General features: G+C 59.1%; 51 protein-coding genes (2 of these 51 cut by a window edge). 32 read left to right on the forward strand and 19 right to left on the reverse strand.

Going from position 1 to position 57,390, the window contains the following annotated elements; all coding sequences use genetic code 11:
- Positions 1-251, forward strand: partial view of a Gfo/Idh/MocA family protein gene (locus FHT86_RS13205; protein WP_133707266.1) — the 3' portion only. 796 nt of this gene lie to the left of the window's left edge; only the last 251 of its 1,047 coding nucleotides appear in the window; the start codon falls outside the window, past its left edge; its stop codon occupies positions 249-251.
- A 40-nt stretch (positions 252-291) separates the two neighbouring features.
- Here the strand turns inward: FHT86_RS13205 and FHT86_RS13210 are convergent, their stop codons facing one another.
- From FHT86_RS13210 to FHT86_RS13220, 3 genes are all read right to left on the reverse strand, one after another.
- Positions 292-1,434, reverse strand: a complete 1,143-nt coding sequence (locus FHT86_RS13210; protein ID WP_133707267.1) for an ROK family transcriptional regulator — start codon at positions 1,432-1,434, stop codon at positions 292-294.
- A gap of 227 nt (positions 1,435-1,661) precedes the next feature.
- A complete protein-coding gene (yghU, locus tag FHT86_RS13215) occupies positions 1,662-2,537 on the reverse strand; it encodes a glutathione-dependent disulfide-bond oxidoreductase (RefSeq protein WP_133707268.1) in 876 nt (291 codons plus the stop codon).
- 258 nt (positions 2,538-2,795) lie between these two features.
- Entirely contained in the window at positions 2,796-4,505 is a 1,710-nt protein-coding gene (locus FHT86_RS13220; protein WP_133707269.1) for a cellulase family glycosylhydrolase, read from the reverse strand.
- Positions 4,506-4,683: 178 nt separating this feature from the next.
- Here FHT86_RS13220 and FHT86_RS13225 point away from each other — a divergent pair, with 178 nt between their 5' ends.
- Together FHT86_RS13225 and FHT86_RS13230 are read left to right on the forward strand one after the other, a co-directional pair.
- A complete protein-coding gene (locus FHT86_RS13225) occupies positions 4,684-5,277 on the forward strand; it encodes a TetR/AcrR family transcriptional regulator (RefSeq protein WP_133707270.1) in 594 nt (197 codons plus the stop codon).
- Positions 5,274-6,200: a haloalkane dehalogenase gene (locus tag FHT86_RS13230; RefSeq protein ID WP_133707271.1), complete on the forward strand. Its 927-nt coding sequence runs from the start codon at positions 5,274-5,276 to the stop codon at positions 6,198-6,200. Before FHT86_RS13225 ends, FHT86_RS13230 begins: the two co-directional genes overlap by 4 nt.
- Positions 6,201-6,242: 42 nt before the next feature.
- On the opposite strand, the gene FHT86_RS38460 is transcribed toward FHT86_RS13230, so the two are convergent.
- The 4 genes from FHT86_RS38460 to FHT86_RS38030 form a co-directional block, all read right to left on the reverse strand.
- A complete protein-coding gene (locus tag FHT86_RS38460; protein WP_312862314.1) occupies positions 6,243-6,500 on the reverse strand; it encodes a cysteine rich repeat-containing protein in 258 nt (85 codons plus the stop codon).
- Positions 6,501-6,536: 36 nt separating this feature from the next.
- Positions 6,537-7,091, reverse strand: a complete 555-nt coding sequence (locus FHT86_RS13240; RefSeq protein WP_246779502.1) for an SH3 domain-containing protein — start codon at positions 7,089-7,091, stop codon at positions 6,537-6,539.
- A 61-nt stretch (positions 7,092-7,152) separates the two neighbouring features.
- On the reverse strand, positions 7,153-8,088 hold the full coding sequence (locus tag FHT86_RS13245) for a sterol desaturase family protein (RefSeq protein ID WP_133707273.1): 936 nt from the start codon (positions 8,086-8,088) through the stop codon (positions 7,153-7,155).
- A 78-nt stretch (positions 8,089-8,166) separates the two neighbouring features.
- The gene (locus tag FHT86_RS38030; protein ID WP_246779503.1) at positions 8,167-8,712 is read right to left on the reverse strand and encodes a hypothetical protein; all 546 of its coding nucleotides are present in this window, start codon (positions 8,710-8,712) and stop codon (positions 8,167-8,169) included.
- On the opposite strand from FHT86_RS38030, the gene FHT86_RS13255 reads away from it, so the two are divergent.
- From FHT86_RS13255 to FHT86_RS13270, 4 genes are all read left to right on the forward strand, one after another.
- On the forward strand, positions 8,711-9,427 hold the full coding sequence (locus tag FHT86_RS13255; protein ID WP_133707274.1) for a response regulator: 717 nt from the start codon (positions 8,711-8,713) through the stop codon (positions 9,425-9,427). The two genes, FHT86_RS38030 and FHT86_RS13255, sit on opposite strands and share 2 nt — an antisense overlap.
- Positions 9,427-10,782 carry an ATP-binding protein gene (locus FHT86_RS13260; protein WP_133707275.1) on the forward strand — a complete coding sequence of 452 codons (1,356 nt, stop codon included), beginning with the start codon at positions 9,427-9,429 and terminating at the stop codon, positions 10,780-10,782. The genes FHT86_RS13255 and FHT86_RS13260 overlap by 1 nt, the downstream gene beginning before the upstream one ends.
- Positions 10,783-10,998: 216 nt before the next feature.
- Positions 10,999-12,165, forward strand: coding sequence for a hypothetical protein (locus FHT86_RS13265; RefSeq protein WP_133707276.1), 1,167 nt, complete (start codon positions 10,999-11,001; stop codon positions 12,163-12,165).
- Positions 12,158-12,916, forward strand: a complete 759-nt coding sequence (locus FHT86_RS13270; RefSeq protein WP_312862315.1) for an ABC transporter ATP-binding protein — start codon at positions 12,158-12,160, stop codon at positions 12,914-12,916. The genes FHT86_RS13265 and FHT86_RS13270 overlap by 8 nt, the downstream gene beginning before the upstream one ends.
- Positions 12,917-12,981: 65 nt before the next feature.
- On the opposite strand, the gene FHT86_RS13275 is transcribed toward FHT86_RS13270, so the two are convergent.
- Positions 12,982-14,541: a DUF4070 domain-containing protein gene (locus tag FHT86_RS13275; protein WP_133707278.1), complete on the reverse strand. Its 1,560-nt coding sequence runs from the start codon at positions 14,539-14,541 to the stop codon at positions 12,982-12,984.
- Between the two features lie 312 nt (positions 14,542-14,853).
- Between FHT86_RS13275 and FHT86_RS13280 the strand changes: the two genes are divergently transcribed.
- Positions 14,854-15,360 (forward strand): hypothetical protein, encoded by a 507-nt coding sequence (locus FHT86_RS13280; RefSeq protein ID WP_133707279.1) that lies wholly within the window; start codon positions 14,854-14,856, stop codon positions 15,358-15,360.
- A gap of 54 nt (positions 15,361-15,414) precedes the next feature.
- Here the strand turns inward: FHT86_RS13280 and FHT86_RS13285 are convergent, their stop codons facing one another.
- From FHT86_RS13285 to repA, 3 genes are all read right to left on the reverse strand, one after another.
- Positions 15,415-15,765 (reverse strand): hypothetical protein, encoded by a 351-nt coding sequence (locus tag FHT86_RS13285; protein ID WP_133707280.1) that lies wholly within the window; start codon positions 15,763-15,765, stop codon positions 15,415-15,417.
- Positions 15,766-15,899: 134 nt separating this feature from the next.
- Positions 15,900-16,919, reverse strand: coding sequence for a plasmid partitioning protein RepB (gene repB, locus FHT86_RS13290; RefSeq protein WP_133707281.1), 1,020 nt, complete (start codon positions 16,917-16,919; stop codon positions 15,900-15,902).
- Positions 16,916-18,091 (reverse strand): plasmid partitioning protein RepA, encoded by a 1,176-nt coding sequence (gene repA / locus FHT86_RS13295; protein WP_133707282.1) that lies wholly within the window; start codon positions 18,089-18,091, stop codon positions 16,916-16,918. Before repA ends, repB begins: the two co-directional genes overlap by 4 nt.
- Before the next feature lie 663 nt (positions 18,092-18,754).
- On the opposite strand from repA, the gene FHT86_RS13300 reads away from it, so the two are divergent.
- The 6 genes from FHT86_RS13300 to FHT86_RS13325 all read left to right on the forward strand — a co-directional run bounded on the left by FHT86_RS13300 (position 18,755) and on the right by FHT86_RS13325 (position 25,569).
- On the forward strand, positions 18,755-19,807 hold the full coding sequence (locus FHT86_RS13300; RefSeq protein ID WP_133707283.1) for an alpha/beta fold hydrolase: 1,053 nt from the start codon (positions 18,755-18,757) through the stop codon (positions 19,805-19,807).
- Positions 19,808-20,040: 233 nt separating this feature from the next.
- The gene (locus FHT86_RS13305; protein ID WP_133707284.1) at positions 20,041-20,781 is read left to right on the forward strand and encodes a response regulator; all 741 of its coding nucleotides are present in this window, start codon (positions 20,041-20,043) and stop codon (positions 20,779-20,781) included.
- Positions 20,778-22,100 carry an ATP-binding protein gene (locus FHT86_RS13310; RefSeq protein ID WP_133707285.1) on the forward strand — a complete coding sequence of 441 codons (1,323 nt, stop codon included), beginning with the start codon at positions 20,778-20,780 and terminating at the stop codon, positions 22,098-22,100. The genes FHT86_RS13305 and FHT86_RS13310 overlap by 4 nt, the downstream gene beginning before the upstream one ends.
- A gap of 181 nt (positions 22,101-22,281) precedes the next feature.
- Positions 22,282-24,057, forward strand: coding sequence for a cytochrome c biogenesis protein DipZ (locus FHT86_RS13315; protein ID WP_133707286.1), 1,776 nt, complete (start codon positions 22,282-22,284; stop codon positions 24,055-24,057).
- An 11-nt stretch (positions 24,058-24,068) separates the two neighbouring features.
- Positions 24,069-24,806 (forward strand): peptide-methionine (S)-S-oxide reductase MsrA, encoded by a 738-nt coding sequence (gene msrA / locus FHT86_RS13320; protein WP_183868819.1) that lies wholly within the window; start codon positions 24,069-24,071, stop codon positions 24,804-24,806.
- Positions 24,807-25,152: 346 nt separating this feature from the next.
- On the forward strand, positions 25,153-25,569 hold the full coding sequence (locus tag FHT86_RS13325) for an organic hydroperoxide resistance protein (protein WP_133707287.1): 417 nt from the start codon (positions 25,153-25,155) through the stop codon (positions 25,567-25,569).
- A gap of 104 nt (positions 25,570-25,673) precedes the next feature.
- Here FHT86_RS13325 and FHT86_RS13330 read toward each other — a convergent pair whose 3' ends face one another.
- Positions 25,674-26,141: a MarR family winged helix-turn-helix transcriptional regulator gene (locus FHT86_RS13330; protein WP_133707288.1), complete on the reverse strand. Its 468-nt coding sequence runs from the start codon at positions 26,139-26,141 to the stop codon at positions 25,674-25,676.
- A 278-nt stretch (positions 26,142-26,419) separates the two neighbouring features.
- On the opposite strand from FHT86_RS13330, the gene FHT86_RS13335 reads away from it, so the two are divergent.
- The 4 genes from FHT86_RS13335 to FHT86_RS13350 all read left to right on the forward strand — a co-directional run bounded on the left by FHT86_RS13335 (position 26,420) and on the right by FHT86_RS13350 (position 30,656).
- Entirely contained in the window at positions 26,420-27,376 is a 957-nt protein-coding gene (locus tag FHT86_RS13335) for a S1C family serine protease (RefSeq protein WP_133707289.1), read from the forward strand.
- A gap of 24 nt (positions 27,377-27,400) precedes the next feature.
- The gene (locus FHT86_RS13340; RefSeq protein ID WP_133707290.1) at positions 27,401-28,345 is read left to right on the forward strand and encodes a TIGR03571 family LLM class oxidoreductase; all 945 of its coding nucleotides are present in this window, start codon (positions 27,401-27,403) and stop codon (positions 28,343-28,345) included.
- Between the two features lie 79 nt (positions 28,346-28,424).
- A complete protein-coding gene (locus tag FHT86_RS13345) occupies positions 28,425-29,549 on the forward strand; it encodes an NADH:flavin oxidoreductase/NADH oxidase (RefSeq protein ID WP_133707291.1) in 1,125 nt (374 codons plus the stop codon).
- A 489-nt stretch (positions 29,550-30,038) separates the two neighbouring features.
- Entirely contained in the window at positions 30,039-30,656 is a 618-nt protein-coding gene (locus FHT86_RS13350) for an isoprenylcysteine carboxylmethyltransferase family protein (protein WP_133707292.1), read from the forward strand.
- Between the two features lie 33 nt (positions 30,657-30,689).
- Here the strand turns inward: FHT86_RS13350 and FHT86_RS13355 are convergent, their stop codons facing one another.
- A complete protein-coding gene (locus FHT86_RS13355; RefSeq protein ID WP_133707293.1) occupies positions 30,690-31,709 on the reverse strand; it encodes a LacI family DNA-binding transcriptional regulator in 1,020 nt (339 codons plus the stop codon).
- 233 nt (positions 31,710-31,942) lie between these two features.
- On the opposite strand from FHT86_RS13355, the gene FHT86_RS13360 reads away from it, so the two are divergent.
- The 9 genes from FHT86_RS13360 to FHT86_RS13400 all read left to right on the forward strand — a co-directional run bounded on the left by FHT86_RS13360 (position 31,943) and on the right by FHT86_RS13400 (position 44,973).
- Positions 31,943-33,226, forward strand: coding sequence for an ABC transporter substrate-binding protein (locus FHT86_RS13360; RefSeq protein WP_133707294.1), 1,284 nt, complete (start codon positions 31,943-31,945; stop codon positions 33,224-33,226).
- Between the two features lie 127 nt (positions 33,227-33,353).
- Complete coding sequence (locus FHT86_RS13365) at positions 33,354-34,262, forward strand: carbohydrate ABC transporter permease (RefSeq protein WP_133707295.1); 909 nt, start codon at positions 33,354-33,356, stop codon at positions 34,260-34,262.
- Positions 34,259-35,110 (forward strand): carbohydrate ABC transporter permease, encoded by an 852-nt coding sequence (locus tag FHT86_RS13370; RefSeq protein ID WP_133707296.1) that lies wholly within the window; start codon positions 34,259-34,261, stop codon positions 35,108-35,110. Before FHT86_RS13365 ends, FHT86_RS13370 begins: the two co-directional genes overlap by 4 nt.
- Positions 35,111-35,132: 22 nt before the next feature.
- Positions 35,133-37,724 carry a GH116 family glycosyl-hydrolase gene (locus tag FHT86_RS13375; RefSeq protein ID WP_133707297.1) on the forward strand — a complete coding sequence of 864 codons (2,592 nt, stop codon included), beginning with the start codon at positions 35,133-35,135 and terminating at the stop codon, positions 37,722-37,724.
- Positions 37,724-38,827 (forward strand): ABC transporter ATP-binding protein, encoded by a 1,104-nt coding sequence (locus FHT86_RS13380; protein WP_133707298.1) that lies wholly within the window; start codon positions 37,724-37,726, stop codon positions 38,825-38,827. The genes FHT86_RS13375 and FHT86_RS13380 overlap by 1 nt, the downstream gene beginning before the upstream one ends.
- A 158-nt stretch (positions 38,828-38,985) precedes the next feature.
- Positions 38,986-40,185, forward strand: coding sequence for an MFS transporter (locus FHT86_RS13385; RefSeq protein WP_133707299.1), 1,200 nt, complete (start codon positions 38,986-38,988; stop codon positions 40,183-40,185).
- Positions 40,186-40,743: 558 nt separating this feature from the next.
- Positions 40,744-42,627, forward strand: a complete 1,884-nt coding sequence (locus FHT86_RS13390) for an MFS transporter (protein ID WP_133707300.1) — start codon at positions 40,744-40,746, stop codon at positions 42,625-42,627.
- A gap of 157 nt (positions 42,628-42,784) precedes the next feature.
- Positions 42,785-44,176 (forward strand): FAD-binding oxidoreductase, encoded by a 1,392-nt coding sequence (locus FHT86_RS13395; RefSeq protein WP_133707301.1) that lies wholly within the window; start codon positions 42,785-42,787, stop codon positions 44,174-44,176.
- 14 nt (positions 44,177-44,190) lie between these two features.
- Positions 44,191-44,973 carry a FadR/GntR family transcriptional regulator gene (locus tag FHT86_RS13400; protein WP_133707302.1) on the forward strand — a complete coding sequence of 261 codons (783 nt, stop codon included), beginning with the start codon at positions 44,191-44,193 and terminating at the stop codon, positions 44,971-44,973.
- A 206-nt stretch (positions 44,974-45,179) separates the two neighbouring features.
- Here FHT86_RS13400 and FHT86_RS13405 read toward each other — a convergent pair whose 3' ends face one another.
- Complete coding sequence (locus FHT86_RS13405) at positions 45,180-45,794, reverse strand: DUF1801 domain-containing protein (RefSeq protein WP_208116650.1); 615 nt, start codon at positions 45,792-45,794, stop codon at positions 45,180-45,182.
- A gap of 353 nt (positions 45,795-46,147) precedes the next feature.
- Between FHT86_RS13405 and FHT86_RS13410 the strand changes: the two genes are divergently transcribed.
- Positions 46,148-46,972 (forward strand): hypothetical protein, encoded by an 825-nt coding sequence (locus tag FHT86_RS13410; protein WP_133707303.1) that lies wholly within the window; start codon positions 46,148-46,150, stop codon positions 46,970-46,972.
- Positions 46,973-47,182: 210 nt separating this feature from the next.
- On the forward strand, positions 47,183-47,896 hold the full coding sequence (locus FHT86_RS13415; RefSeq protein WP_133707304.1) for a hypothetical protein: 714 nt from the start codon (positions 47,183-47,185) through the stop codon (positions 47,894-47,896).
- 60 nt (positions 47,897-47,956) lie between these two features.
- On the opposite strand, the gene FHT86_RS13420 is transcribed toward FHT86_RS13415, so the two are convergent.
- The 5 genes from FHT86_RS13420 to FHT86_RS13440 form a co-directional block, all read right to left on the reverse strand.
- A complete protein-coding gene (locus FHT86_RS13420) occupies positions 47,957-49,132 on the reverse strand; it encodes an alpha-hydroxy acid oxidase (RefSeq protein WP_312862321.1) in 1,176 nt (391 codons plus the stop codon).
- 10 nt (positions 49,133-49,142) lie between these two features.
- Entirely contained in the window at positions 49,143-50,999 is a 1,857-nt protein-coding gene (locus FHT86_RS13425) for a dipeptide ABC transporter ATP-binding protein (protein ID WP_133707305.1), read from the reverse strand.
- 1 nt (position 51,000) lies between these two features.
- Entirely contained in the window at positions 51,001-51,858 is an 858-nt protein-coding gene (locus FHT86_RS13430; RefSeq protein ID WP_133707306.1) for an ABC transporter permease, read from the reverse strand.
- A 2-nt stretch (positions 51,859-51,860) separates the two neighbouring features.
- Positions 51,861-52,877 carry an ABC transporter permease gene (locus FHT86_RS13435; RefSeq protein WP_133707307.1) on the reverse strand — a complete coding sequence of 339 codons (1,017 nt, stop codon included), beginning with the start codon at positions 52,875-52,877 and terminating at the stop codon, positions 51,861-51,863.
- Positions 52,878-52,960: 83 nt separating this feature from the next.
- A complete protein-coding gene (locus tag FHT86_RS13440; RefSeq protein ID WP_133707308.1) occupies positions 52,961-54,496 on the reverse strand; it encodes an ABC transporter substrate-binding protein in 1,536 nt (511 codons plus the stop codon).
- Between the two features lie 416 nt (positions 54,497-54,912).
- On the opposite strand from FHT86_RS13440, the gene FHT86_RS13445 reads away from it, so the two are divergent.
- The 3 genes from FHT86_RS13445 to FHT86_RS13455 form a co-directional block, all read left to right on the forward strand.
- Positions 54,913-55,341: a hypothetical protein gene (locus tag FHT86_RS13445; RefSeq protein ID WP_133707309.1), complete on the forward strand. Its 429-nt coding sequence runs from the start codon at positions 54,913-54,915 to the stop codon at positions 55,339-55,341.
- Between the two features lie 8 nt (positions 55,342-55,349).
- Positions 55,350-56,966 carry an AMP-binding protein gene (locus tag FHT86_RS13450; protein ID WP_133707310.1) on the forward strand — a complete coding sequence of 539 codons (1,617 nt, stop codon included), beginning with the start codon at positions 55,350-55,352 and terminating at the stop codon, positions 56,964-56,966.
- A 72-nt stretch (positions 56,967-57,038) separates the two neighbouring features.
- A protein-coding gene (locus tag FHT86_RS13455) for an organic hydroperoxide resistance protein (RefSeq protein WP_133707311.1) crosses the window boundary here: on the forward strand, positions 57,039-57,390 show its 5' portion. Its footprint extends 77 nt past the window's final position; the window shows 352 of its 429 coding nt (coding positions 1-352); the start codon lies at positions 57,039-57,041; its stop codon lies off the right edge, out of view.

The following is a 57,390-nucleotide window of genomic DNA, read 5'->3' on the forward strand; positions in this document are numbered from 1 at the left end:
CCGGTTCGATCGAAATGATCTACGACACCGGCAAATCGACCCTGCGCGCCTGCCTCGGCGACGATGTCCATACCGCCACATGGCGCGATATTCCGTTCGACCCGGTCGAAACCAACTACCAGCGCTTCGTCCAAGCCGTCAGGGCCGGCAAGACCCAGGAACCGTCCTTCCGCCGCGCCGCCAATATCCAGAAGGTGCTCGACAAAGCGCTCGCCTCCGATCTCAGCCACAGGGACGAAGAGGTCGCGTAGCTCAGCAATGTGCCCGGTCGAAATAGGCCGGGCACATCGCTCATCCCGCCGATGGCGATGGCAACAGCGCGTCGAAGAACGGCAGCAATGCGGCCCCGATCGCAATTCCGCCACCGTCGAAGCTCGCCGGCCTGATGGGCGATATCCACGGGGTGATGAACGGACGAATAGTTGTATTGCGGCGCTCGATCGACATTTGATGGATGAGCGCCTCGATCATGCCGCGCGGCAGATCACCGCCGATGAGAATAGCCCCCGGAGCGAGGAACCCTGCTGTCGCGACAATGGCGTCGAGCAGATGGCCGGCGGCGTTTTTCACCCAATCCGAAACCGCCGCCGACATCGGCAATTCCTCTCCCGCCAGAAGCGTGGCGAACTCCTCTGCCGACAGGCAGGTCTGCAGCGCTCGTAAACCGACGATGCTGTCGAGCCGAACATGGTCGGGACCCGTCCGCATGGCGCCGATGCTGCCTGCCCGGCCATGCATGCCGGCAAAAGGCACGCCGCGCACGAGAAGCGCCGCCTCCACGGTGTCGTCGATGATGATCATCACGAGGCCGCCTTCTGGCATCGGTGCGCCGATGGTACGTTCGGCAAGCACCGCCGCCACGCAATCGCGTTCGGCAAGGACACGGAGCGGCCGGGAATCAAGTGCTATTTGTCCAATGTTGATTTCATCCGCTGAGCCGGTGGCAATCCCGATGCCAAGCAGACGATGCGCCGCCGTATCGCCGGCCAGAAGATCGCGCGCCGCCTTTTCAAGGCCGACGGGCAGATCGTTCGTCAGGTCAAGCTTTACCCGCTCTCGAATCTGCCCGCTGAGATCGACCAGCACAGCTTCCGGGCGAGCCCCGCCCAACCGGACGCCGATGGAAAAGGCACCATCCGGATTGAGCGCAAATTCGGTGGACGAAGCACCCTTGGCCGCATCCCTGCGTCGTCGGGAGGTCACGAGCCCATCTTCGCTCAGCCGCCGCAATATGTTGGTGATGCCCGGTCCGCTGAGACCGGTCCGCTGTCCCAGTTCGAGCCTCGTCAATGGACCGTAGCGACGAATGGCTTCAAGGATGACACGGAAATTCCGGTCGGCGATCTCGGTCGATCGAAGACCGACTTTTTTCGACGCCGTCACGCCAAGATCGACGCGCGCGCGCCCTCGCACATCTGACCGGGGATGCCGCATGAACTCTCTTCTCTGCCACACTTCGGCACATGATATCACCGATGCCTTTTAACATTGGAACATCTCTTGTCGAGACGGCACCAAAATGCCTTGTCGACGGCAAATCGAGACCTTAGCGGCCGTTTCATAGAGATTGCATGCGGAAGTCAATCGACCGGCCATACCTCGTTGCGTGCTCACAAGCTGGGCGTAACAACGCCCAGCTTTGGCTCGAACGAGAAGATTGTTCAGCTCGCAGCCGCGAGCTTGTCCTGCGTCTTGGTTTCGAAATCGCTGGCGTCATGGCGCTCATGCAACTGGCTGGACGGCTCGCCGGACATCCGGTTGACCATCCGTCCGCGTTTCACCGCCGGGCGCTCGAAAATCGCATCCGCCCAGCGCTGGACGTTCTTGTAATCCTGCACCTGAAGGAACTCGGCCGCACCATATTGCCAGCCCTTGACCAGACCGCCGTACCAGGGCCAAACGGCGATATCGGCGATCGTGTAGTCCTCACCGGCCAGATATTCGCTCTCGGCAAGGCGGCGATCGAGCACGTCGAGCTGGCGCTTGACCTCCATGGCAAAGCGGTCGATCGCATATTCGATCTTCGTCGGCGCGTAAGCGTAGAAATGACCGAACCCGCCGCCGAGATAAGGCGCGCTTCCCATCTGCCAGAACAGCCAAGAAAAGCATTCGGCACGCGCGGCGGCGTCGGTCGGCAGGAAGGCGCCGAACTTTTCGGCGAGATAGGTCAGGATCGAACCGGACTCGAAGACCCGGATCGGCGTCGGGCCGCTACGGTCCATGAGAGCCGGTATTTTAGAGTTTGGATTGACCTCGACGAAGCCGCTTCCGAACTGCTCACCTTCGCCGATCTTGATCAGCCACGCGTCATATTCCGCGCCGCTATGGCCGAGGGCCAGCAGCTCTTCGAGCATGATCGTGACTTTCACGCCATTCGGCGTTGCAAGCGAATAAAGTTGGAGGGGATGGCGGCCGACCGGCAGATCCTTGTCATGGGTCGGTCCTGCGATCGGGCGGTTGATATTCGCGAACTGGCCTCCACTCGCCTTGTTCCAAGTCCAGATTTTCGGCGGCGTATAGTCGGAAGAACCGGTCATGCTCAAACTCCTGCTATTTGACAAGGGACGTACAATCGATGTCGCTTCGATGTTCTGCTATGCACCTAGCAGAGGCGGCGACGTTTTGTCAGCGCTATGAACGCCGCTTCACGTAACATTGTTTGGGTGTCGATAGGCTCAGTCACCTCTCTATGGCGCCCGTTTGGCAATGTGATTCTGAGGGATGATTGAGGCTTGCAGATCGGGTGCAGCATGTGTGCGGCACGGCATGACCGTTGGGGACCCGCGCTTCCTATTTTATTCACCGAACGTCAGGCCGGAAAAATCGGGGGCACCGGCGGTCGATTTGACGATCAGGACATTACGGCCCTTACGGACCTGCTGGACAGTGGCCGCCATGTGGGACCATCCGCGGGCATTGACCGAAACGGTCTTTTTCGGGCCATCATTGAGCGACAGGCTCAGCGTGCCAGACCCTCTGGCGCGGATCACAAGATGCAGGGTATAGGCACCGTCGGAATCGAAGGTGTAGCTCAGCCATTCGCCCGGCTGCATACGGCTAACCGAATAGCCGTCGATCGATAGGGCGATATCGACGCTATCATTGCGGTAGGCCGCGCCTTTTTTTGCTTTTCGGCGAGAACCGCCGGGCGCGATGTCATGGTAAGCGACGCCGTTCCTGCCCATGTCGTAATCAACCGCTTCGATCGTCCCTCCCTCCCGGGTGATCTTATGGCTCCTGAACGGAGCCGGCCGGTCGCTATGCGAGGCCCGGAATAGGGCATCAATTACGTCCGGGTGCTGGACGTTCTTATCAAACCGGCTGTCGGCCGCCAGCCGCATCAACCCGGCGAAGGCCGCGTCAGCCTTGGGCTTCTTGCCTTCACCGCGCAAATAGCTGGCGAGACTGCGGTAATTGCTATTGGCAGGAATTTCGAGCGGATTGTTGATACCGATCTTCTTCAGCGGCCACATAGCCCAGCCGATATCGTTCTTCTCTGCCAGTTCGATAGCGCGGGCATACCAATCATTGGAGTTCTCGCCTGTCTCGCCGTTCCACAGCGGCATGTCGTATTGCGCACGCAGCTTGAGAAAGGGCTCGATCGTCTCCTGCGTCGTGGCGGTCCAGTATTTGTGGAAGCTTAGCGCCGTGTTGCGGTCGTCAATGGGTAGCAGACCGGCATAGTTGTTACCCCAGCAATTGCCTTCGATGATCAGCATATGGTTGGTATCGACGGCACGTATCGCACGGATGGTGCGCTCATAAAGGTCCCGCAGCGGCTTATTGCCGGTTTCGCGGCAGCCGTGAGTATCGGTTTTATCCTGAAAACCCCAATTCGGTTCATTGAGCAGATCGTAACCGGCAATCGTCGGCTCGTCCTTGTAGCGCCGGGCGATTTCGGTCCACAGCGCGATCATCTTTGCTTGATTGTCACCACTCCCCCACAGGGATGGCTTTTGGGGATTGCGATCGGAAATCGCCGGGTCATTGCCCTGACCGCCGGGCGCGGCATGCAGATCGAGGATCAGGAGCATGTGATTGGCCTTCAGCCAGGCGATCAGGGCGTCGACGCGCCGAAATCCCTCTTCGTTCCAGACGATTTTGCTGGGGCCACTCTTGCGTGGCATGTCTTTGATGAACAGATTCCAATGCATCGGCAGGCGCACGCTGTTGAAGCCCCAACCTGCCATCGCGTCGATATCGGCTTTCGTAACGGCATTGTCGCGCCACGACTGATAGAACTGCTCGGCCCTCCGCGCACCGACGATCTTGGAAATGCGGCTGCGGATGACGTGCTCGGCGCCCAGATTAGGTAGTCCCAGCATATAGCCTTCCTGGACCATCCATCCGCCCAGCCCCATGCCGCGCAAGATCAGCGGCTTGCCGTTACCGTCGACGATCCGCTGGCGATCGGCATGAACGAACCCTTCTGCGTGAGCTTCGGGCGAAAGGACGGCCAAAGACACGGCCGACAGGGCGATAAAGGCAAGCAGACAGCGTTTCATCGGCGCATCCAGTGTTTTCACAACTTTGGCGCCGGATTGGGCCAAAGCAAGGCCATATGCCAGAGCCGATCCCGATATCTGCTCCCAGCGGCTCGCTTTGCCGACGCGATTCATCACAAATTCGATCCCCATCAACGAGACCGTTGACAAAAAATACGGTCGTACGTATTAGATAGTCATGGCTAAACATTCTCACCGCGAGTCAATTCTTGAGGCTGGCCGCAAGGTCATGTTTCGCAAGGGCTACATAGGCGCCGGCGTCCGCGATATCGTTGCGGAGGCGTCGGTCCCCCAAGGATCCTTCACGAATCATTTTCGCTCCAAGGAGGAATTCGTGAGGGAGGTGCTGGACAGGTACTTCAGCGACCTCCAACGCGCGGTGGAGGAAACGCTTGGGCGCAAGGATCTACCACCTCGGCGACGGATTGAGCGGTATTTGGAACTTATCACCGGCCGATTGGCTGACGACGGCTTCCGCCGAGGGTGCTTGATCGGCGATCTCAGCCTTGAAGCCGCCCCGCAAAGCGAGATGCTTCGCACGCGACTGATGGAGATTTTCTCAGAATGGTCAGCAGCTTTCGCTGTATGCATTGAAGAGGGTCAGGCATCGGGAGAAATTGCGGACACGTTTTCCCCTATCGACTTGGCCGAATTTCTCCTCTCGGCATGGGAGGGTGCGATCCTTCGTATGAAGGTCTCGCGTAACGCCCAGCCGCTCGAGCGTTTCAAAATGATCGTTTTGGCCACTGTATTGAAGGACCAGTCGCTATGAGACCTGATGTCAGCTTGCCGCTTCGTCCCGTCCTGGATTCCGAAATGGCCTATCGAGAAGCCGGTAGAACGGATGCTCCCGTGGCTCTCTTCCTACATGGCAATCCCACCTCCTCTTATATCTGGCGCAACATCATTCCGTTGGTCGCGGACGTCGCACATTGCATCGCGCCTGACCTGATCGGTTTTGGACAATCAGGCAAACCGGACATTGCGTATCGTTTCGAGGATCACGTGCGTTACCTCGACGCCTTCATTTCGGAAATGGCGATAGGCTCCGCCTACCTCGTCGCACAGGATTGGGGAACAGCACTGGCGTTCCATCTTGCCGCGCGTCGCCCCGACTTCGTGCGGGGTCTGGCATTTATGGAATTCACCCGACCGGTTCCAACTTGGGAGGAATTTTTGCGAGATAAAGCCGAGCGCGAGATCTTTCGCAGGTTTCGGACTCCGGGAGAGGGTGAGAAACTGATTCTCGAGGATAACGCCTTCATCGAAGGCGTGCTTCCGGGCGCAACGGTTCGCAAATTTAGCGAAGAGGAAATGGCTGTCTATCGCGCGCCGTTCATGACGCCGCAATCGCGGCGGCCGACATGGCGTTTTCCGAATGAACTGCCGATCGCCGGCGAACCGGCCGATGTCTATGCTACTCTGGAACGCGCGCATGAGGCGTTATCGGCGTCCCTATATCCGAAACTTCTGTTTGCCGCCGAACCAGGCGCTCTTGTGTCCCCTGCCGTGGCCGAGGAATTTGCACTTCGGCTTCACAATTGCAGGCTGGTGAAACTCGGATCAGGACTTCATTATCTCCAGGAAGACCATCCGGAAATCATCGGCGAAACGGTTGCAGAGTTCATCGCCGAAATCGAGGCCGAAGGCTTTGCTCGGCCGGAAGCCGCCGATCTGGGTAGAGTACGGACTTGAAGAATTGGCATCATCGACGGCCACCTGGTTGAGCCAGCGCCGCTATTGCTTCCGACTTGCCACGAGCTTTGCGATCGTTGTTGCGCAGGGCGTGGAAAGCTGATCCTTCTGAGTCTTGATGCATTGGATAAGCCGGCCGCCGCCCGGAGCGATACCTGGGCACAAGCGACTGATATCGGCTTTGCAATCCGCACGGAGCTGAAGTTTCTGGGAAAGAGAAAGCTCCTGTGCCGATACGCTGGTGGCAACAAGAGCAAGGAGGAGCGGAAGATATTTCTGCATGGGACGACCCTTTTCCATAAGGAGTAGAGAGATTGAAAGCGGCGGTCTGCCAGATCAGTACCGGCTGATCGCGCCGTGACGGACGTAGATGCCGCCGTAAGGTCCGCGCGTCACAACCGTTCCGGAGCAGAAATTGGGACCGCAGCCACCGACGACCGCACGGCCGGCAGGAGCGAAATATGGACCGGCACGATAATAGGTGTTCCACTGGCCGTACCAGGGGCGCCCAACAAAATAGCTATGCCAATAAGCCTGGTTGAAGGTTACGACACCGATACCGACAACCGGAGCGATGGCAGGTGTGACGACGACAGGCGCGCCGTGATAGATGATCTGGACATAATTGGCTGCGATCCAGCCGCGTTCCCTGCCCCAACTGATGTCACACCAGGCCGAATTGGCCGTGCAGCCATGGACGGTGATCGCAGCCCGCGTCGGCAGCGCCGTGACGATGGGATAACCAGTGCTGGGGCCGGCCCGCAGATTGACCGTGGTGACGACGACGGCCGGTGTCGCTGCCTCTGCCATAACCGGCATCAGGGCCAAAAAGGACGCCACCAGCGTCGTCAGCACAAGCGGCAAGGCCATTCTCAATTGTTTCAGAGTCATTGTCTTTCCTCGTGATGGATAGATCCAGGCGAAAGTTCTGCCGGTGATCACGCTTCTTGGCTCACTCGCCGGGAGCGATGGCGGTTTGAGCATTATCGTTCTCCGGGGAACGCCGGCGTTTCACCGAACCAGGTGGCGCAAACAGGACGCGAAGTTTTTCGGTCAGCGACGTACTTGCTTTGAGGTCGCGCGCGATCGCCGCCCATTCGCCAAACGCGACGCGCAGGGGATTGTAGGACCGCATAACGCCGACCAGGCCATAGCGCAGCTTCTCGTCGCCCGGCGCCTCGGCGAAGGTGCCGAACAACCGGTCGAAGACAATCAGGACGCCACCATAATTCTTGTCGAGGCAGCTAGCGTTGGACGCATGATGAACCCGGTGGTGCGTCGGTGTGTTCAGCACCCATTCGAGCGGACCCAACCGCGGCGAGAGCTCCGTGTGAATGAAGAACTGATAGAGCAGGTTGATGCCAAGCATTGCGACGATCGCGAAGGGATGGAACCCGATCCATGCCAGCGGCACGAAAAACAGGAAATTTCCGGAGATATTGCCAGTCCAGCCGAGCCGGACGGCGGCCGTGAAATTCAGCCTGGTTGGCGAATGATGAACGGAATGCGTCGCCCACATCCAGCGAATGCGATGCGATGCCCGGTGGTGCCAGTAGTAGACGAACTCGGCAGCCACAAAGAGCGCCGCGATCGAGAGCGGGGATGCCGCACTGAAGTCGAATAGCCGATGTTCATAGGCGAGAGCGAAGGGCAATGCGACCAGCAGCGCTTCGAACGGCCGCAGGATATTGTGGCCGATCGCGATCACCAGCGAGGTCGCGCTTTCGGAAAGGTCGTGGGTTTCGTCATCATGGTGAATGAGCCGGCTGAGTAGATATTCCAGCACCATGAAGGCGATAGCGACCGCCAAAATCGTCAATCGAAGGGTCGGATGAGTCAAACCGTCAAGCAGGGTCGGATGGGCGAGGCTATTAAAATGAGACAACATGGCAGGCCTCAAGATCACGAGAATAGGGGAAGGCACCGAGCGAAGCTTATTGGGGGCCAATCGCCCGGTGCCTCTGCCTCAGCGCGATACGGTCGCTTGGCGAGTAACCGTGCCGCCCCGAGGCCCCGTGGTCGTACGGCTGCCCGTGCAAACGCCGCCCGCACACGAAACAGAACCCTGGCGGCTGACAGTTCGCCCATAAGGTCCGGTCGCTGTGGCCTGACGCGAGCATGTTCCGTTGGCACAGCTGCCCGTCGCATGAAAGTGCGACACTCCGCGCCAGCCGTAAGCCCAGCCATCACGCGTCCAGGCATTGGCATCAGCAGCAACGCCCACCGAGAAAAGGGCTGCGACGGCAGTCAGGGTGAGAAACTTCTTCATCGCGTTATCCTCCTTGGATACATAGGGGTCGCGACCGCGTGCTCGGACCCGTTCCGACCACTTGGTCGAACTGAGATCACCGCCGAATGGCAGGACCGATGCCAAGCAGAATGCGCGCTCCACGTAAGCGACGTTTGTTTCCAATGTACTGTTTTTATGCATTTCGTCAGCGGCTTGTAACAGTTTGTAAAATATGGCCGAAAGCCTTGCTTCTTTTGCCTCAATCGCTGACAAATCGGCCATGGAGACAAATATAGCCACCATTCTTATTGTCGAAGACGATCCGGACATTCGCCGGCTGGTCGGGGCTTTACTTGGTGCTGAGGGTTTTAACATCGAAGAGGCCGAAAATGCCGTCGCGATGGATGAAGTCCTTTCGCGGACGAGACCCGATCTCATTGTCCTCGACCTGATGCTGCCGGGAGAAGACGGGCTATCGATCTGTCGCCGCCTGCGGACAGCGGACATTTTGCCGATCCTGATGCTCACCGCAAAGGGTGATGAAATCGATCGCGTCGTCGGGCTGGAAATGGGTGCCGATGATTATCTGGTGAAACCGTTCGGCCCGCGGGAACTGCTCGCCCGTGTCCGGGCCTTGCTCCGGCGAGCGAATGCCAAGGCGCCTGCGCTGCCATCGCGTCGCCTGGCCTTCGACCGCTTCATCGTCGATCTTGATGCCCGGCAGCTGACGGACACCACCGGCGTCGGATTGACGCTCACCAGCGCCGAATTCGATTTGCTGGCATGCTTCGTGCAGAGACCGCGTCGTGTTCTGACACGCGACCAGATCCTGGACTGGACGCGCGGACGTGCGGCCGATCCCTTTGACCGCACCATCGACATGCTGGTCTCGCGCGTCCGCAAGAAGCTTGACGCCGCGAGCCCGGATTCGAAGCTGATCAGCACAGTCCGCAACGGCGGCTATCTTTTCACCGCAGTCGTCAAAACGGTGTCGTGATGCGCCATCTCAGCGTCGCCGGCCGCATTACGATGATCATCGTTATCGCTCTCGTGGCTGTCTGGTTGTTCGCGATCGCCAACTACTATCGCTCGCACAATCTGGAGGGTCAAAATGTTCGTCCGGCGCCACGGCAGATCGCTGCGATTGCCGAGCTCATCGAGCAGACGCCGGATGAACGGCGGCTTCTCGTCGTCGACGCTCTCCGATCGAACATTCTCGATGTCAGATTGGAAAATGACGCGGACCGCACCTATAGTACCGGCGAACCGGCCGAGATCGATGAAAGGCTTATGAGGTCTTACGCGCCCGACCTGGATGGCCGTGCCTTCACGGTCGCGTCCGTGCCGATCCCGGGCAACAGGCCGCGAATTGCCCTTCTTTCGGCCAGAGTGCGAACCTTCCTCGAATTTCGCATCGCCTTGAAAACCGGCGGCACCCTCATCGTCGACAATAAGAGTCCCGTGGCCATCTCGCCGCTTGGGCTGCCGGTCGGGCTTGGTGCCGGCATATTCGGGACACTGGTTGCTCTTGTTGCGCTTATCACCATGTATCGCGAAACGCGGCCGTTGACCCAGCTCGCGCGCGCCGTTGACCGCATCGATCTTGCCGGAGTGCCGATCAGCTTGCCCCGCGTGCGCTCCGGCGCGGGGGAAATCCACGCGTTGATTGCGGCCTTCGATCGCCTGCAGACCCGCCTGTCGCAGCTATTGCGGTCCCGCATGGCCATGCTCGGCGGGATTTCCCATGATGTCCGCACCTTCGCCACGCGTCTGCGCCTGCGCGTCGATCTCATCCCGGAAGGTGCGGAACGGGATCGGGCCATCAGTGATATCTCCGACATGATCCGGCTGCTGGACGATGCGCTTCTCGCCAGTCGCGCCGGTGCCGGCGAGCTTGCGGAAGAACTTCTGGAATTCGATGAACTCGTCCGCGCCGAAGTTGAGGACCGCCGTGCCGCAGGAGCGATGATAGATGTCCATATCGACGAAAATGCCGTCGCCGCGACTGTACTTGGCGACCGCCTCGCCCTGCGTCGCGTGGTCTCCAACCTTGCGGACAACGCCTTGAAATACGGTGGGAGCGCCCATTTAAGCTTGCGCGCCAAACAGGAGAAACTGGTCCTGACGGTGGATGACGAGGGGGCCGGCATTCCCCCGGAGCTTCGGGACGTCCTTCTGGAGCCATTCGTGCGCATCGAAACCTCCCGCAGCCGGAATACAGGTGGCGCCGGGCTCGGCCTTGCGATTGTCCGCAATCTCATCGAGGCGCATGAAGGCACGGTAACCATCGGCGATGCACCGAAGGGCGGAGCCCGCATCACCGTCGAGCTTCCGCTTTTCGTGGCCGCATAACGGATGAAACGTTTGGCGACCTGGCACGGCCATAAATCGTTGCAGCTCATTGACGAAACACTTGCAAACGGTGCACCCCTGCTGCTGCGGGTGGTTGAGAGCCTCAAATTGCGCCGTTATGGTCATGCGCAACTGTCATCACAAATCAGGCGTCTTTGCCCCACTTGCGGCAAGGTGGCGCCCCATAAATCGCGCAGAACTGCGGAGGCTTAGAGAATGAGGCATGACCGGCTCGTCCTGATCCTGCTTTGGCATGAAGTGCGAAACAGTCTCCTGTCTCTGCGGGTCCGTGATCTCTGTTGGATATTTCTGGGCGGCGGTGGGCTCATCGCCTATGGCATCATCGATGTTGTCGTCGCTCTGCGCAAATGGGCGGAGCTGCTGCGCCGGGAGCAACAGGTCTTCGGCATCGGCATTCCGATTGCCGCGGCTGCTCTGGGGATCGGAGCGGGTTTTGCAATCTGCACGATGACCTGGTCACGCGCCATTTCACCGTTCCTGAGTGCCTTGCCGCTTTCGTCAGGGTCGCGCCGCCGTATGGCCAGTGTGGCGGCACTGATCATCGGCACCCCAGTTGCTATGATCGTCGGAGGAGCAGTCGCCGCATCCTGCCTCTTGATTGGCATCCAAAATGCGATCGGTATTGGCACAACAACCAGCCTCCTATTCGCGGTCGGCTTTTGCCTCGGCCTGTTGTGCCAACAATGGTCTGCCAGGCAGTTTTTTGCCGATGAGGCGTTTTCGAAAGGGCGGACCGATGTCGAACGACTTCGTCCGCCTTTAGTGCGACATCTCGACAGCTCGAGGCCAAGATGGCTGGGCAGCTGGGCATTGGGTCTACAGACAGGCCGCATAAGATTGAGCGTACGCACTGCCGTGGTGGCCATTGTGCTTTGTTCGGCCACGATCCTTTCGATAGGCGCGAGCTTTTCCAGGCATCAGGAGGGGCCCGCCGCCGTTGCTGCCATGCTCGGCGGTCTTCTGGTCTTTATGCTTAGCCTGCGCTGCCATCCGCTCGCCTCCCCGGTACTCAGAACGCAGCCGGCCGGCTACACCCGTGTCTGGCTGAGGCTATTGCGGTTGCCGTCGCTACTGTCGGCGCTATTCTTTGCCTTGCCGGCGGGCGCGGCCCTGGCAGCCGAACCTTCGTCCTGGATCACGGCCAGCTCAAGCGGCTGCTGGCTTTTGCTGCTAAACGCTTCCTATGCCGCCTTCGCGGCCTATTTCGTGACGTCACCGCTTGCCGCGGCGCTGAGCTTCCTCGCCGCAATAGCCTATGCCAGTTACGAAACGTCCGAATTCGGCCGTTCCGTCCTCTTGGGTTTCGCCGCACTTACATTCTGGCTTTGGCATAGAGCCCGGCAGAGGTATTACCGTGGATAATCCGTCGAACAGCATTCTGGGTGTACGCAATCTCAGTGCCGGCTATGGCGGCAGACCAATAGTCACCGACATCAACCTGCGGATGCGCCTGGGTGATGTGCTCGGCCTTCTTGGCGCCAATGGGGCTGGTAAATCCACGCTCCTTAAGGCGGTCACCGGACAGATAAGGCTTCTCGGTGGCACGGTGACAATCAACGGCGTCGATCTAGCCGCCGAACCGGTGCGGGCGAAGTCACAGTTCGGCTTGGCAATCGATGCCGCGGATTTGCCGTCGGCACTTTCGGGCCAACAATATCTCGAATTGGTGGCGTCCATACGAGGTTGCTCTTCAACGGCGTTTCCCGTCGCTGAACCACTTGATGGACTGGGGCTTAGACCTTGGCTGCATAGTTCCATCGCGGACTATTCGCTTGGAACGCGCGCCAAGCTTTCCATTCTTGCGGCGCTCCTGGGCGCTCCACCACTTCTGATTTTCGATGAGTCCCTGAACGGGCTTGATCCGGTTTCGGCCTGGGAATGCAAACAGATGATCCGTGATCTCGCGGCCACTGGCCGTCATGCCATCATTCTTTCAACTCACATCGTCGAAGCTGTGCCCGGCCTTTGCAACCGGGCACTGTTCCTGGCCGAAGGCCGTATTGTCAGAAGCTGGGACCATGCGGAGCTCGATAACGCCGGTTCCTCGCCCGGGGCCTTCGAAGCAAATGTGATGGAGGCTTTCACGGCTTATCGGACCCGCGCAACCGCTTGACCGGCTCTTAAGGGGTCGACAGCGATCGAATCGGAGTCCTTTGCGCTAACCCTAAGATTTTTCGGCTAGAACGAATTGACGATGTTGCCGCCGGATTGCATTTGCTGGACCATCTTGTGCGCGTGATAATGCATGGCGCATTTGATGGCATAGGTTTGCACAATCACCGGAGAGCGGCGACGCAACAGGAGTTTCCAGAGGCGTTGGCGATAGATATTGCGCAGGTCCGATTCCTGTACCAGGCGCATCAATCTTACCAAAATGCCCGCGGCTTCCAAAGCCCACTTTAGATTTAAGGTAATCAAGCGGATGGGATGGCGGCGCAGATGGCGCAGGCGCGACCGCTCAGGCTGGATACGGGCATCGAGATAGAGCGCGTCCAGCCTGTCGAAATAGGCCGCAGGTTGGTGAAGGTCGCTCAACACGGCAAGATAGCCGTCGCGCAGGGTTTCCCGGCTGAGATTGAGAGGAATGACGTTGGTCCCGAAAGCTGGGGGGTCGTCGTGATCAAGCCGCCCCTCCTTCTCGAGACGAGTATAAAGCGGCGTCTTGGGAATGGCAGCCAGCATGCCGATCATGGCGCTGACGATCCGTGCGTCCTTGATGAAGACACGTTGGGCTTCGAAGATCGTCGTGTCGTCGCTATCGAAACCCAAGATCATGCCGCACCAAACCTCCATGCCGGTCTGCTGGATGGTGTGGATCTTCTCCAGCATCGTCCCGCCTTTTCTGAGATTCTGGAGCTTCTTGGTTTCGCGCAGCGCTGCTTCGTTCGGCGTCTCGACGCCGATAAAGACAATACGGATATTGGCATCGACCATGAGCTGCATCAGCTCGTCATCGTCGGCAAGATCGATCGAGGCTTCGGTAAGGAATGTCATTGGATAGTGGTTGCGTTCCTGCCAGGCCACGACGTCGCGCAGGACCTCCTTGATCGCCTTCTTGTTGCCGATGAGATTGTCATCGACGATAAACGCCGTGTCGATTCCGGCGGACAGTAATGCCTCCATCTCGGCGATGATCTGTGCGCTGGACTTGATCCGCGGCTTTCGCCCGAACACGACAATGATGTCGCAGAACTCGCAGGTGAACGGGCAGCCTCGCGAGAACTGGAGACTGCCAAGCGCGTATTCATCCATTTTCAACAGATCGAAACGCGGGATCGGCACCTTGCTCATATCCGTCTTGTCGGCTTGTTCGTAGCGCCTGACATGACGGCCTTCCGACCATTCGAGCAGGAATTGCGGCCAGGTCTCTTCGGCCTCGCCGATGAATGTGACATCGACAAGCCCGTCGAAATAGTCTTCCTTGACGGTGACCCACGGTCCTCCGACGACGGTGAAACAATTGCACCGCTTTAGCTTCGTTAAAATCTCCTTCATCCGGAACCGTTGGACGATCATGCCCGTGAGCGCGACGATATCCGCTTGCGCGCACAGATCGTAGTCGATCGGCTCGACATTCTCATCCACGAGCGTAACGGTATGTTCGGCAGGCGTTAGCGCCGCCAGCAGAGGAAGGCAGGCGACCGGCAGGTTCGCTTTTACGTCAAACAACGGAAGCGCGTGTTCCATGCCCCAATAGGAGATTTCGAAACGCGGATTGATGATGATGATATGAGCCATTGATTAACCGCTCCATGACTTGGAAGACCTAGTTCGGCATTCTGCTAAGGCTATATTTCGTCTGGGCTTGGTGCTTGGCTGCGCTACCCCAAACGGAATGGGAACTATATCTCGCGGCACCGCCGGATGCAGTATTAACAGCCGTAGATGAGCCCAAAATTAAATTTTGAAGAGCTAACAAAGGCGGCGGCTTGTCGATCTCCAACAAGAAAATATAGTCTAACGGCAGAATCCGTGAACTCCACACGAAACTTCCTGGAACTTGCAAGCAAGGTAGGCGTTGAGGCTAGTTCGACATCGAGGTGTTTTCCCATGTCTTTCTTCGCGCGAGCCTTCCTCACCTTATCCATTGGCCTTTTACCCAGCTTGTCCGCGGCCGACGAGAGCGGTTTCCTGCAATCTCTGCAGGGAAATTGGACTGGCACGGGAACCGTCATCAGGCGGATCGGAATGTCGCCGATCAACGTCACCTGTACGTTCGCATCAATGGCGACCACATCTTCGCTCTCCATGCGCGGCAATTGTCGGGGCTTGCTCGTGATGAGCCGTGCGATCTCCGCGGATCTTAAGGTGAGTGGGGCGCGCTATAGCGGCGTGTATGTCGGCCCTTCCGGTGGGCGCTCCGGACTGTCCGGAAGGCGCCAGGGCAATACCATCGATCTTGCCGTTCATTGGTCAAAAGACGTCAACGGCGACCGGACGGCGGACATGGCGATACAAAAACTTGGCGGCAACAGCCTCAATCTGCGAACGATCGACCGCGATCCAACAACTGGAAAATCGGTGATAACAAGCGATATCGCTCTTCGTCGCCTATAGCACGGCTGACCAATCAGGCCTGAAGAGACGTCTTTCCAGCCATCGAGAAGCAGTCTAGCCAAGCATTTTCTGACTGCTGATGCCAAGGATGTCGTTTGCGAGAGCGATTGCGATCCCTGCCGCCACGATGAGCACTCCAATCAGAAAAAGACGGCGCGCGCGGTCGTATTTGACCGCCCGCAGCGAATCCCTCGCGAGCAGATCGGCGAAGACTTTCACCTGCAGGGCTATGCCAACAACCATGAACGTCATCGGCAGAATATCGATGCGACCCCAGTCGTTCGGATTGGAAACCCAGCTATTGATGAAGCTTAGCGAGAAACCGGTAATGATCCCAACGGCGGTCAACGAACCGTTGCGAAAGGTCGCATCAATTTTTTCCTCATCGTCCGTTTCCGGCGCCATGTCGTTTCCTGATCCTGTCAAATGACGACCAGGTCGTCGAAATATGGTCGTCGGCCAAGCACTCTCTCTGCCTTATGTCCAGATCCACTTACGCTCAGCAAGGAATGTGACCTTTCCGCTACCGGGGCTTTTTCCTATTTGGTCTGGTTCCGCCTCGCCTTTTGGGATTCGCCAAGATAGTCCTCGTGCAATCCCTCGATTCGGCGCAGCAGATAGTTTACGAAATCGTCGGGGACGGCTTTCGTGAATGTAAGCTTGGTTCCCGTCTTGGCGTAATTTACCACGGCAAGGGTCATTCCCTTGGAAACGACTTCTTGAACGCGGTCCGGAGAGGCTACGGACGGCACCTTGGCCATCGAAACCGCACTCAGCACGGCAGCAAATCTGTCGTCGCTGGAAAGCGACTGAACAGCCGGTTCCGCCAAAACGCGTTCCGCGACCTTTGCGGCATCAGGATTTGCGCCCCAACGCTCAGCCAGTTGCGCCCAGCGCCGCCTGCCGGTCTGCGGTGCAAAGCCAATGACCGCCAGAACGGTCTGCGGAAACGTCTTTGCGATCTGAAGCATCTCGGAGATGTGCGACTTTCCGGTCGCCAGCGACGCACAGATCACTTCGCGTTTAAACCCTGCTTCTTCCTGACCAAAAGCGAAAACGCATTTTTCAATGAAGGAAAGGTCATCGCGATTGGCATTCTCTTCGCCCTGGATGACGATCGCCTGTTCGTCCGACAGATCACGCACGATTGCTCTGAACTTGACGCCGAGAAGCTTTGCGGCAGCAAGACGGCGTCGACCGAAGACGATCTGAAACTTGCCCCCCTCCCCGCCGAACGGCCGAACCATGCCGGGTGTGGTCTGTCCGTGCTCACGCATGGACTGTAGGAGATCCTGGAGCCTGTCGGCATCGTAGGCGCCGTCGAACCGATCGCGTATGTGCGACGGCAAAACCGCATCCACATCAAGTTCGATGATATGATCGGCACCTTGGAGCAGCTTGTCGGCAAGTTCGCCGCGCTCTTGGAGTTGCCGAACGCCGGCCGCGACCTTGAGGAGATGTGGAGACGCCGATGTCGCGAGCGGCGCAGCAGACGCTGCCTCCTGGCCGAGCCCGACCAGGACGTTTGCGAACATGCCTTTGGAATCTTTTCTGCTCATTCGCGCCCCCATGCTTTCCAAAAAAGCTCTTCAATTTCGGCATTCGCGGCATTGATCGATTCGATTGCCCGGTCATAGGTCTTCGGCGCGGAGAATCTCGCCCGCTGCACCTCGTAAAGGCTTTGTTTCCAGGTCAGGGCATCTGCAACAGCAGTCGACTTGATTACAGAATTCAAAAGAAGATCTTCGCCAAAGACCTGCCGCATCAGCGCCGTCATATTCGCTTGCGGATGATCGTTCGGTTCGAATTTGGTGATCAGAAACTTGGCAAAGTCCCATTGCGCCGTGGTTCCGACCTGCTCGAGGATCTGCATGTAGGATCCGGCAAGCTCCAGAAACTTTGCCGTCGAGTCGACATCGAGCATATGGGCGGGAACGGGTATCAAAACACCCGTCGCCGCCGTGAGAGACGACAGAGTGAGAAAGTTCAGCGACGGCGCCGAATCCATCAAAATGATGTCATAGCGATCCGTGACCTGCTCCAGTGCTTGCGACACGCGCAGCAGGAAGCTCGTGCCGCCGGATTTGCGCATTTCCAAGGCAACTGCGGTCTCGAATTCCGTCAGTTCAAGACCCGCGCAGATAACGTCGAACCCCGCGATGTGGGTCTGATGGATGACCTGTTCGGCTGGAACAGGATCTTCGAAACGAATGGCTGAATAGAGCGTGTCGCCGTCGCGATAATCGAAATCGGGCAGACTTCCATGAAGAGTGGTCAATGATGCCTGGGGATCGAGATCTACCGCAAGCACGCGATATCCTTTCAGCGCGAGATAATGGCCGAGATGGATCGTGGTGGACGTCTTGCTGGAACCGCCCTTAAAATTTGTTATGGCCAGAATCTGGCATTGTTCGCCTTCCACCCGCCGTGGATTCATCCGCTTCTTGCGGCCATTTTGCGCGAGATGCATCCTGAGTTCGAGGATCTGCTCCATCGAGTAGAAACGCCGGCCATTTGCGATTTCGGGAGACGGGCCCTGATCTTTCAGCGAAATCTGCCGGATATAGGCCTCGGTGACGTTGAGGAGTGCGGCAACTTCGGAGGAGGTGAACTTGCGCATAGTGCGGCGCGCATCCGGGGGATATTGGGCGAGATTGAGATTGCCCAACGCGACGTCCAGCTTCGCGGAAAATGTCTGCATGAAGGCGAGGCTGCTTAAATGTCGTGTCACGGCTCTCTCCGTTTTGGCCAGGAGTACTAAGACTAAGCGCCTCGATGGTTACCGTTTCATGAAGGGCCGCGTAGTTACGCAGAATGCCGAAATTACCGATATTTGGCGTAGATAAAGAGGTAGCGCGATTCTATTGTCGCTGGCAACTGCCGTTCGGCGGTGTTCCCCGCGGGGAACTTTTGGTCGGGCACGAAATAAGTGGAGTTCCCCGCGGGGAACATCGGGCCGCAACAAGGGAGCGCGGCACCCCATGCACGGGAGAAGATTTCCGAACTTTTCCGGAATGCCGCAATCTCTGACAACCACCTGGAAACGCAGCCTCAATTCAAGCAGCGTGATTCCAGATGTACCTGTCGACGCGATTTCCGGCGCACCGCTCGCTGGATATCTCTGCTGCGAGCCGCACGGGACTGCCTCCCGGCTCTCTGAATTCTGATTGGGAAGATCGCTTCCGCTTGCAGCTCCGGCAGCGTAAAGATGGCTGTCGCAGGTTCAGTCAGGCAGGTGCAAAGGCTGACCACAATGACGCTGCCGTTTGTAATCAATTGTATCCGGACGCCTCAAAGCTACATCGGCATTCAAAGCCGATCGGATCGCGACACATCACGGATACATGGAAGCGGTTTCTTCATGGCGACGCCGGGTTCTATTGGAGAGAAATAAATGTCGGAAGAAATCAACCATCATCGCCGCCGGTTTTTTGGCACCGCGGCCGCAACCATCGCCCTCACGCAGCTCGGCGTGTTCGGGGCTGCAGAAGCACAATCGGCCAAAACGAAGCCGACAGCCCTACCTGCGGTCAAGCCAGGCACCAATACATCGTTTGGTCCCCTCAAGCAGATCGAGGCCGGCGTGCTGAATATCGGATACGCCGAGGCCGGGCCTGCCGATGGTCCACCGGTCATTCTTCTGCACGGCTGGCCCTACGATATCTACAGTTTCGTCGACGTCGCTCCGTTGCTGGCAGCACAGGGCTACCGCGTGATCGTTCCCTATCTGCGCGGTTATGGCACGACCCGCTTTCTTTCCGATGATACGATTCGCAACGGCCAGCAGTCGGTCGTCGCCGTCGACATCATCGACTTGATGGACGCGCTGAAAATCGAAACGGCGATTCTCGGCGGCTTTGATTGGGGTGCACGTACGGTCAATATTCTCGCAGCACTTTGGCCGGAGCGCTGCAAGGCCATGGTTTCCGTCAGCGGTTATTTGATCGGCAGCCAGGACGCCAATAAGACGCCGTTGCCGCCAAAAGCTGAACTGCAGTGGTGGTATCAATATTATTTCGCCACGGAACGCGGCCAGGCAGGCTACGATAAATACAGGCACGATTTCGCTAAGCTCATCTGGCAGATCGCATCGCCGAAGTGGAACTTCGACGAGCCGACGTTCGAACGCAGCGCGGCATCCTTCGACAATCCGGATCATGTCAGCATCGTCATCCACAATTATCGCTGGCGACTGGGTCTGGGGGAGGGCGAGCCGCAATATGACGACCTGGAAACCCGGCTGGCGAAGGCTCCGGTGATCACCGTACCGACGATTACCCTGGAAGGCGACGCCAACGGGGCTCCGCATCTCGATCCTGCAGTCTATCGCGGCAAATTCTCGGGCCCATATGCGCACCGGACCATCGAGGGGGGCATTGGCCACAATCTGCCGCAGGAGGCGCCGCAGGCATTCGCGCAGGCGATCATCGACGTCGACAGTTTCTAATCTCCCCAGCAGGCCCGCCGGGCGATAGCATAGAATGCGCGTCCGGCGACTTAAGAGCAGCCTTGCTCATCCGATGCATATCCCTGGCAAACCACAGGGCTTGCCGGCGCAACAATTCAATCAGCCGTGGCATTTGACTAGATTCCAATCAAACGGTTTATAAGTCCTGGAAACGGACCGCGGCGGCCGTTGAGGAACTAAAGCGTCATCCTGGAAAAAAGGGCACCCCGACGATGGATCACATCGACCATATCCTGATCGTCGATGACGATCGTGAGATCCGCGAGCTGGTTTCGAGCTATCTCAAAAAGAACGGGCTGCGCGCCACCGTGGCTGCCGACGGCCGGCACATGCGGGCCTTCCTGGAATCGAACGCGGTCGATCTCATCGTCCTCGACGTGATGATGCCGGGTGACGACGGTCTGGTTCTTTGCCGAGAGCTGCGCGCCGGCAAACACAAGTCGACGCCGATCCTGATGCTGACGGCGCGCGATGACGAGACGGACCGTATCATCGGCCTGGAGATGGGAGCGGATGACTATCTGGTAAAACCCTTTGCCGCACGCGAGCTTCTGGCCCGCATCAAGGCAATCCTGCGCCGCACCCGCATGCTTCCGCCGAATCTTCAGGTGACGGAGGTCGGTCAGCTCTTGTCTTTTGGCGATTGGCAGCTCGACACGACTGCCCGGCACCTGCTCGATCGCCAAGGAACGGCCATCGCCCTCAGCGGTGCCGAATATCGTTTGCTGCGAGTGTTCATCGACCATCCGCAACGCGTCCTCAATCGGGATCAGCTCTTGAACCTCACGCAAGGGCGTGATGCCGAGTTGTTCGACCGGTCCATCGACCTATTAGTTAGCCGGCTTCGCCAGCGCCTCGGCGACGATGCGCGCGAGCCTGCCTATATCAAGACCGTCCGCAGCGAGGGCTATGTTTTTGCGATGCCGGTCGAAATATCCGAGCTGCGCCGATGAGCGCCGTCGCAGGGTTTCGGGGGCTGCGACCTTGGCCTCGCACCTTGGGATCGAGGCTGTTTCTGATCCTTCTCGCCGGCTTGATGCTTGCGCAAGGGCTTACCTTCAGCGTCCAGTTCCTGGAACGCTATATGACGGCCAAGACTGTGATGCTCAACACGCTGGAAAGCGATGTGGCCACGTCGATCGCCGTTCTCGACCGGTTGCCGGCAGCCGAGCGCGCCGATTGGCTGGACCGTCTCGACCGTGGAACCTATCGGTTTGTGCTTAGTCCCGGCCTTCCCGGCGTGCCTGACATGAGCAATCAGGGCAGGCAGATCGCCGGAAAAATACAGGACGCCGTCGGCAAGCGTTTTCCGATCAGTTTCGAATCCATACCGGGTGATGGCAAGCGCCTGCAAGCCCACCTGACCTTGAGCGACGGCAATCCGCTGACGATCGACGTCAATCCTGCGCCTATCATGCCGATGGCCAAATGGCTGCCCTTTGTTCTTCTCCTGCAACTCGGTCTCCTCATTCTCTGCACGTGGCTTGTCGTCCGGCAGGCGATCCGGCCGCTCGTGGACCTCGCCAATGCCGCGGACGCGCTTGACCCGAACAAAAAGACGCCACGCTTGGCTGAAGCGGGGCCGAGCGAAGTCGCCCATGCCGCCCGCGCCTTCAATGCGATGCGCGATCGGATCGCCCATTATCTCGAGGAGAGGGTGCAGATACTCGCGGCGATCTCGCATGATCTTCAAACGCCGATCACGCGCATGAAGCTGCGCGCCGAGATCGCGGAAGATTCCCCGGAAAAGGAAAAACTGGTCCAGGACCTGGCCGAGATCGAGCGTCTCGTCCATGAAGGGGTGGCCTATGCCCGTAGCGCCCACGGAAACACCGAGAAATCGTCCCGCATAGACATCGGTTCCTTCATCGAGAGCCTCGCCTATGACTACCAGGACACAGGTAAAGCGGTGATGATCGCCGACAAGATCGACGGCGCCATTGTCACCCGGCCTCATGCTCTCAGGCGGATCCTGACAAATCTCATCGACAACGCCCTCAAATTCGCAGGCACTGCGGAGATATCCGTGCAGAAGGACAGTACAGGAGCAGTCCTCATAAAGGTGCTCGACCGCGGTCCCGGCATTCCGGAGGATCAGCTCGACGCCGTGATGCAGCCTTTCTTCCGGCTGGAACAATCCCGAAGCCGGGGAACCGGGGGAACCGGATTGGGATTGGCGATTGCCGGTCAGCTTGCCCTTGCGATTGGCGGCTCGCTCGCATTGCGCAACCGCGCAGGCGGTGGGTTATCGGCGGAAATCTCCATCCGCTGACAGGCATGAAACCGCGATCCGTTTGTATCGGAACGTAGCGGCCCACCCTCGTCGAACACTTCGTTACACTTTCGCCCGATCGGGACACATGCGGGATACGTCCGCTCCCTCTTATGCGGTCAATGGCTGCTCGTCGGCCATTGCGCCTTGGCGCCCGATCAATCCCTCAAAGGACACGATGATGACACTTCTTGTCATTGCCTATCTCGGAGGTGTGCTGACAATCCTCAGTCCGTGCATTCTTCCCATTCTTCCCTTCGTGTTTGCCCGTACCGGACAGCCTTTCGTCAAAAGCGGTTTGCCTATGCTCACCGGCATGACGATGACCTTTGCCGCGGTTGCGACACTTGCGGCCGTCGGCGGCGGCTGGGCCGTCCATGCCAACGAATATGCCAGATACGCCGCCATTGCATTGCTTGGCATCTTCGGCGTGGCTCTTGTCTCGCCGCAAACAGCCAGCGTCGTGACCCGGCCGATCGTCGCCTTGGGAAACAGGCTGATGAACTCGTCCGGCGGCCTGCGCGCCCGATCCACAGTTGGAAGCTCCCTTGTTCTCGGCGTCGCAACCGGGCTGCTGTGGGCGCCCTGTGCGGGGCCTATCCTTGGCCTGATCCTGACGGGTGCTGCTCTTCAGGGCGCGAATGCTCACACGACAGTGCTGCTTCTCGCCTATGCGGCGGGTGCCGCAACATCGCTCGCCGCTGCTCTTCTGATCGGCGGTCGGGTTTTCGCTGTGATGAAGAGCTCGCTCGGCTCTGGCGAAAGACTTCGTCAGGCACTCGGCGCGGCGGTCCTTGCGGGGGTTGCGGCAATTGCGCTTGGCTTCGACACGGGATTTCTGGCGCGCCTGTCCTATGCCAGCACCTCGACTTTCGAGCAGGCCGTTCTCGACAATTTCAACGCCGATCTTCCCGACCCGGCAGCGACGATGGTCGCCAGCAACACACCGATGATGGCTGCCGAGAAGGAAAAGCCTCGCTTCAAAAGCCGGCTTCCCGTCGAAGGCCGGCTTCCTTCGCTGGATGGCGCCGTCGCGTGGCTGAACTCGCCGCCCCTTAGTGCCGAGCAACTGCGCGGCAAGGTCGTGCTGGTGGATTTCTGGACCTATTCCTGCATCAACTGCATCCGCACCATCCCTTACATCAAAGCCTGGGCGGAAAAATACCGGGATCAGGGGTTGGTCGTCATCGGCGTGCATGCGCCGGAATTTGCCTTCGAGAAGAATGTCGACAACGTCAAGGGAGCCATTAAGGACTTCGAAATCGGCTATCCCGTCGCCATCGACAATAACTACAGGATCTGGCAGGCCTTCCAGAACAGCTACTGGCCGGCACTCTACTTCGTCGATGCCAAGGGGCAGATCAGGCACCATGTCTTCGGGGAGGGAGAATACGACACCTCCGAAAAGGTCATTCAGGAGCTGCTGGCCGACGCCGGCAGCCAGATGCCCGAAAATGCCTTGGTCAGGCCGAATGCGCCCGGCGCTGAAGCAGCACCCGATCTCGGCAAGATCAGATCCGGCGAGACCTATATCGGCTACAAGGAGGCCTCGAACTTCGTGTCTCCGGAAGGTCTGAAGGGGGATACCGCCCAGGACTACACGACCGGCGAACCCGGTCTCAACGAATGGGGCCTTTCCGGCAATTGGACGATCGGTCCCGAGCAGGCGACGCTCAACAAGGCCGGCGGCGGTGTCACGTACAGATTCAGCGCCCGTGACCTGCACCTCGTTCTCGGCCCCAGCACCAACGGCAAGCCGGTGCGGTTTCAAGTGACGGTCGATGGTAAAGCGCCCGGCGCAAGCCACGGCGCCGATACCGACGCCGACGGCAATGGTGCAGTCACCGAAACACGCCTTTATCAACTCGTGCGCCAGGCAGGCGACGTCGAGGAACGGACCTTCAACGTTCGCTTCCTCGATCCCGGTGTCGAAGCCTACGTGTTCACCTTTGGATGAGGACCAGAATGATGCAGACGACAATCTATTCCAAATTCATCACCCGTTTCGGCATCCTACGTCCCTTCCTGATGACCGGAGGTTTGCTCGGTTTTCTCGGCGCGGCGCTTCTCGGTAATTTGTCGGCCGCCGAAGAACCGCGGCTGGTACCGCCTGCGATGCATGACGTGGCGGACACAGGCGGCCCGCAAACCGCCGTGTTCGCCGGCGGATGCTTCTGGGGTATGCAGGGCGTGTTCCAGCATGTCGCGGGCGTCGTCAGCGCGACATCAGGTTATGCCGGCGGCAGCGCGGAAACGGCAAACTACGAGCTGACGGAATCCGGAACCACGGGCCACGCCGAAGCCGTCGAAATCGTCTTCGATCCAAAGAAGATCAGCTACGGCAAGCTGCTGCAGATCTACTTCTCGGTCGCCCACGATCCTACTCAGGTCGATCGGCAAGGGCCGGACAGCGGCACGCAGTATCGCTCCGCGATCTTTCCGGTCGACGCAGAACAGGGGAAAGTCGCCTCGGATTATATCGTCCAGCTTGAGGCAGCCCACATCTTCACGGCGAAGATCGCAACGGCCATCGAGCCGGGCAAACCCTTCTACAAGGCCGAGGCCTATCATCAGGACTATATGGCCAACAATCCGAGCCAACTTTATATCGTGATCAACGAGCAGCCGAAAGTCGACAAGCTGAAGAACCTCTTCCCCCAATTCTATCGGGAGAAACCGGTTCTGGTTTCAGACAACCAAGGCTGACGGAGGCGACGAAGCGTTCGCTTTGCCTTACAAGGCCATCACAAAGCTTGCGACAGCTCTCTGCCGAAACAAAACTCCTCCGGCGCCAAGCCCGAGGAGTTTTTCGCTTTCATTTCCAGGGGTGCCTTCCCGCGCGAAGTGCAGGCCCCGATGTCGTACCGCTGATGCCTGCTGCCCCGCTTTGTACGGCAATGTACAGAGCGGCCACCCTCCCACACTCCGTTACACTTCTGCTCAATCGGGACACATGCCGGATACGTCGCTGCCGCTTTATGCAGCCATTGGCTGGTCCGCAGTCATTGCGTCCCATGAGGGCGCCAGCAACCGCTTCGAAGGAACCGATATCATGACCCAGACCGATAAAGTACTCTATACCGGCAGGACCCATACCACCGGCGGTCGCGACGGCGCGTCGCGCAGCTCCGATGGCCGCCTGGACGTAAAGCTCTCCTCCCCTGGGACCTCCGGCGATGGTACCAATCCGGAGCAGCTCTTCGCTGCCGGCTGGTCCGCCTGCTTTGAAGGTGCGATTGGCCTTGCCGCCCGCAAGATGAAGGTCTCCGTTCCGGCTGACGCGGCCATCGACGCCGAAGTGGACCTATGCCTGGTCGACGGCGCCTATTTCCTGCAGGCTCGTCTCAACGTCAGCCTGCCGGGCTTGGAGCGCGATGTCGCCCAAGCGCTCGTTGACGCTGCGCACCAGACCTGCCCTTATTCCAAGGCTACTCGCGGCAACATCGATGTTGTGATCAACGTGGTTTGACCTGATCTGCCTTCCAATCGCAGCACCGATACCCGTCAGCAGGATTACCACCGCACGCCGGCACAACAACGACCGGCGTGCGATCGAACAAGCCATGACGGAGATCAAAGCTTTCCCTTGCTGGCTGTCATAAGATTATCGCGAAGCCCGGCGACGGCCTTCTGCAGGGTCAGGAATTCCTCCGCCGTCAGGCCCGAAGCCTCCATCGTAACCTCGCCGAAACCGAAGCCCTTCTCTCGAAGGCGGCGGCCTGCATCGGTCAGCGAGATCCGAACGTTGCGTTCGTCATCCGCGTCCCGTGTCCGTGTGAGATAGCCCATGGCCTCCAGCCGCTTCAGCATCGGCGTCATGGTACTCGGCTCAAGAAACAGCGTCTCGCTCAGCCCTTTGACTGTCTGTCGATCCTCTTCCCACAGCGAAATGATCGTGATGTATTGCGGATAGGTCAGCCCAAGCGCCTCCAGGACTGGTTTATAGACCCGCGAATAGGCAAGGTTGGCCGAATAGATCGAGAAACACATGAAGTCCGCCAGTTTCGCGGCCTCCGTGCGGGGAGAGGTTTTCTTGGCCATCGCGATCTCCAGGAGCGGCTAAAAATAATTATGATGCGAATTATTATCACAGGGCTAAGCGCCCGAGCCGGCTGAAACAACTGTTTTCCCAATGATTATGATAATAATTTATATAGCCCGCAACGGACGCTGTGATAGACGCCTTGCATCCCGACTTGAACGCAGGCCGACGCCCATCCATTTAATTCCTAACGACAGCGCCATGGCGAACCAGGCATCCCCGTGATCGGTCCGCTGGCGGGCAGCGACGATAGGCGCCGCTGTTTGAGGATCAAACGATGGGTTTCATTGATAAGGACATAGTGCCTGCGGATGACGGGGCACTGATAGATGCGTATTCTCAATCCATAGCGAGTGCGGTGGACACGGTCGGACCGGCGGTCAGCCGGATCGAGCGGGTTGGCGGCAGGGGCGGGCATGGTTCCGGCTTTGCCATCTCGCCCGACGGGCTGATTGTCACCAACAATCACGTTGTCGACGACGCCAAGGTCGTCCGCATCACCACGCCGGATGGTTCGGTTACCGAGGGACGCGTCCTTGGGCGCGACGTCGACACCGACATCGCTCTCATCCGAGCGAATTCGGGCGTCGGAGCCTGGGCTCGGCTCGGGGACTCCAAGCGTCTGCGCAGGGGCCATATCGCGATCGCCATCGGAAATCCGCTTGGCTTCGAGTGGACGGTGACTGCCGGTATCGTATCGGCACTTGGTCGCTCGATGCGATCTGCGAGCGGCCGCCTGATGGACGACGTCATTCAGACCGACGCCGCGCTCAATCCCGGCAATTCCGGAGGGCCGCTGGTGTCTTCGCGTGGCGAGGTCATCGGTGTCAACACGGCGGTCATCCAGGGTGCGCAGAGCATCGCATTTGCAGTCGCGTCCAACACGGCGAACTTCGTGGTTTCGGAAATACTCCGCTACGGCCAGGTCAGGCGTGCCTTCATCGGGATCGCCGGCGATACGATCGAGCTGCCGCGAAGGATCGCCCTTGAAGCTGGCACCGGCCAAACAACCTCGGTGCGCATCAGGCGGGTGGAACCCGGCGGCCCGGCCGAACGCGCAGGTCTACGGGACGGCGACTATATTCTGGTGATCGACGGTACCCCGGTCGGCGGGGTCGATGACATCGTAAAATTGATGAGCGGCGACAGGATCGGTCAAAACACGGATCTCCTCGTCTTCTCGGTTACCGGTCGAATCGAGAAACGGACATTGCTGCCGGTTGCCCGGTCCTAGGATGCCCGACGAAGGAGCGTATGTATGGAGAACCCAAGGCAGCATCCGGCATTTGAAGTAGTCTTCAAGCCGGGTAACCTTTCCTTCGGTTTTGTGCTTCCCCTGACGTGCGCCGGCCAGACCAGGCCGGACCCACTCGCGCAGCTCGATTTTGCACGGCTGGCCGACCGGCTGGGATTCACTGCGCTATGGGTCCGGGATGTGCCTTTGAACAGCCCGGACTATCCTGACCCGGTCGAGCATCTGGATCCCTGGGTTCATCTCGGTGCCGTCGCGGTCGCCACTGAAAGGATCACCCTGATTACGGGCGCCATCGTCTCGCCATTGCGGCATTTCATCCACACGGCAAAGGGAGCGGCGTCTGTCGATCACATCTCGAGAGGTCGCTTTCTGCTTGGGCTGGGCTCGGGAGATCGGCCGGGAGAATTTCGGTCGTTCGGGCAGGAGCTATCGGGTGCCGCCGAGCAGTTCCGGGAGAATTGGCAGCGGATCTCCAAACTCCTGGACAATGACGGTCGTCTCGACCCTTCAGGTGCGACGGCCGATGCAAATGCGCAGATTCGTCCCAGACTCTTGCACGGGAGCATCCCGATGCTGGCAGTCGGGTCCGCCGGACAGACGATCGGCTGGATTGCCCGCAACGCCTGCGCCTGGGCGACCTATTACAGACCTCTTGCAAGGCAGCGCGACCGCTATGCGATCTGGCGAGCGGCCGTAGAGAAGGCCGACCCAGCGAAATCGCCGGCCTTCGCATCATCCCTCCGTTTACAGCTCGAAGACAATGCCCATGCGCCAACCCAACAACTCGACCTCGGTCTGCGGACCGGCCGAAACGGCCTAATCGAGGAGCTTCTGGCATTGCGCGAAATGGGCGCCCAACACATCATGTTCAACCTGACCGGCGACGAACGGCCGGCAGAGGAAGTCATGCAGGAGCTTGCATTGGACGTCATTCCGCGATTTCGCTAGCGTCGACTGATGATGTTAAGAAGAGCCGATCATGCCCGGCAACGACAAACATATACCGCAATACGCAAAGGATATCCCTATGGCCCAACCCGCCCTTTTTACCCCATTTCGTGTCCGCAACCTCGACCTGGCCAACCGGATCGTGATCGCTCCCATGTGCCAGTATTCGGCCGAAGACGGATGCATGAACGACTGGCATTTGATCCATCTTGGCCAGCTTGCCCTTTCGGGAGCAGCCTTGCTGACCATCGAAGCAACAGCGGTTCTCCCGGAAGGCCGCATCAGTTGGGCGGATGTCGGCCTATGGAGCGATGAAACCGAAGCGGCCATGCGCCGGACATTGCAGGGCATCCGGCGCTGGTCGGACATGCCGATTGGCATTCAGTTGAACCATGCCGGCCGCAAGGCGTCGACCGAAGTACCGTGGCTTGGAGGAGCGCAGATCGCTCCAGGCAAACCGCATGGCTGGCAAACTGAGGCGCCCTCTGCGGTGCCGTTTGCCGAGGGCCGGGTTGCGCCAACCGCTTTGGACCGCGACGGGTTATGGCGGGTTCGCGATGCCTTTGCGGCGTCAGCCGTCCGCGCCGGTCGACTTGGACTCGACTTCGTCCAGCTTCACGGAGCCCACGGCTATCTCCTGCACCAGTTCCTTTCGCCGCTCTCGAACCGACGTGAGGACGAATATGGCGGCTCGCTTGAGAACCGGATGCGGTTTCCGCTAGAGGTGTTCGATGCGGTGCGCGCCGCGTTCCCGGCCGATAAAGCGGTCACCATGCGGGTATCGGCAACGGATTGGGTCGAGGGCGGTCTGACCGTTGACGAGATCGTTACCTTTGCCAAGTTACTCGACGCCCGCGGCTGCGATGCGATCCATGTCTCCAGCGGCGGCCTTCACCCGGCGCAGCAGATTCCGATAGGACCGAGCTATCAGGTGCCACTTGCGCGCGCCGTCAAAGCCGCCGTTCGCATGCCGGTCGTTGCCGTCGGGCTGATTACGGAGCCGACGCAGGCCGAAGCGATTGTCTCGACCGGCGACGCCGACATGATCGCCCTGGCGCGCGCCATCCTCTACGATCCCCGCTGGCCATGGCATGCGGCTGCAGAATTGGGAGCCCAGGTGCGCGCGCCCAATCAATATCTCCGCAGCCAGCCGCGTCAGTTCAAGGACCTGTTCGAGCTGGGTGGTGGCACGACCCGCGCGTAAGCAAGGCCGTCCGATCTTCTCATCACGACGGTCGCTGATACCGGTCGGCCGTGAGATTTGTGGCCAGTCGCATTGGTCGATGCTCGTATTTCGCTTCAGAGCAATTCCAAGAAAAGTGCGAAGCGGTTTTACGATCGCGTTTGCGTAACAACAAAAAGTTAGAGCGGTTCTGGGCTTCCATAAAGCGCTGAACCGCTCCAGTTGCCCGAGCGACCAGAACCTTCCGTCATATTTTATCCAAATATTAAGAACAACGAATATTAACTCGACATATTCTTAACTGGGCGTAAGTACTCAACCTATAGGGAGATGTCCCAATTGCGCCCGGACATTTTCCGTTTTCGATTTTTGCTCTTGCAGCTCAAGTTGCCCGAGAGAGTGGCAGGCGAGGATTGACTTGAAGGGTAGCGCGCCAATGATCTGAGCCGTGAAAAATCCTTGGCCAACGTCAGTTAGGCAATTGCTCCCGTTTCAAATGGTGGTCATCTCATGCATTCATCGCCGCGACCGTTCTTTCAAAAGAACCGCCTGATCGTACTTTGGACGGGGGCAATTGCTTTCGTCTTGCTCACCATTTTTTCGCGACCTCAGCTACCGGAAACGAGTTTCGCTAATGTCGTTCTTGAGCAGCTTGGCCTGCTTTTGATCCTGGCGGGCATTTTCGGACGGTTGTGGAGCATACTTTACGTTGGCGGTCGCAAGAACAAGCAATTGGTGACGACCGGCCCCTACTCAATGACCAGGAACCCGCTTTATTTTTCATCGATGCTGTCGATAGCAGGCGTGTGCATGTTGTTCGGGTCGGTCTTCATCATGCTGCTGTTTGCAGTCATTATGTTCTGCCTGTTCATTTACACGGCAAAACGAGAGGCGAGCTATCTTCAGCATATCTTCGGCGCCGAATATGACAACTACGCCAGAAACACACCGTTGTTTTGGCCCAAGTTCTCTCGGATGAAGAATGATCCTGAGGTGATCATATCGACCTACACGCTCGCCAGTACCTTTCGGGACGCTTTGCTTTTGGTTGCGCTCATCCCACTTTCGGAGCTGCTCGACTACCTGCACAGCAATGGCTACTTGGTTGCCAGGTTCATTGTGCCATAACGTCGGCGCCTCGATCGATAGGCCTGAATTTCATCAACCGGCTTCCAAAGTCCGGGCCGCGCAGGATTTGCGGATGATCAGGTGCGGCGAAAAGACAGTTTGCGCGCCTGTGGGCGGCTGCTTGTGAGCGATCTCAGTCAGCAAGGCGGAAATCGCGGTTTGCGCCATCTCCAGGACCGGAGCTGCGACAACGGTCGGCGGCGGGTTCATGATATTGGCGAAATCGAAGTCGTCGATACCGATGACGGAGACATCGCGCGGCACCGCAAGGCCCAATTCGTGCAGGGCGTTGAGGACCCCGAGCGTCATCATGTTGGAAAGGGCGAAGATCGCCGTCGGTGGATGGGGCTGCTGCATGCGCGCCATAGTACTGTCATGGGCGAGCGTCTGATCGAAGCGCCCGTCCAATAGCAGGTCTTGCTCGACCGACAGCCCATGCGCCGCCAAGGCCTGCCGATATCCTTGCAAGCGGTGCTCGCCGGTGACGATATTGTCGCGGCCGACGGTGACGGCGATGCGGGTATGACCAAGGCCGATAAGATGTTCGGTGGCGATGCGTCCGGCGGCGATATTGTCGAGTTTGATCACGTCATAGGGCAATCCTTCGATGAAGCTGTCGAGCAGGATCGTCGGGACATGGATCTGATCGATTACCCGCGCGCCATGCTCGGCATCCGAGCGCGTCGGAATGATGATCAACCCCTCGACCCGCTGCATGCGCATCATCGTCAGGATTTGCCGCTCGCGATCGTGATCCTCGCTGGTCGAATAGACCGCCACCATGTAGCCGGCGCTAAGGCAGGCGGATTCGACCACCTTGGCGACCTTGGCGAAGTGCGGATTGGTGATATCGGGCAGAATGAGCCCAATTAGCCGCGATCGTCCCATGCGCAGGCTGCGGGCACCACCATGCGGCACATAACCGATCTCACGCACCGCCGCCTCGACCTTCGCGATCACCTCATCGCTGACAGGTGCCGAGCGGTTGAGGGCGGCTGACGCCGTCGAGATCGCAACGCCTGCCATTTGCGCCACGTCCTTGATGGTGGCCATGCTTCCTCCGGCTTTGCTCTTCTTCCAGTTTTTTCTGTTCTTCGCTTTTCTTAGGGCCTCTTGCCAACGCGGCCCTGAGATGCTGTTATACGAAACGTTTCGACCAGGCAAATCTTGATGTCACGGTTTCGGTGGAGGACTGATCCGGGACGAATTCGGTTTTGGGACACGAAACGTTTCGATTGGGAGTTTGACGAGGTAAAAGCGCTCGGGAAGCGCATAGGGAGGATGGCATGCATACTCTTACACGGCGTTCGCTGTTGGTTTCGTCTGCGGCCGTAGTCGTGGGCGCAAGCTTTGGTCGCGCCTTGGCGCAATCGGACGTACAGGCGACCCTCAAGATGCAAGGTTTCGGCGGCGAAGCCGAATTGTCGGCTATGACGAATGCCATCGCGCGCTTCAACAAGAAATATCCAAACGTCATGGTCGAACTGTCCGTCGACCCGATTTCGACCGGCTGGGGCGACTATGTCACCAAGGTCTTCAGCCAGTTTAATTCCGGCCAGCAGGCCGATGTCTATGGCACGGCGATCGAGACGTTCCAGAGCTTCTCGTCCCGCGGCCTGTTCCTGCCGCTCAACGATTTCGTTGCGGCCAATCCCGGCTTTTCGGATTTCGCCCCGAGCCTCTTCAAGCAGTCGAGCTACAAGGGCGACATCAACTACATCCCGATCGGCTGGAACAACATCATGATCAACTACAATCGTGATCTGTTCGACAAGGCCGGCGTCGCCTATCCGAAGGACGGCAAATGGACGTGGGACGAATTCCGTGAGGTCGCCAAGAAGCTGACCGTCAAGGACGCCTCGGGCAATGTCACCCAGTTCGGCTATGAAGTCCCGAACCAGAACTTCTTCGTCCAGCCCTGGTTCTTCTCCAACGGCACCAGCGCGCTCAACGACGACTGGACCGCGTCCAACATGCTGGATCCGAAGGTTTCCGAAAGCCTGCAGTTCCTCTACGATCTCATCCATGTCGACGGTGTCTCACCCATTCCCGGCAAGGACATGATGGACAACCAGTTCATGGCGGGGCAGGTGGCGATGATCAGCCGCGGCCACTGGATCGTCCAGAGCGCCAAGAGCAACAAGCTCAACATGGATGTCGCCATCCCGCCGAGCAAAGTCAGCGACACGACGGTCATCGGCTTCGGAGGCTATGCGATTGCCAAGACGAGCAAGCAGCCCGACCTCGCCAAGGCACTGGTCCTCGAACTGACAAGCGAGGAGACGCAGAAGGAGGAGGGCGAGAAGGGTGGCGGCGTTCCCGGCCGCAAGGCGGCAGCGCAGACGCCCGGGTTCCTCAGTTTTCCGCCGAGCGCGGCGCTCTATTACCAGACGCTGCCCAACACCAAGGCGGTGCCGTCGCCCGCGAACTTCCAAGAGGTCGAGAAGATCTTCATCCGTTACTACACGGCGATGATGGCCGGCGAAGTGTCGATTGCGGACGGTGTGAAGCAAGCTGACGCCGAGCTCAAGGCCTCATTCGACCGGCTGAAGAAGCGGATGGGCGGCTGATCGGCTGGGGGGCTGCCGATCGAGCGCCTATCGTCCGCCTGGGATGGCTCGTGCCGCAGGGCACGCCTCGTCCCAGGCGCGGCGGTAGCGAATATTTCTTCACTCCTTACCCGTCGAGCCTTCCACGATGAACACCATCGCCGAAAAACGCCGCCCGTCGGAGCTCAGCCGCGCGCAGGCTCGCACCGGTTATCTTTTCGTGATGCCGGCAACCGTGCTCTACATGACCTTCGTCATCGCGCCGGTAGTCGTCACGAGCATACTCGCCTTTGCCTATTATGATCCGATGCTGGGTTCGCAATGGGTCGGCTTCGACAATTTCGTGCAGTTTTTCACCGACCGCCGGTCGCTGCAGATCCTCTGGAACACGCTGCGCTTTGCCCTGTTCGCCGTGACCTTCAACGTCTCCATTGGGCTGATCCTGGCCTTGGCGCTCAACCGGGTGATGCCGAGCTGGTTGCTCTATCTCTTCCGGCTTGCCTTCTTTCTTCCGGTCATCATCGCCGCCGCCTTCGTCTCGATCGTCTGGGGCTATTTCTACGGCGACGATCTGGGCGTCATCAACTACTACATCCGCCTGCTTGGCCTGCCGGGCGTGCGGTGGCTGACCGACGCCAATCAGGCGATGACCTCGATCATCATCATGGACGTCTGGAAAAATACCGGCTTCTTCATGATCGTCTTCATTGCCGCACTCCAGGGCGTGCCGAAGAATATCATCGAGGCGGCGGTCATGGATGGAACGTCCGCCTGGCGGCAGTTCTTTCGCATCACGCTGCCCTACATCTCGCCGGTCGTGTTCTTCTGCATCGTCTACGCCTCGATCGGGGCGCTGCAAGTGTTCGAATCGATCGTCATCCTGACCCAGGGCGGCCCGGGAGATTCCACACGATCGCTTTCAATCCTCATTGTCGAGGAGGGCTTCGGCAGTTTCCAGATCGGCTATGCCGCCTCGATTTCGGTGGTCATGACGATCATCATTCTCATCATCACGGCGATCCAGCAATTCCTCTCGCGTCGATGGGTGCAGCAATGAACAATGCGATGCAGACACGCGCCGCCAAACGCTGGATCGATTGGGCAATCATCGCCACGATGGCAGCGCTCGCGCTTGGCATGTTGCTACCGTTTATGTGGCTGTTTTCGATGTCGTTCCGGCCGGTGAGTGACGCCTACAAGCTGCCGCCGAGTTTTCTGCCGCCCAATCTGGATTTCAGCAACTATCGCGAAGTGCTGAAATCGCGCGTCCCCTTCCTGCATATCTATTTCAATTCGGTGATGATCGCTGTGATCGTGACCGTCGGCCAGATGATCACCTGCACGCTTGCCGCCTTTGCCTTCGCGCGGCTGCGGTTTCATGGCCGTGATGTGCTGTTCTTCATCCTGCTGATCGGGCTGATGTTCCCGGCGCAGGTCACCATCCTGCCGATCTATCTGGGCTACGCCCGGCTCGGCCTGCTCGATCAGCCGATCGGGCTGGCGCTGATGTATCTGACCTCGAGCTTCGGCATATTTCTCGTGCGGCAATTCATGCTGAGCCAGCCCAAGGCGCTCGAAGAGGCCGCGCTGATGGATGGCGCAGGCTATTTCAAGATCTTCTGGCGGATATCGCTGCCGCAGTTGCGGCCGGCCCTTTCGGCGCTTGGCATCATCACCTTCACGCAGACGTGGAACTATTATTTTCAGGCGAAAGTGCTTCTGAGCAGCGACCGGTCGCTGACCTTGCCGGTCGCCATGGACATGCTGCGCGGCTACCTGGCCTCGGGCAATCTTTCCGTCGTCATGGCGGCCATGAGCATGTCGATCCTGCCCGTCGTGCTCCTCTTTCTCATCGCTCAGAAGTTCGTGATCGAAGGCATCACGATGAGCGGCATCAAAAACTAACCATTGGGGACCTTGTACCGATATGTGGGATGACCTTGCCTCCATCGAACCGCGTTTTGCCTATAAGGGCGAGCGCACCCGCTATATCGCCTTTCCGCTCGGCGGCATCGGCTCCGGCGGATTTTCCATCTCCGGCAGCGGGCGGCTGATCGACTGGTCGATCCGAAACCGGCCGGCGCTTCAGGGCTATAACGGCTATTCGCATTTCGCGATCAAGGCTGAAAAGGGGAGTGAGCTGCTCGACGCCCGTGTGCTTAACGGACCCTACGACCTCAATCCCTCCGGCGCACCCGGCCTTCGCAAGATGTTTGACGGCTTCGGCCATGGTGCGAACCGGCAAACGCTGGTCGGCGTGCCGCATTTCCGCGAGGTCGCTTTCTATGGCCGCTTCCCGACTGCCGATCTCGTCTTCAAAGACGAGCGCTTCCCCGGCGGGGTGCGGATGACGGCGATGAGCCCGTTCATTCCGCACAATGACCGAGACTCTTCGATGCCGGTGGCCATGTTCGAATTCGAGATCGTCAACGATACGGCGGACGAGCTGACCTATACGCTTGCCGGCACGCTCGGAAACTACGGATCGAACAGCGGCACGCACACCTTCCGCCAGCAAAACGGCATGAGCAGCCTGCACCTGACCTCTTCGGATAAGGATCTGCCGCCAACCCAGCGTGGCGATCTCACCATCGCCACGGATGCCGGCGATGTCGATCACACCGATCATCACTATCGCGGCCAGTGGTTCGACGATCTTGCGGTCTACTGGAAGGAATTCGCGCGCCCCGGCCGCCTGCCGAAGCGGCATTACGACCAGCCGCGCACATCGAGACACATGAGCCTGCAGCCAGAGCATGGCACGCTCGGCGCGCGCGTGACCGTGCCGGCTGGTGGCCGCAAGAGCGTGCGTTTCGTCATCTCCTGGAATTTCACCGATGGCGATATCTATTGGGCCTATCGCAACAAGCCCGATGGCGTCATCCCGGACCGTCCGACGCCGAGCTGGAAGAATTACTACGCAACGCAATGGGCGGATTCGACGGCAAGCGCCACAGAAGCACTGCGACGCTGGGACGACCTTACGAGGGCAACGATCGCCTTCCGTGACGGCCTGTTCGATACGACGCTGCCAGGCGAAGTGAAGGATGCAGCAAGTTCGACCCTGGCGCTGTTGCGCACCGCGACCTGCATTCGATTGGAGAATGGCGAGCTCTGGGCCTGGGAAGGGCAGCACACCAATGACGGCTCCTGCGAAGGGTCCTGTACTCACGTCTGGAACTACCAACAGGCGCTATCGCATCTCTTTCCGGCGATCGAGCGAACATTGCGGGAAACCGAATTCACTTACAATCAGTTGCCGTCGGGCGGGCTGACCTTCCGTCAGAAGCTGCCGCTCGGCTCCGGTTTCGACGTGATCGGCCCCTGCGCGGACGGGCATTTCGGCGCGATCATCAAGACCTATCGCGACTGGAAGCTATCGGGTGATACCGACTGGCTTCGCCGCTACTGGCCGAACGTCAAACGCGCCATCGAATATGCCTGGTCGCCGGAAAATCCCGACCGCTGGGATCCGGACGAGACCGGGATATTGTCGGGCCGTCAGCATCAGACGCTCGACATGGAGCTGTTCGGACCGAATTCCTGGCTGGGCACGATGTATGTGGCCGCTCTCCTCGGCGTTGCCGAGATGGCCGCAGTACTTGGCGAGGCTGCACTCGCTGAAAAGACGACGCGAATGGGCAAGGCGGGGGCTGCCTATATCGACAGCGCGCTTTTCAACGGACGCTGGTTCATCCAGAAGATCGATCTTTCCGACAAGGGTGTGCTGATCCCCTTCGACGTCGGTCGTGCGGCCGGCGTGCTCGCCGACGGTTTCATGGAAACCTATTGGTCGGATGAGTTTTCCGAACTGAAATACCAGATGGGCGAGGGCTGCATTTCCGACCAGATCCTCGGCCAGTGGCATGCCGAAGTTGCCGGGATTGGCGGGTTTCTCGATGCGCAGAAGGTAAAGACGGCACTGAAATCGGTGCATGCGAACAATTTCCGCCCGACACTGGAGAACCATTTCAATCCCTGCCGCAACTACGCCTATGAGGACGAAGCCGGGTTGCTGATCGCCACCTATCCGGAAGGCATTCGCCAACCGATGGTAGCGGCACCCTATGCCGAGGAAGTCTGGACCGGCATCGAATATATGTCGGCCTCGCATCTCATCATGCATGGCCTGATCGAGGAGGGAATGGACATTGTCCGCGGCGCCCGCAATCGCCATGACGGTCGGCGGCGCAATCCATGGAATGATATCGAATGCGGCTCCTACTACGCCCGCTCCATGTCGGCCTGGCAGCTCGTCAACGCCTTTTCAGGACTGCAAGCTGATTTCGTCGCCTGCAAGCTTACTTTCGCTCCGAAAAGCGATGGCGACTATCGCCTCTTCTGGTCGGCCGGAAAGGGTTTCGGTACGTTGACGCGAAGGGGTGCCAAGATCAATCTTACCGTCCTTGGCGGCAGCCTGGAGGTCGCCGAAATTGCCGTCGACGATCGGATCATCCGGTTTACGGAACGCCAGTCGATCGAAGCAGGTATGTCGATCGAAATCGGAGCGCTGGCGTAATGGCGGAGATTGAACTCAAATCGGTCCGCAAGGCTTTTCAAAGTTTTGAGGTCATCCATGGCATCGATCTCAGTATCGTCGATGGCTCATTCACCGTCTTCGTCGGGCCTTCGGGATGTGGAAAATCGACGCTTCTGCGCATGATGGCCGGCCTTGAGGAGGTGACGTCGGGCGAAATCCGCATCGATGGCGCGCGCTGCGACCATCTCCTGCCTTCGGCACGCGGCATGGCCATGGTTTTCCAATCCTATGCTCTCTATCCGCATATGAGCGTCGAACAGAATTTGAAATTCGGCCTGGAAAATCAAAAGCTGCCCAAGCAGGAGGTCGCCGCACGCGTCGCGAAGGCGGCCTCAATCCTGCAGATCGAGCATCTGTTGGCGCGACGTCCCAGCCAGCTTTCGGGCGGCCAGAGCCAGCGTGTCGCGATCGGCCGTGCCATCGTCAAGGAGCCGAAGGCCTTCCTCTTCGATGAGCCCCTCAGCAATCTCGACGCTGAATTGCGCATCAAGATGCGCGGCGAACTCATCAGCCTGCACAAGCGTCTGGGATCGACCATGGTCTATGTCACCCACGACCAGGTCGAGGCCATGACCATGGCGGACCAGATCGTGGTGCTGAACGAAGGGCGCATCGAACAGGTAGGCTCTCCCATCGAGCTTTACGCACAGCCAGCCAATCTGTTCGTCGCCCGCTTTCTGGGCGCACCGCCGATGAACCTGCTCAAGGGCAAGGTTGTGCGCAGCGGCAATCAGATCACCATCATGCTGGACGATGGCACACCCGTCCCCTTGCGTGATCGGATGATCGACCTTTCGGACGGAGCGCCGATTACGCTGGGTATCCGGCCCGAACACGCCGAAATCGGTGAAAGTGCCTTCAAGGTGGGCGTCAACGGCACCGAGATCCTCGGCGCTGAGACAATCATCCATGCCGAGATGGGCACTGGTTATCCCTTCACGATCGCCCAGCGCGGCATCAGCCGCGCAAAAGCCGGCGATGTCATCCCCGTCGCCATCCGCGAGCCGTTCGTTCACCTTTTTGATGAAAGTGGATGGGTCGTTGGAGCAAGCAGCGATTGGCGAAGCGCTTATATGAACTGATCCGCCGGGCAACCTTCGTGGAGCGCCGGGCGAATAAAATGAAGGGAGCATGTCGAAATTACGCCGGCCCGAGCGTCTTTAGGTGATGGATGGCACAGCGAAACAGGACCGTCCATTCCGTATTTAAGATCGATCGCACAATATGGGGTTTAGCGGATATGAACGTTTCCTATCGTTGGGTCATCGTGGCCGCCGGCGCACTGATGACCTGTGTTGCACTTGGCGCGATGTTTTCACTGGCTATTTTTCAGGTACCGATCGCCACCGCCACCAATTGGTCGCATGCCGGCATCGCGAGCGCGATGACGCTTAATTTCCTGGTGATGGGTCTCGGTGGTTTCCTATGGGGCGCGGCAAGCGACCGTTTCGGTCCTCGCATCGTCGTATTGACGGGAGCGGTATTATTGGGACTTGCGCTTGTCCTGGCGAGCCGAGCGGGATCACTCCTCCAATTTCAACTGACCTACGGCATTCTCGTCGGCCTTGCCGCCAGCGCATTCTTCGCGCCGATGATCGCGGCCACCACCGCATGGTTCGAGGAAAACCGCAGTTTGGCCGTTTCGCTGGTCTCTGCCGGCATGGGCGTTGCGCCGATGACGATTTCGCCGTTCGCCCGGTGGCTCATTTCGGCCTATGACTGGCAGACAGCCATGATGCTCATCGGTATTATGGCCTGGATATTGCTGGTGCCGGCGGCACTGTTTGTGCGACGCCCGCCCGCGGCTGCATCCGGTCCAGCTGCTGATACTGCGGCGGAAGGCCCTAACGTGCCACTTGGACAGATATTCCGATCGCCGCAATTCCTCGTTCTCGGGGGGACCTTCTTTGCCTGCTGTGCGGCGCATTCAGGACCAATCTTCCACATGGTAAGTTATGCGACGATCTGTGGCGTGGCACCGATGGCGGCTGTCAGCATCTATAGCGTTGAGGGGCTGGCGGGGCTTGGCGGCCGGCTTTTATATGGCACACTCGCAGACAGGCTCGGCGTTAAGCCGGTCCTGGTCGCAGGCCTGTTCGTGCAGGCGCTCGCGCTCGCGACCTATCTCTTTGTCAGCCAGCTCAGTGAATTCTATGCGCTCGCCGTCATTTTCGGCAGCGCCTATGGCGGGGTCATGCCTCTCTATGCGGTGCTTGCGCGCGAGTATTTCGGACCGCGCGTCATCGGCACCGTTTTCGGCGCGGCAACGATGTTGTCGAGCATTGGAATGGCGTTCGGTCCGCTGGCCGGCGGCTGGATCTTCGATACGTTCGGGAACTATTCCTGGCTCTTCATCGGATCGTCCATGGTCGGGCTCGGTGCAGTCGCCATTGCGCTTGCCTTTCCACCATTGCAGCGCGTCAGGCTTCAACCGGCATAGACCGAGTTGGAAGCGTCGACGCCGGTGATCGGAATGGTGACGGCCCCATAGACATGAAGGAGGGCCCCGCGTAGAGCCGATCACCAAATGTCAGGTCCTAGCGTCTGCTGGAAAGGATGTCTCGTCCAATCCGGATTTCAGCCCGTCCAATCCGGGTTCAGCGACGCGGAAAGATAGATTTGCAGCCAATCCCCTGGCCACGAGGCGATGGCTCCTCGGGAGCCCTCTCACGTGGATATGGTCGAAACCGGGCCTGCTATCTTTCAGCCATGGTCGCGAGGATCAGCGACGTATCAGACCTGGCTTTCCCCTTTCATCGCCTTACACACAATTTTAGACGGTGGACGTAAGTTGCGGGCATTGCATTTTTCAATTTTTGGTCAACACTTCTCTTGTGCATCAGGTGCGTGACCCCGGGGGGAGGAAATCCGGGGAGCATTCACCGGCGCGAGGTTTACCGCGCCAAACCGGCTGGGGAGCCTGCGCGCGGTGTCAACATGGGAGGACATGGCACGGGTCTGGCCGGCCATGCCCTTGGTGCAATTGGGAGGAATAAAAATGGTAACCACGTCTGTGGGTGAGACTTCTGGTCGGGGGATGACCAGGGAAGAGAGGAAGGTGATCTTTGCATCTTCGCTCGGAACTGTTTTCGAATGGTATGATTTTTATCTTTACGGTTCCTTGGCCGTGTTCATCGGTGCGGCCTTTTTCAGCGACTATCCGGAGGCAACCCGCAATATTTTCGCGCTGCTCGCCTTTGCGGCCGGCTTTCTCGTCCGGCCCTTCGGTGCGCTGGTGTTCGGACGGATCGGCGATCTCGTCGGCCGCAAATATACGTTCCTGGTCACGATCACCATCATGGGCCTGTCGACCTTCCTGGTCGGTATCCTGCCCGGCTCGGCCAGTTGGGGCATCGTTGCCCCGGTGATCCTGATCGCATTGCGCCTGCTGCAGGGTCTTGCGCTCGGCGGCGAATATGGTGGCGCGGCGACCTACGTCGCAGAACATGCGCCCAACAACCGGCGCGGCTATTACACATCCTGGATACAGACGACGGCGACCCTCGGACTTTTCCTGTCGCTCATCGTCATCCTGGTGGTGCAGAATTGGCTTGGCAAGGACGCCTTTGCTGCCTGGGGCTGGCGTATCCCCTTCATCCTGTCCTTCGTCCTTCTTGGTATTTCTGTCTGGATTCGGCTGTCGCTCAGTGAATCGCCGGCGTTCCGAAAGATGAAGGAAGAGGGCAAGGGCTCCAAGGCGCCGCTGTCGGAAGCCTTCGGGCAGTGGAAGAATGCCAAAATCGCTCTGCTAGCGCTTCTCGGCCTTACGGCCGGTCAAGCGGTCGTCTGGTATGCCGGCCAGTTCTATTCGCTGTTTTTCCTGCAGAACGTGCTGAAGGTCGATGGCCAATCGGTCAATATCATGATCGCCATCGCGCTCCTGATCGGCAGCGGCTTCTTTGTGGTGTTCGGATGGCTGTCCGACAAGATCGGCCGCAAGCCGATCATCATGGCCGGCCTTGCCTTGGCGATCCTGACCTATTTCCCGCTGTTCAACGCCTTGACCCGCGCAGCAAACCCGGCTCTCGCCCAGGCAGAACAAACGATCCGCGCCACCGTCAGCGCAGCACCCGGCGATTGCACGTTCCAGTTCAATCCGGTCGGCACGGCGAAATTCAACAACTCCTGCGACATTGCGACCTCGTTCCTGTCGAAAAGCTCCGTCCCCTATGTGGTCGTCGATGGTCCTGCCGGACAGCCGGCGACGGTCAAGGTTGGCGATACGACCGTCACTTCATTCAATGCCGTCACCGCGGGCGCGGACGCTGCGGCAAAGAACGCGGCCTTCACGCATGACCTGAACCTCGCTCTGCAGAAGGCCGGTTTCCCGCTCGTACGTGATCCGGCCAAAGTTCCGGATGTCAAGCTGGATGGCTTCATCGCCGCAAACCCTGAACTCGGCCTGGACGCGGCGGCAATCCGCGCCGGCGAAAAAACGGTCACTCCGGTTGCCGATCTCATCAAGGCGAAGCTGCTCACTGCGGAACAAGCCGCCGGGGCAACGGAAATGCCCGTTTATACGATACCGAACGGCGGTGCGTTCAAAATGGTCGCCGATCCGAATGCGGTAAACTGGCCGCTCACCATCGCCATTCTCACCATTCTCGTCATCTATGTGACCATGGTCTATGGTCCGATTGCAGCGATATTGGTCGAGATGTTCCCAACCCGCATCCGCTACACCGGCATGTCCTTGCCCTACCATATCGGCAACGGCTGGTTCGGCGGTCTGCTTCCGGCAACGGTCTTTGCGATGAGTGCCGCCAAGGGCGATATTTATTACGGCCTTTGGTATCCGATCGCGGTTGCGGCAATGAGCCTGGTCATCGGCCTTATCTTTATCCGCGACACCAAGGGCGTCGACCTCAACGCCATCAAATAGCAACGCATGAAAAGCCCGGCGCGACCATTCCGCCGGGCTTTTTGCCGCTTGCGTTCAGTCATTTTCCGACGCCGCGCCGCCTTATGGTATTTACTCCTTACCAAATCTGGTATCAGAATTGACCATTATTTTTCGGGCAAATCGAGGCCATGATTTGATGAGAGAAGACTTCGTTCAATCGCTCAAGGACGAACTCGGCGGCGACGTATTTTTCGGTGCCGATATCCCGACACGTTTCCACAATGACTGGGCCGGGCTTGAGCCTGTCGTGCCGCTCGCCTTGGTACGCCCACGCACGACCGAGCAGGTCTCGGCAACGCTCCGGCTTTGTGATCGCTTCCGGGTACCGGTCGTGCCGCAAGGCGGGTTGACGGGACTGGCAGGCGGCGCCCGACCGATCGAAAACGGTGTCGCACTGTCGCTCGACCGCATGAATGGTATCGATGAGATCGACCCCGTCATGGCGACGATGACCGTGCAGGCCGGAACGCCGCTCAGCGTCATCCAGGCGGCTGCAGAGGAAGCAGGGCTTTTCTTCGGGCTTGACCTCGGCGCCCGCGATTCCTGTGTCATCGGCGGTAATCTCTCCACCAATGCGGGCGGCAATCGCGTCATTCGCTTCGGCATGGCGCGCGAGCATGTGCTCGGCCTCGAGGTGGTTTTACCCGACGGCACGATCGTACGATCGCTTAACAAGATGCTGAAGAACAATGCCGGTTATGACCTGAAGCAGCTTTTCATCGGCTCCGAGGGGACACTCGGCGTTATTACCCGCGCCGTTCTGCGCCTGCAGGCAAAACCCGCTGCGCTCGCAAGCGCCTTTTGTGGATGTCCCGATTTCCCATCCATGCTGGAACTGCTCAAAAGCGCGCGACTAGGCATGGGATCGGCGCTGATCTCCTTCGAGGTCATGTGGCCGAGCTTCTACGATTTCATGACGGGCAATCTGCCGGATCTGCGCCGTGCCTTTTCCGAGCCGCATGGCATCTACGTGCTGATCGAAGCGGGCGGTCGCGATGCCGACGAAAACCGGGCAATGCTCGAGCAGATCCTGTCCGACGCGCTCGAAGAAGGCTGGGTATCTGACGCTGTCCTGCCGTCCTCCGAGCGCGAGACGCGCGACCTCTGGGCAGTCCGCGAAAGTGTTTCGGAATACGGACGGCTGATGGGGCCGCTGACGGCCTTCGATGTCGGACTGCCCACCAGCGCCGCAGGCCAGGTGGTGAGCGAGATCGAAGAGGCCATGAAGAGCCGTTGGCTGGACGCGATCGCGCTCAGTTATGGCCATATCGGTGACAGCAACCTGCATCTCGTCTGCAACATTCCTTCGGCCGGCAAGACGCAGCCGCATAAGGAGATCACCGAGCTCGTTTTCGGCGCAATCGGGCAGGCGGGCGGCACAATCTCTGCCGAACACGGGATCGGCCTGCAAAAGAAACCCTATCTCACGCTATCCCGGACGCCGGAAGAACTGGCGCTGATGGAACGCATCAAACGCGCCATTGATCCGAACAACATCCTCAATACCGGGAAAGTGCTGTCGATTTGAGCCGGGCAATCTCCGTGCGTCAGAACATGCCGGCGAACAGGCATTTCAAGCCAGTGCGGGTGCTGCTCCCCAGCGAGGAGGTTGCGCGGCAGCTTTCCGATGCGATCAGGGCGGGCTATTTTCGTTTCGGCTCGAAGCTTCCTTCCGAGCGCAGTATTGCCGAGCAGATGCAAGTCAGCCGCCCGACCGTGCGGGAGGCGGTTAAGCTGCTTGTCGAGGCCAATATTCTGACAGTGAAGCCCGGTTCCGGCGGCGGCGCATTCGTTACGAGCGAAATCGTGCCCCTGGATGTCATCGTGACGGCGCCGGATCTGAGGCCAGGTGACATGGGCGAAGCGCTCGAAATGCGCCGGCTGATCCTGCCATGGGTCGCACAGATCGCATCACAATATGCCGAGGATGCTGATTTCGATCGGATGCGAGACGCGATCGAGTTCGGGCGACAATCGCTGCCGATGCCAGAGGCCGCGAAAAGCAGCCCCGAGGCGATCAGCTCGATCATCATCGCCACGATGCGGTTCGATCTGGCTCTGGCCCAGGCGACGCGAAACAGCCTTGCCATGCATCTCATGGAGCTTCTGTTACAATGGGTGGAACCAATGCGCCACAAGACCCTGCAGAGCCGCGCGGATCTCGTGCTGTCGCTGGAACTTGTCGAGACGATGATGCGGACCATCGAAGCCGGCGATCCCGCACCCATTGCCGAGATCACCGAGCGCCGCCTCAATATTCTGGAAAAAGCCCTGGAAGAGCAGACCGGTCGGCGCCTACGTCGCAGCCGGTATTCGCCAGCCTAGTGGATGGAATCTAACACTTGGTGCCCGCGCCTGACGCTGGAAGCCCGGGTGGCGAGCCTGCCGCAGACTTGAGCGGGCGCCAGACGATAGGAGAGACACGCCCGGGCGCGCCTCGGTGACACTGGGCAAAGCGAAGCTCGGCTTTTGAGTGACCGCGATGTTAGGACAGGTCGGCCGTGAACGAACAATTTGTGCCACCGGGCACGTTAGGACGATGCGCCCGCTGACCCGGGGCCCATGGCGTCCGCGACGACCTCCTCGAGCACGCCGAGATCAATATCCTTCACGGATTTGAACCTGATGCAATATCCGGTGATCTTCGCCTTCCCGAGCCGCGATCCATAGGTCTCGGACAGGTAGTGCTTGTCCTTGAGACCCATGACGTAGACCGATATTCCGGACGTATTGGCGCTGAGGCCGATCTTGTAGAACGCTCTCGTATCCCCGGTGGCATAGCTGAGCGTTTCCGACCCATAGCCAATATTCGGATTTGAAACGACCTTGCCGTCGTCGTTCCTGCCATCCAGGAACCATAGCTTGGCGTCGGGCGAAATCTCCAAGATGCGCCGATGCAGATCCCTCAACTCCTCGCTCTTCGCCGGAGACTGATTGCCGATGTATCTGTCGATCTGCTCGTGCACGCTCATGACAAGGTCTCCTTTTTCCATTTCGCCAGGCTGCACTCGGACCGCGAGCGTCTGCCTCTCATCAAGAAGACGACCGGACTTGCCAGAAACCGACACAGTCCGCTGACGATCGCCGCTCAGCAGCACGATCGCCGCGCGCCAGACGTGCTTTTGCGCCGCGTTGCTGTCCCTCACCACGGCCTCCAACCGGAGCCAATCGGATGCGGATATGTCGATGGAAACCCCTGTTCGCATGCGTCAGACCCGCATGCCACGCCCCGCACCGGAATCCCCAAACGGACTCAAGCCTCAGATTTTATCCACTAGGTCACGCCTCAAAAAAGTCTGGCAGATGCGGCCGTTGTCGCGGCCGTCTCGTCACATCTTGCAACAAGATTTCCCACAAAATTCATAGTCGAGAAACATTCAGACACCGTCAGCGGCAGGCAATCCACTAGATATCGGGATCCCATTCAGAGCCGGCGCGGGTGAGATCACCCATGGCCGATACCGATCGATATGACGTTTGCTGCGGAGCCTGATCGTCGATGCTTTTCCCGAATTTGTGGCGACAAGAACAGCTAAGACACGTCGTTGTGACGACCTTTCATGAAAAGGGTTATCGTGACTATGGGAAAAAATGCATTGAGACATTTCTCAAATATTGGCCCAAGGACATCTCGCTTTTGGTCTACGCAGAGGATGTGCATGTCGAGGAGAAAGATCGTCGCCTTCAAATCTTCGATCACAATGAAACCCTCCCGCGTTTGCTCAAATTTCGCAAAAAATTTGCGCAGAATCCGCCGGCCAACGGATTACGTCCGCTTGGAAATTCCTTCGAACGTGATTTCCGGTGGGATGCCATTCGTTTTTCCAACAAGGTCTTTGCCGTTGCCGATGCGATCCGGCGATACCGGACGCTGGCTGATCAACTGATATGGCTTGACGCCGATACGGTCACTCATAGGGACATTCCGCGAGGCCTGGTTGACAAAATTGCGCCTCGGGGAAACCAGCTAGCCTCCTACTTGAACCGAAGAATATATCCGGAATGCGGATGGGTGGGTTACAACCTCCGCCATCAGGAAATATTGACCTTCGTCGAGCGTTTCGAATGCACCTACACGTCCGGCTATTTTCTGACGCTGAAAGAAAGCCACGACAGCTTTGTCTTTTGGAAGATCGCCCAGCAGATGGAACAGGACGACGAGGCAGTTTTTAAGCGTCTGGGTTCAAATCGCACGAAGTCCCACGTTTTCATCAACAGCATCCTCGGAGGTTACATGGATCACCTCAAGGGAGACAGGAAAGCGGCGGGGAAAAGTCGAAAAAGCGATTTGAGTTGGCGAAGGCGCGAGGAATGGTGGAAATGATGGGGCGCTGTCAGGGCGCCATCTTGCAGGGCAAGAGACCCGGTCGGCTTGGCATTCGCCGTTCACCTTGAGATGACATCACATCTTGCGAAATAGTTTAGGTTTAAACTTGTTTTTTCAGTTGTGCCGCCCGATACTGAAGCTCTCAGGGCGGGCTCGGAGGGCCGAATCAGTCCGCCACCGTTTCGTCGCGACCACGGAGAATTCGACATGGCTTTTGCTTATCTTGCCTTTTTCGAAAGCACCGAGGAGGGCGATCTCGCAATCACCGAAACGGACCTCGCAGCCGTTGCGGCGATCATCAAGGCAACGCCGGGCCTCAGCTCCGCCAATATCTACACGCCCGAAACAACCAACGACATGTACAACAAGACGGAGCAATCGCCCGTCTTTGGCATGCAACTCTATTTCGATGAACTGACAGACCTTGAAAATGCCGTCGGCCGGGCGGGCCATCTGCAGCAGCTTGCAGCGCCGGACGTTCTGACCAGTATCAAAGGCGCAAAAGCGACCCAACAGGCCATGTATGTGCGGCCATTTCCGGTCGACGACAGCAGGCTGCGCACCTCGGAGAGCGCGTTGCCGTGCAGCTACGTGGTCCACTACACCGGTCCGGCGGAGGACCTGAACATCTGGCTGCATCACTATGTCAGCAATCATCCGCAGCTCATGCGGACTTTCCCGGAAATCCGCCAGATCGAGGTTCTGTCCCGAGTGGATTGGCATGGTTTTCTACCTTGGGAGCGCGTCAATCACATGCAGCGCAATCGGGTCATGTTTGATAGCCCGGCCGCGCTGCAGGTCGCATTGCAATCGCCCGCGCGCATCGCCATGCGGGAAGATTTCAAGACCTTCCCGCCTTTTGAAGGCGGCAACTCACACTATCCGATGGCGACGCGGATCATCGTCCCGCAAGCGCTCTAGCTTTTTGAATTTAGAGGATCTTATCCGCTTGCGGGTGGTTCCACCTGAAATCGGGATGCTCTAGGGCCTGATGTAACGGCGGTCGAGTTCGGCGATCGAGCCACAGCCAAGAAGCGCCAGGCTACGACGAATTTCCTCTTCGAGAATGGCGATGGCACGGGCAGCACCTGCCTCGCCGCCGGCAGCAAGGCCGTAAAGCGTCGCACGGCCGATCATGACGCCATCGGCACCCAGCGCCAAGGCCTTGACGATATCGGTTCCGCGGCGAAAACCACTGTCGACAAGAATCGTTAGCCGGCCTTTCAGCCGGCCGGCGATCTCCGGCAGGACCGACACGGGCGAGGGCACGCCATCGAGCTGCCGTCCGCCATGATTGCTGAGCACAATGCCGTCGACGCCCGCCTCCGCAGCCAGTTCCGCGTCCTGAAGCGTCGCCACACCCTTGATGATCAGCGTCCGCGGCCAGATCTTTCTCAGGTGACGGATGTGATCCCAATGAAGGCGAGGCTCGATCTGCTCACGCGACCACGTCGCCGTGCGCGCAAAGCTCTGCTGATCGGCCGGCAGAAAATCGAGCAGATTGCCAAAGGGCGGAATTCCATGCGCCATGACCGACAGCGCCCATCGTGGATGCGCAAGAATATCGAGCTTGTTGCGCAGAGTCGGTTCCATACCTTGGCGGTAATTGCGACGGTCCCATTCGCGATTGCCGAACGTGGCGGCGTCCACAGTCACGAGCAGCGCCTGGCATCCGGCTTTTTTGGCGCGTTCCACCAGTTCATCCACAAACACCTGGTCGCGGAAGACGTAAAGCTGCATCCAGTGATGCAGTCCTTCCACGTCGGCGATTTCCTCGACCCGCATGTTGGAAACGGTGCTCTGGGTGAAGGGGACACCGGCCTTTGCCGCGGCCTGCGCCAGCAGCCTGTCACCTTCGCGAACATAAAGCGCATTGAATCCCGTCGGCGCGATGAGAAAGGGAAGACGCATCCGGACGCCGAAAAGCATTGTCGAAAGATCGGGCGAGCCCACACCGGTGAGTGTCGCTGGGCTGAATTCGATGGTCGAGAAGACCTCACGGTTTCGACGAAGCGTCCATTCGTCCTCGGCGCCGCCTTCGAGGTATTCCAGCACGAAGGCGGGCAGCCGCCTCGTCGCCATGGCACGCAGATCCGCGATCGTCACGGCGCGGCCGACATTGGTGCCCCTGTAATATCTGCGTGCCGTTATTGCCACAATTCCGCACCTATTCGACTTGGTAGCCTGTCTCGGCCAGAACAGGCGACCATTCTGCCTGGACGTCGTCCGGCGGCACGGAGGCGAGCAGGCTTCGCGTATAGGGGTGCTGGGGGTTGGCAAACACTGTTTCCGTAGCTCCGCTCTCCACCACTTCGCCGCGATACATAACCAGCACGCGGTCGCAGAGATAACGCACGACGGAAAGATCGTGCGAGATGAACATCATCGAGAAACCATGTTCGTTGCGCAGCTTCAGCAACAGATCCAGGAGCTGCGCCTGAACCGAGACATCGAGGCCGGAAACGATCTCGTCGGCGACCAGAATTCGCGGCACCGTGCAAAGAGCGCGCGCGATGTTGACGCGCTGCTTCTGTCCTCCGGAAAGCTGCGAAGGAAAACGCATCGCGGCATCCGGCGGCAGGCCGATCTCGGCGAGCAATTCGGCCGCACGATCCATGCGTTCGCGCTTTCCGGCGTAGAGGCCACTTGCCTCGGTCGCCTGGGTGACAATGCTGCCAACCCGGCGGCGCGGATTGAGCGCCGATTGCGGATCCTGGAACACCATCTGGATATGGTCGCGTCGATAGGCCTTTTCCGATGCTCCGTTGGCGGTGATGTCCCGACCCGCCAGCGTGAGGCGGCCTTCGGTCGGCGTGTCCAGCCCGACGACCAGGCGCGCCAGAGAACTCTTGCCGCTGCCGCTTTCCCCGACGATACCGACAAACTCGCCTTCGCCAAGCGTGAAATCGACGCCGTTGACCGCCTTGAACTTGGGATGCTTGCTGAACGGGCTCCAGGACACTGTATAGGCCTTGGTCAGTTTCTCGCCCTCGAGGTAGCTCTTGGCTGTAGCGACGTCGCGACTCGGCGCCAGCGGCGGCGGAACGATCTCAGGCGTCTTCTCGGTGCGGATGCAGGCGGCGATGTGGCCGGGCGCTATTTCGGCAAGCGGCGGCTCGGCCTTAGAGCAGGCCGCAATCGCGTTGGGACAGCGGGAGGCGAAACGGCAGCCGGTGATATCCTTAAGCACGCGCAGGCCAGGCATACGTTCGGGCAGGATGAAAAGCCCGCGGCGCGGACCGCTGATCGTCGGATTGGCAAGCTGCAGGCAGCGCGTATAGGGGTGCGCCGGCGCCGAGAAGAGTTGCTTGGCGGGGCCGCGCTCGGCCGGACGCCCGGCATAGAGCACCATGATCTCGTCGCTGATCTGCGAAGCCAGGCGCAGATCATGGGTGATGAAGATGACCGCCGTGCCGTCGCGTTTCTGCATCTCGGCGATCAGCTTGACGATGCGGGCCTGGATGGTGACGTCGAGCGCCGTGGTCGGCTCGTCCGCGATCAGCAGGCGCGGCCGGCTGGCAAAAGCCATGGCGATCAGAATGCGCTGGCACATGCCGCCGGAAAGCTGGTGCGGGTATTTTTCGAGCAGCGCCGCACCATGTGGCAGATGCACAGCCTCGAATTCGGCAAGCGCCCGCTGGCGCCAGCCTTCACCGGGAGCGAGGCCGATGCGGCGCAGATGCTCCTTCATCTGCTGGCCGACGGTCAGCACCGGATTGAGACCGGACAGCGGTTCTTGCGGAATGAAGGCGATATCGCGGCCGAGCAGGTTGCGGCGGCGCTCCGGCGCCATCGCCACAAGGTCGTCTCCATCGAATTTGAGCGTGCCCCTGGTGACAGCAAAGCCGCTCGGCAGGAATTGCGAGATGGTGCGGCCGATCATCGACTTGCCGGCACCGGACTCACCGACCAGCCCGAGGATCTTGCCCGGTTCCAGGGTGAAATTCAGATCGGTCAGGACGGGGAAAGATTCCGGGCCACCGAGGGATTCAACGCTCAGGTTCTGTGCGGCTAATATAGTCACGTCAGGTCCTCTCCGTCTGCGTCAGGCGCGTGTCGAGGGAGCGGCGAAGGCCGTCGCCGAGAATGTTGAAGCCGAAGACTGCGAAGAAGATTGCGAAGACCGGGCAGAGGAGATTGAGCGGCGCCTCGTAGATGTTCTGCCGGGCGTCGGCGATCATCTGGCCCCAGGCAGGCGTATCCGAGCCGACGCTCATGCCGACGAAGGACAGGATGGCTTCGACGATGACGGCCACGCCCATTTCGAGACTCATCAGCGTGATCAGCAGCGGCAGCGTGCCGGGCAGGATTTCGCGGGTGATCGTGCGCCAATGGGAAAAACCGACGAGCTGGGCAGCAGCGACATAATCCCGCCGCCGCAGCACCAGCACCTCGCTTCGCAACACCCGACAGAAGCGCGTCCAATCGACGAGCACGATGGCAAGGACCACGTTGCGGATACCCGTGCCGAGACCAACCATGAGGATCAGCGACAGGATGACCGGCGGAAAGGACAGCCAGATTTCGACGATGCGCCCGATCAGCCAATCGACCCACCCGCCGAAGTAGCCGGCGATATGGGCGAGGATCGCGCCGATGATCATTGCGCCGATCGAGGCGGTGAAGGCGACGGTGAGCGCAACGCGCGTGCCGAAGATCAGGCGCGAGAGGATGCAGCGGCCAAGGCTGTCGGTGCCGAGCGGGAACATTGCATCGCCGCCGTCCGTCCAGGCCGGTGGCGTCAGGATCGACAACAGGTTCTGCTCGTTCGGGTCGTTGGGCGCGATCCAGGGCGCGAAGATGGCGCAGATCGCCAGGATGGCGATGATGACAAGGCCGATCTGAACGCGGCCGGATCTCAACCAGAGGGGAAGATGTCTCATGGTCAGCGCGCCGTCAGTTTTGGGTTGAGGATGAGATAAAGGCTGTCGACCGCGGTATTGATGACGAGGACAGCGACGCAATAGGTGAGCCCCGCGCCTTGAATGATCGGCAGATCCGCGTTGCGGATCGCATCGACCATCAAATTGCCCATGCCCGGATAGGAATAGATGACTTCCACCAGCAGCGTGCCGCCGAACAGAAAGCCGAATTGCACGCCCATCAGGCTAAGTGTCGGCAGGATGGCGTTCTTGAGGGCATGACGGACGAGGATGCGTTTCTCGGACAGGCCGCGCAGCCGCGCCTGCTGGATGTAGTCGTCCTGATAGGCGTCGAGCAGGCTTGATCGCAGCACGCGCATCAGCGATGGCGACAGCGCGATACCGAGCGCAAGGCTCGGCAGGATCATATGCTTGATGGCGTCCCAGAAAACTGCAGGATTGCCGGTGATGATACTATCGAGCAGAAGAAAACCCGTCACCATCGGGCGCTCGAATCCAGGGCTGAGCCGTCCGGTGAAGGGCAGAAGATTGAAGAAGACGCCGAAGATCAGCAGCAGGAACAGGCTCCAGAGGAATTCCGGCAGCGACAGAAGCAGGATGGACAGAAAATCCGTCACCGCCTCCGCGCGTGTTCCACGCACGTAGAAAAGGAAGAGCCCACCGGCAATGCCGAAGACGGTGGCGACGATCATGGCGAGAACCGCCAGCTCGATGGTGGCGGGCAGCGTCGAACCAATCAGCGACGTCACATCCTGGCGGAAGTGGATCGAGCGTCCGATATCGCCATGCAGCAGTTTTCCGAGCCAGATGCCATATTGCTCGAGAAGCGGTCGATTAAGCCCCATCTCCTTGCGCATTGCCTCGACCTCGTCGACCGTGGCATTGGGCGGCATGGACATCGCCGCCGGATCGACGGGCAGAACACGCAGGATACAGAAGAGAAGCGCGGAAACGATCAGCAGGATTGGTATTGCAGTGAGGGCGCGCTTTACCAGCAGTTTGGCGATAGTCACAAACATGCGCATGCCTTGTCTTACGAAGCCAGGAAGGGGTCCGGAATACGGGTCCTGACCCCATGTCTCTCAAGCTATGCTGCGCAAACTTACGACCACGACATGGTATCGCCCAGGACCCAGGCATTGCCATATTTGACGTAGGTGAGGTTCTTCTTGCGCACCAGCGTCTGAACGCTCTGCAGAAGCGGGATGGTGGCGCCGGTTTCGACGGCTTCCTTGGCGAGATCCCTGTAGCCGGCGACACGTTTTTCATAGACCGGCTCGGCGAAGAGGGCGAGAACCTTCTCGCCGATTTCCATACCCTTCCAGGCGCCAAAAGGCATTTTCGGGTTGAGCAGATAGCCGGAGAAGATCTCGGGATCGCCGGTGGCATTGTCGAAGCTGTAGAGGGTCGCTTCCGGCAGCTTGCCACCACGATTGAGTTCGAAATATTTCGAATACTCGATCTGCTGGATTTCACACTTAATGCCGACCTTGCCCCACATCTGTACCAGAGCGCGCGCGATATCATAATCGCTTGGGAACTGGCCGTTGGTGGCGGCAAGTGTAATGGTTGCCGGCTTGTCGGTGCTGAAACCGGATTTGGCGAGCAGCTCCTTGGAAAGTGCCGGATCGTATTTGAAGCTGTAGCCGTCGACGAAACCAGGCGTCCCGGGCGTTGCGGGAACCGAAAGCGGCACGGCAGCGCCGGCGTAGAACGCCTTGGACAGCGCCGCCTTGTCGATCGCATGATGGGCAGCGAGCCGGACATTCTCATCGGCAAAGCCCATGTCGTTGCGCATCTGCAGCAGGATGATGCGGGTGAACGGATTGATCTCGGCTGTCAAACCATCCACCTTGCCGAGGCGTTCAGCTTCCCGGACGGGAATGTTGACGGTGAGATCGATCTGACCGGATTGGATGGCGGCAGTGCGTGCCGACGGATCCTTGATGATTTCGATCGTGACGTTCTTGATCTTCGGTTTCTGCCCGAAATAATTGTCGTTGCGCTCCAGCACGATGCGGGAGTTCATCTGGTAGTCGACAAGCTTGTAGGGGCCGGTGCCGACAGGCTTCTTCAGGAACGCATCCTGGCCGACGGATTCCATGTATTTCTTCGGAACGAGGAAGCTGCCGAGGAATGCCAGCCACTGCGGCGCAGTTGGGGTCGGGGCCTTGAATTTCATCACGCCGCTGGTGGGGGAGGTGACCTCGATTGCCGTGAGGTTGCGCCAGGAATTGGCAATATCGAGTTTCAGACCGGATTTGACGCGATCGATGAAGGTGTAGCTGAAATCCTCCAACGTCATCGGGTCGCCGTTGTGGAACTTGACGTCGTTGCGGATTTCGAACGGCATTGAAAGACCGTCTGCTGCAAGTTCCCATTTTGTGATGAGATTGGGTATCAGCTTCAGATCAGGTGCCTGATCGAGCGGCTGATCGAATACCAGCTTATAGATCGGCTGCGCATCGGGAACAAAGCGCTGGTTTGGGTCCCAGGACGGCACGTCGCTCGGCCATCCGATCGAAACGCTGTCGGTATCCGCGGCATAGGCGAAGGTTGCCCGCGACAGCACTGTGCCGCTGACTGCAGCAAGGCCGAGCATCTGCAGGAGATTTCTGCGGTCTATTTCAAAAGTCATTACGATCCCTCTGGTTTGCACATCGGCGTGAGACCGATGAACCTGCGGCGGTTGTTGAACGCAAGCCTGCAATCTTGCCGAGGGCTTTTATTGTTTTGCTTTTGTAGCCTCTTTTTCGCGGGCTTCCCCTTAGCAATTAGCGGGATCGTAGAACGTGCTAAAAACTACTTCAAGCCTAAAATTTCTGGATCGTATGATTTTGATCGATCGAAGGCCCAACTGAGGGAAATCCCCAGAAAATCGGCGTTTCAACCGATTGCTCGGGCCGGACATAGCTCGCCCTTGCCGGACATTTGCGGCTCGATGCCGGCCGGATTGAAAAAATCGTTGACGCTCTTTCCAATTATTTTATGCTTAAAATGCTGTTTGAGCGAAATGATCGTATCGGACGAGGAGAACTCGGAGAGGGGACGTTGATGCTAGACCCGCATTGCCATTCCAGCAGCATCATGGTGGAGCGTCCCGCAGCCGTCGCATTCGAATTGATGTCGGACGGGCTGCAGCAGGGGCGCTGGGCATGGGGCAGCCTTAACCGGACCGAGATCGAGCCGGGATTGTTTTGCGGCACGTCCATTTTCTCGGGCAAGCAGACCTATGTCCGCCTCAATGTCGACCGGGCGCGCTTCCAGGTGGACTATGATGTCGGCGGCTCGAAAGAAACCATGCAGTTCCGCAACATGTCGCGGGTCATTCCTGGCGAACTGCTGAGGATGGGAGCCGACACATGCGTCGTCACGCTGCTGACCTGGCGCTTGCAAACGCAGACAGACGCAGAATGGATCCAATTCGGCACGATCCATGAGGCGGAGATGTTCCTGATAAAAGGTCTTCTCGAGCGCGATTGAAGGATAAAATGACCCATTCCCCCTATCTGCTGTTTGAAGACAGGGCGCGGGCAATGCCCGATGCGCCCCTCTTGATTGCGCCGGCCAGCGCCGGGCTCACCTATGCGCCGCAGGGGTTCCGTTACAGCTATGGCGACGTGTTCGCGGACGTCGCCACCCTCAGCAAACGCTTCGCCTCCGCCGGCTATGGTCTCGGGTCACGCGTCGCCCTGCTTCTGGAAAACCGGCCGGAATTTTTCACTTTCTGGCTGGCATTGAATGCCATCGGCGTGTCGATCGTACCGATCAATCCGGATCTGCGGCGTGACGAACTTCTCTTTCAGCTCGATATGGCCGAGGCGCCGATCCTGATCGCAATTTCCGAGCGGCTGACGGAGCTTCGCGACGTCAATCCCGGCAAGGTAACGGTTGTCGGCGTCGATGAAGAAATCCCGCCGTCGCCCTTTGCCTTTAAGGCTCAGACTGGCGGGCCGGATGCCGAATGCGCTCTGCTTTTCACCTCCGGCAGCACGGGCAAGCCGAAGGCCTGCATCCTCTCCAACATCTATTTCATCCGGCTTGCCGAGTGGTACACCACCCAGGGCGGCGTCGCGAGAATGGAAGATGGGAGCGAGATCGCACTGACCCCCTTGCCGATGTTTCATATGAACGCGCTTGGCTGCACGGCGGTCGGCATGATCATGAAAGGCGGTGCGATCGTGCCGCTCGACCGCTTCCATTCCAAGAGCTGGTGGGCGTCGATTGCCGATTCCGGCGCGACCATCATCCATTGTCTGGGCGTTATTCCGGCCATCCTTTTGCAGATGCCGGCTGTTGCGGCGGAACGTGCCCATAGGGTGAAGTTTGCGCTCGGGCCGGGTGTCGATGCCCGGCACAAGATCGAGTTCGAGGAGCGCTATGGCATTCCGATCGTCGAGGCCTGGGCCATGACCGAGACGGGTGGCCGCGCCGTGACCACCACGGCGGCCGACGACTACACGCCGGGACTGCGCTGTATCGGCCGGCCCCGCGCCGGCATGGATTACAGGATCGTCGATGATGCCGGTGGTACGGTCGAAACGGGCACGCCCGGCGAACTTCTGGTGCGGGCTGAGGGTGACGATCCGCGCGACGGCTTCTTCAGCGGTTATCTGAAGGACGAAAAGGCGACGGAGGCGGCCTGGGAAGGCGGCTGGTTCCACACCGGCGATGTCGTCTATGCCGATGACAATGGCCTTCTCTACTTCTTCGATCGCAAGAAGAGCATCGTGCGTCGCAGCGGCGAGAATATTGCGGTGCTGGAAGTTGAGGCGGCGCTCGCCAAACTTCCCGCCGTCAAGGCATCGGCTGTGACGCCGGTGCCTGACGATCTGCGCGGCGAGGAGGTTTTTGCCTTCATCGTCGAGGGTGATACCGCGGCCGCTGGCGATCCGATGCAACGAGCCTCAAGCCTCATCGGGAGCTGCGGTGACTATATCGCCTACCACAAGCTGCCCGGCTACGTCGTCTTCGTCGACAAGCTGCCCGTCAGTTCCACGCAGAAACTTCAGCGCGGCCAAATAAAGACCATGGCGGCAAAGGCGGTCGAAGAGGGTTCGGCAATCGACCTGCGCAAGCTGAAGGCCGCCATCCGCAAGGGCGGCTGAAGCAAGCCTTTCGAGCCGAGGCATTTCTGCTATACTATAATTCAAGACTAAAATCCTTATTAGGAGTTTCATATGACCCCGGAGAAGATCCTCTATGAAACCGCGGTCACCGCTTTTGGCGGCCGGGACGGCAAGGCGCAGAGCGCAGACGGCAGTTTTGCCGTCAATCTTTCCGTGCCGAAAGGACTTGGCGGGCCAGGCGGGGAGGGCACCAACCCAGAGCAACTGTTCGCGGCCGGATATGCCGCCTGTTTCCTGGGCGCAGTCAAACTCGTTGCGCGCACCCGGAAAATCGCGCTTCCGGACGATGTGTCCGTTACCGCCAAGGTCGGCATCGGCCCGGTCCCGGTGGGCTACGCGCTTGCGGTCGAGCTGACGGCTTCCCTGCCTGGCATCGACAAGGCCGTGGCGGAGGAAATCGTTG

Origin of the sequence: Rhizobium sp. BK313, from assembly GCF_014193655.1 — a bacterium.
GTDB lineage: Bacteria > Pseudomonadota > Alphaproteobacteria > Rhizobiales > Rhizobiaceae > Rhizobium.

What these genes read in the sequence shown, in the direction of transcription:
- FHT86_RS13260 (WP_133707275.1), top strand. Translation starts at nt 9,427, where the DNA reads ATGCGCCATCTCAGCGTCGCCGGCCGCATTACGATGATCATCGTTATC.
- FHT86_RS13285 (WP_133707280.1), bottom strand. Translation starts at nt 15,765, where the DNA reads ATGGCGCCGGAAACGGACGATGAGGAAAAAATTGATGCGACCTTTCGC.
- FHT86_RS13390 (WP_133707300.1), top strand. Translation starts at nt 40,744, where the DNA reads ATGGTAACCACGTCTGTGGGTGAGACTTCTGGTCGGGGGATGACCAGG.
- FHT86_RS13225 (WP_133707270.1), top strand. Translation starts at nt 4,684, where the DNA reads ATGGCTAAACATTCTCACCGCGAGTCAATTCTTGAGGCTGGCCGCAAG.
- FHT86_RS13340 (WP_133707290.1), top strand. Translation starts at nt 27,401, where the DNA reads ATGGAGAACCCAAGGCAGCATCCGGCATTTGAAGTAGTCTTCAAGCCG.
- FHT86_RS13230 (WP_133707271.1), top strand. Translation starts at nt 5,274, where the DNA reads ATGAGACCTGATGTCAGCTTGCCGCTTCGTCCCGTCCTGGATTCCGAA.
- FHT86_RS13335 (WP_133707289.1), top strand. Translation starts at nt 26,420, where the DNA reads ATGGGTTTCATTGATAAGGACATAGTGCCTGCGGATGACGGGGCACTG.
- FHT86_RS13345 (WP_133707291.1), top strand. Translation starts at nt 28,425, where the DNA reads ATGGCCCAACCCGCCCTTTTTACCCCATTTCGTGTCCGCAACCTCGAC.
- FHT86_RS13330 (WP_133707288.1), bottom strand. Translation starts at nt 26,141, where the DNA reads ATGGCCAAGAAAACCTCTCCCCGCACGGAGGCCGCGAAACTGGCGGAC.
- FHT86_RS13305 (WP_133707284.1), top strand. Translation starts at nt 20,041, where the DNA reads ATGGATCACATCGACCATATCCTGATCGTCGATGACGATCGTGAGATC.
- FHT86_RS13370 (WP_133707296.1), top strand. Translation starts at nt 34,259, where the DNA reads ATGAACAATGCGATGCAGACACGCGCCGCCAAACGCTGGATCGATTGG.
- FHT86_RS13315 (WP_133707286.1), top strand. Translation starts at nt 22,282, where the DNA reads ATGACACTTCTTGTCATTGCCTATCTCGGAGGTGTGCTGACAATCCTC.
- FHT86_RS13210 (WP_133707267.1), bottom strand. Translation starts at nt 1,434, where the DNA reads ATGCGGCATCCCCGGTCAGATGTGCGAGGGCGCGCGCGCGTCGATCTT.
- FHT86_RS13360 (WP_133707294.1), top strand. Translation starts at nt 31,943, where the DNA reads ATGCATACTCTTACACGGCGTTCGCTGTTGGTTTCGTCTGCGGCCGTA.
- FHT86_RS13325 (WP_133707287.1), top strand. Translation starts at nt 25,153, where the DNA reads ATGACCCAGACCGATAAAGTACTCTATACCGGCAGGACCCATACCACC.
- FHT86_RS13355 (WP_133707293.1), bottom strand. Translation starts at nt 31,709, where the DNA reads ATGGCCACCATCAAGGACGTGGCGCAAATGGCAGGCGTTGCGATCTCG.
- FHT86_RS13440 (WP_133707308.1), bottom strand. Translation starts at nt 54,496, where the DNA reads ATGACTTTTGAAATAGACCGCAGAAATCTCCTGCAGATGCTCGGCCTT.
- FHT86_RS13280 (WP_133707279.1), top strand. Translation starts at nt 14,854, where the DNA reads ATGTCTTTCTTCGCGCGAGCCTTCCTCACCTTATCCATTGGCCTTTTA.
- FHT86_RS13265 (WP_133707276.1), top strand. Translation starts at nt 10,999, where the DNA reads ATGAGGCATGACCGGCTCGTCCTGATCCTGCTTTGGCATGAAGTGCGA.
- FHT86_RS13300 (WP_133707283.1), top strand. Translation starts at nt 18,755, where the DNA reads ATGTCGGAAGAAATCAACCATCATCGCCGCCGGTTTTTTGGCACCGCG.
- FHT86_RS13375 (WP_133707297.1), top strand. Translation starts at nt 35,133, where the DNA reads ATGTGGGATGACCTTGCCTCCATCGAACCGCGTTTTGCCTATAAGGGC.
- FHT86_RS13415 (WP_133707304.1), top strand. Translation starts at nt 47,183, where the DNA reads ATGGCTTTTGCTTATCTTGCCTTTTTCGAAAGCACCGAGGAGGGCGAT.
- FHT86_RS13310 (WP_133707285.1), top strand. Translation starts at nt 20,778, where the DNA reads ATGAGCGCCGTCGCAGGGTTTCGGGGGCTGCGACCTTGGCCTCGCACC.
- FHT86_RS13350 (WP_133707292.1), top strand. Translation starts at nt 30,039, where the DNA reads ATGCATTCATCGCCGCGACCGTTCTTTCAAAAGAACCGCCTGATCGTA.
- yghU (WP_133707268.1), bottom strand. Translation starts at nt 2,537, where the DNA reads ATGACCGGTTCTTCCGACTATACGCCGCCGAAAATCTGGACTTGGAAC.
- FHT86_RS38460 (WP_312862314.1), bottom strand. Translation starts at nt 6,500, where the DNA reads ATGGAAAAGGGTCGTCCCATGCAGAAATATCTTCCGCTCCTCCTTGCT.
- FHT86_RS38030 (WP_246779503.1), bottom strand. Translation starts at nt 8,712, where the DNA reads ATGGCCGATTTGTCAGCGATTGAGGCAAAAGAAGCAAGGCTTTCGGCC.
- FHT86_RS13275 (WP_133707278.1), bottom strand. Translation starts at nt 14,541, where the DNA reads ATGGCTCATATCATCATCATCAATCCGCGTTTCGAAATCTCCTATTGG.
- FHT86_RS13365 (WP_133707295.1), top strand. Translation starts at nt 33,354, where the DNA reads ATGAACACCATCGCCGAAAAACGCCGCCCGTCGGAGCTCAGCCGCGCG.
- FHT86_RS13410 (WP_133707303.1), top strand. Translation starts at nt 46,148, where the DNA reads ATGCTTTTCCCGAATTTGTGGCGACAAGAACAGCTAAGACACGTCGTT.
- FHT86_RS13220 (WP_133707269.1), bottom strand. Translation starts at nt 4,505, where the DNA reads ATGAAACGCTGTCTGCTTGCCTTTATCGCCCTGTCGGCCGTGTCTTTG.
- FHT86_RS13245 (WP_133707273.1), bottom strand. Translation starts at nt 8,088, where the DNA reads ATGTTGTCTCATTTTAATAGCCTCGCCCATCCGACCCTGCTTGACGGT.
- msrA (WP_183868819.1), top strand. Translation starts at nt 24,069, where the DNA reads ATGCAGACGACAATCTATTCCAAATTCATCACCCGTTTCGGCATCCTA.
- FHT86_RS13430 (WP_133707306.1), bottom strand. Translation starts at nt 51,858, where the DNA reads ATGAGACATCTTCCCCTCTGGTTGAGATCCGGCCGCGTTCAGATCGGC.
- FHT86_RS13395 (WP_133707301.1), top strand. Translation starts at nt 42,785, where the DNA reads ATGAGAGAAGACTTCGTTCAATCGCTCAAGGACGAACTCGGCGGCGAC.
- FHT86_RS13385 (WP_133707299.1), top strand. Translation starts at nt 38,986, where the DNA reads ATGAACGTTTCCTATCGTTGGGTCATCGTGGCCGCCGGCGCACTGATG.
- FHT86_RS13380 (WP_133707298.1), top strand. Translation starts at nt 37,724, where the DNA reads ATGGCGGAGATTGAACTCAAATCGGTCCGCAAGGCTTTTCAAAGTTTT.
- FHT86_RS13255 (WP_133707274.1), top strand. Translation starts at nt 8,711, where the DNA reads ATGGAGACAAATATAGCCACCATTCTTATTGTCGAAGACGATCCGGAC.
- FHT86_RS13240 (WP_246779502.1), bottom strand. Translation starts at nt 7,091, where the DNA reads ATGACTCTGAAACAATTGAGAATGGCCTTGCCGCTTGTGCTGACGACG.
- FHT86_RS13445 (WP_133707309.1), top strand. Translation starts at nt 54,913, where the DNA reads ATGCTAGACCCGCATTGCCATTCCAGCAGCATCATGGTGGAGCGTCCC.
- FHT86_RS13435 (WP_133707307.1), bottom strand. Translation starts at nt 52,877, where the DNA reads ATGTTTGTGACTATCGCCAAACTGCTGGTAAAGCGCGCCCTCACTGCA.
- repB (WP_133707281.1), bottom strand. Translation starts at nt 16,919, where the DNA reads ATGAGCAGAAAAGATTCCAAAGGCATGTTCGCAAACGTCCTGGTCGGG.
- FHT86_RS13450 (WP_133707310.1), top strand. Translation starts at nt 55,350, where the DNA reads ATGACCCATTCCCCCTATCTGCTGTTTGAAGACAGGGCGCGGGCAATG.